Annotated in this window: 51 protein-coding genes, 1 pseudogene and 1 riboswitch (2 of these 53 running past the window's edge); of the genes and pseudogenes, 17 read left to right on the top strand and 35 right to left on the bottom strand. The window is 72.3% G+C overall.

Translation table 11 applies throughout. The annotated features are described in order from the left end of the window. From ACH4XV_RS04965 to ACH4XV_RS04955, 3 genes are all read right to left on the bottom strand, one after another. Positions 1–848, bottom strand: partial view of an SDR family NAD(P)-dependent oxidoreductase gene (locus tag ACH4XV_RS04965; protein ID WP_395786828.1) — the 5' portion only. 502 nt of this gene lie to the left of the window's left edge; only the first 848 of its 1350 coding nucleotides appear in the window; it begins with the start codon at positions 846–848; its stop codon lies beyond the left edge, outside the window. A 279-nt stretch (positions 849–1127) separates the two neighbouring features. After that, the gene (locus tag ACH4XV_RS04960; protein WP_395786827.1) at positions 1128–2129 is read right to left on the bottom strand and encodes a ketopantoate reductase family protein; all 1002 of its coding nucleotides are present in this window, start codon (positions 2127–2129) and stop codon (positions 1128–1130) included. 103 nt (positions 2130–2232) lie between these two features. Beyond that, on the bottom strand, positions 2233–2757 hold the full coding sequence (locus tag ACH4XV_RS04955) for a GNAT family N-acetyltransferase (protein ID WP_395786826.1): 525 nt from the start codon (positions 2755–2757) through the stop codon (positions 2233–2235). Between the two features lie 342 nt (positions 2758–3099). Here ACH4XV_RS04955 and ACH4XV_RS04950 point away from each other — a divergent pair, with 342 nt between their 5' ends. Next, complete coding sequence (locus tag ACH4XV_RS04950) at positions 3100–4314, top strand: pyridoxal phosphate-dependent aminotransferase (protein ID WP_380000878.1); 1215 nt, start codon at positions 3100–3102, stop codon at positions 4312–4314. Between the two features lie 89 nt (positions 4315–4403). Here the strand turns inward: ACH4XV_RS04950 and ACH4XV_RS04945 are convergent, their stop codons facing one another. After that, positions 4404–5321 (bottom strand): LLM class F420-dependent oxidoreductase, encoded by a 918-nt coding sequence (locus tag ACH4XV_RS04945; RefSeq protein ID WP_395786825.1) that lies wholly within the window; start codon positions 5319–5321, stop codon positions 4404–4406. Between the two features lie 101 nt (positions 5322–5422). After that, a complete protein-coding gene (locus tag ACH4XV_RS04940) occupies positions 5423–6391 on the bottom strand; it encodes a glutamate ABC transporter substrate-binding protein (protein WP_395786824.1) in 969 nt (322 codons plus the stop codon). Between the two features lie 192 nt (positions 6392–6583). Between ACH4XV_RS04940 and gdhA the strand changes: the two genes are divergently transcribed. Next, on the top strand, positions 6584–7945 hold the full coding sequence (gene gdhA, locus ACH4XV_RS04935) for an NADP-specific glutamate dehydrogenase (RefSeq protein ID WP_395786823.1): 1362 nt from the start codon (positions 6584–6586) through the stop codon (positions 7943–7945). Positions 7946–8061: 116 nt separating this feature from the next. Here the strand turns inward: gdhA and ACH4XV_RS04930 are convergent. After that, positions 8062–8549 (bottom strand): annotated as a pseudogene (locus ACH4XV_RS04930) (GNAT family N-acetyltransferase). A 396-nt stretch (positions 8550–8945) separates the two neighbouring features. On the opposite strand from ACH4XV_RS04930, the gene ACH4XV_RS04925 reads away from it, so the two are divergent. Then, entirely contained in the window at positions 8946–9329 is a 384-nt protein-coding gene (locus ACH4XV_RS04925) for an RNHCP domain-containing protein (RefSeq protein WP_395786822.1), read from the top strand. Between the two features lie 2 nt (positions 9330–9331). Continuing rightward, a complete protein-coding gene (locus ACH4XV_RS04920; protein WP_395786821.1) occupies positions 9332–9739 on the top strand; it encodes an RNHCP domain-containing protein in 408 nt (135 codons plus the stop codon). 76 nt (positions 9740–9815) lie between these two features. On the opposite strand, the gene ACH4XV_RS04915 is transcribed toward ACH4XV_RS04920, so the two are convergent. Both ACH4XV_RS04915 and ACH4XV_RS04910 read right to left on the bottom strand, forming a co-directional pair. After that, a complete protein-coding gene (locus ACH4XV_RS04915; protein ID WP_395786820.1) occupies positions 9816–10586 on the bottom strand; it encodes a siderophore-interacting protein in 771 nt (256 codons plus the stop codon). Beyond that, a complete protein-coding gene (locus ACH4XV_RS04910; RefSeq protein ID WP_395786819.1) occupies positions 10583–12085 on the bottom strand; it encodes an MFS transporter in 1503 nt (500 codons plus the stop codon). Before ACH4XV_RS04910 ends, ACH4XV_RS04915 begins: the two co-directional genes overlap by 4 nt. Positions 12086–12213: 128 nt before the next feature. On the opposite strand from ACH4XV_RS04910, the gene ACH4XV_RS04905 reads away from it, so the two are divergent. Beyond that, positions 12214–13125 (top strand): LysR family transcriptional regulator, encoded by a 912-nt coding sequence (locus ACH4XV_RS04905; protein ID WP_395786818.1) that lies wholly within the window; start codon positions 12214–12216, stop codon positions 13123–13125. Between the two features lie 21 nt (positions 13126–13146). On the opposite strand, the gene ACH4XV_RS04900 is transcribed toward ACH4XV_RS04905, so the two are convergent. The 7 genes from ACH4XV_RS04900 to ACH4XV_RS04870 all read right to left on the bottom strand — a co-directional run bounded on the left by ACH4XV_RS04900 (position 13147) and on the right by ACH4XV_RS04870 (position 22126). Then, on the bottom strand, positions 13147–13599 hold the full coding sequence (locus ACH4XV_RS04900; protein ID WP_395786817.1) for a VOC family protein: 453 nt from the start codon (positions 13597–13599) through the stop codon (positions 13147–13149). 121 nt (positions 13600–13720) lie between these two features. Further along, positions 13721–14518 carry a PhzF family phenazine biosynthesis protein gene (locus tag ACH4XV_RS04895; protein WP_395786816.1) on the bottom strand — a complete coding sequence of 266 codons (798 nt, stop codon included), beginning with the start codon at positions 14516–14518 and terminating at the stop codon, positions 13721–13723. Between the two features lie 5 nt (positions 14519–14523). Next, positions 14524–18351 carry a VWA domain-containing protein gene (locus ACH4XV_RS04890; RefSeq protein ID WP_395786815.1) on the bottom strand — a complete coding sequence of 1276 codons (3828 nt, stop codon included), beginning with the start codon at positions 18349–18351 and terminating at the stop codon, positions 14524–14526. Between the two features lie 355 nt (positions 18352–18706). Beyond that, positions 18707–18952, bottom strand: coding sequence for a hypothetical protein (locus ACH4XV_RS04885; RefSeq protein WP_395786814.1), 246 nt, complete (start codon positions 18950–18952; stop codon positions 18707–18709). A 99-nt stretch (positions 18953–19051) separates the two neighbouring features. Further along, positions 19052–19630 carry a hypothetical protein gene (locus ACH4XV_RS04880; protein WP_395786813.1) on the bottom strand — a complete coding sequence of 193 codons (579 nt, stop codon included), beginning with the start codon at positions 19628–19630 and terminating at the stop codon, positions 19052–19054. 185 nt (positions 19631–19815) lie between these two features. Beyond that, a complete protein-coding gene (locus ACH4XV_RS04875) occupies positions 19816–20619 on the bottom strand; it encodes a CPBP family intramembrane glutamic endopeptidase (protein WP_395786812.1) in 804 nt (267 codons plus the stop codon). Positions 20620–20647: 28 nt separating this feature from the next. Beyond that, positions 20648–22126, bottom strand: coding sequence for a glutamate--cysteine ligase (locus ACH4XV_RS04870; protein WP_395786811.1), 1479 nt, complete (start codon positions 22124–22126; stop codon positions 20648–20650). A gap of 352 nt (positions 22127–22478) precedes the next feature. On the opposite strand from ACH4XV_RS04870, the gene ACH4XV_RS04865 reads away from it, so the two are divergent. The 6 genes from ACH4XV_RS04865 to ACH4XV_RS04840 all read left to right on the top strand — a co-directional run bounded on the left by ACH4XV_RS04865 (position 22479) and on the right by ACH4XV_RS04840 (position 27765). Next, the gene (locus ACH4XV_RS04865) at positions 22479–23264 is read left to right on the top strand and encodes a polysaccharide deacetylase family protein (protein ID WP_395786810.1); all 786 of its coding nucleotides are present in this window, start codon (positions 22479–22481) and stop codon (positions 23262–23264) included. A gap of 393 nt (positions 23265–23657) precedes the next feature. Next, a complete protein-coding gene (locus ACH4XV_RS04860; protein WP_395786809.1) occupies positions 23658–24857 on the top strand; it encodes a hemolysin family protein in 1200 nt (399 codons plus the stop codon). Continuing rightward, the gene (locus tag ACH4XV_RS04855) at positions 24857–25843 is read left to right on the top strand and encodes a hemolysin family protein (RefSeq protein WP_395786808.1); all 987 of its coding nucleotides are present in this window, start codon (positions 24857–24859) and stop codon (positions 25841–25843) included. Before ACH4XV_RS04860 ends, ACH4XV_RS04855 begins: the two co-directional genes overlap by 1 nt. A gap of 222 nt (positions 25844–26065) precedes the next feature. Then, positions 26066–26635, top strand: a complete 570-nt coding sequence (locus tag ACH4XV_RS04850; RefSeq protein ID WP_380000928.1) for a hypothetical protein — start codon at positions 26066–26068, stop codon at positions 26633–26635. 152 nt (positions 26636–26787) lie between these two features. Continuing rightward, on the top strand, positions 26788–26988 hold the full coding sequence (locus ACH4XV_RS04845; RefSeq protein ID WP_126640671.1) for a DUF5999 family protein: 201 nt from the start codon (positions 26788–26790) through the stop codon (positions 26986–26988). A gap of 177 nt (positions 26989–27165) precedes the next feature. After that, complete coding sequence (locus tag ACH4XV_RS04840; RefSeq protein ID WP_395786807.1) at positions 27166–27765, top strand: TetR/AcrR family transcriptional regulator; 600 nt, start codon at positions 27166–27168, stop codon at positions 27763–27765. Between the two features lie 36 nt (positions 27766–27801). Here ACH4XV_RS04840 and gcvP read toward each other — a convergent pair whose 3' ends face one another. The 16 genes from gcvP to ACH4XV_RS04760 all read right to left on the bottom strand — a co-directional run bounded on the left by gcvP (position 27802) and on the right by ACH4XV_RS04760 (position 48357). After that, positions 27802–30723 carry an aminomethyl-transferring glycine dehydrogenase gene (gene gcvP / locus ACH4XV_RS04835; protein WP_395786806.1) on the bottom strand — a complete coding sequence of 974 codons (2922 nt, stop codon included), beginning with the start codon at positions 30721–30723 and terminating at the stop codon, positions 27802–27804. Between the two features lie 199 nt (positions 30724–30922). After that, a riboswitch (glycine riboswitch) is annotated at positions 30923–31020 on the bottom strand. Between the two features lie 71 nt (positions 31021–31091). Next, entirely contained in the window at positions 31092–32501 is a 1410-nt protein-coding gene (locus ACH4XV_RS04830; RefSeq protein WP_395786805.1) for a DNA polymerase IV, read from the bottom strand. Positions 32502–32595: 94 nt separating this feature from the next. Further along, positions 32596–33282, bottom strand: coding sequence for a vancomycin high temperature exclusion protein (locus tag ACH4XV_RS04825; protein ID WP_395786804.1), 687 nt, complete (start codon positions 33280–33282; stop codon positions 32596–32598). A gap of 47 nt (positions 33283–33329) precedes the next feature. Next, a complete protein-coding gene (locus tag ACH4XV_RS04820; protein ID WP_395786803.1) occupies positions 33330–33944 on the bottom strand; it encodes a MerR family transcriptional regulator in 615 nt (204 codons plus the stop codon). Between the two features lie 368 nt (positions 33945–34312). Further along, complete coding sequence (locus ACH4XV_RS04815; protein ID WP_020548711.1) at positions 34313–34786, bottom strand: bifunctional nuclease family protein; 474 nt, start codon at positions 34784–34786, stop codon at positions 34313–34315. Between the two features lie 161 nt (positions 34787–34947). Continuing rightward, positions 34948–35709, bottom strand: coding sequence for a MerR family transcriptional regulator (locus ACH4XV_RS04810; protein ID WP_395786802.1), 762 nt, complete (start codon positions 35707–35709; stop codon positions 34948–34950). Further along, a complete protein-coding gene (locus ACH4XV_RS04805; protein ID WP_395786801.1) occupies positions 35706–36224 on the bottom strand; it encodes an FHA domain-containing protein in 519 nt (172 codons plus the stop codon). Before ACH4XV_RS04805 ends, ACH4XV_RS04810 begins: the two co-directional genes overlap by 4 nt. A 379-nt stretch (positions 36225–36603) precedes the next feature. Further along, a complete protein-coding gene (gene gcvH, locus ACH4XV_RS04800) occupies positions 36604–36990 on the bottom strand; it encodes a glycine cleavage system protein GcvH (protein WP_126640677.1) in 387 nt (128 codons plus the stop codon). 75 nt (positions 36991–37065) lie between these two features. Then, positions 37066–37848, bottom strand: coding sequence for a DUF881 domain-containing protein (locus ACH4XV_RS04795; protein ID WP_395787062.1), 783 nt, complete (start codon positions 37846–37848; stop codon positions 37066–37068). Between the two features lie 541 nt (positions 37849–38389). Further along, positions 38390–38722, bottom strand: a complete 333-nt coding sequence (locus ACH4XV_RS04790; protein WP_020548716.1) for a small basic family protein — start codon at positions 38720–38722, stop codon at positions 38390–38392. Next, entirely contained in the window at positions 38719–39696 is a 978-nt protein-coding gene (locus ACH4XV_RS04785; protein ID WP_395786800.1) for a DUF881 domain-containing protein, read from the bottom strand. The genes ACH4XV_RS04790 and ACH4XV_RS04785 overlap by 4 nt, the downstream gene beginning before the upstream one ends. Positions 39697–39918: 222 nt before the next feature. Further along, positions 39919–42414, bottom strand: coding sequence for a sugar phosphate nucleotidyltransferase (locus tag ACH4XV_RS04780; protein ID WP_395786799.1), 2496 nt, complete (start codon positions 42412–42414; stop codon positions 39919–39921). A 112-nt stretch (positions 42415–42526) separates the two neighbouring features. Continuing rightward, positions 42527–43183: a CDP-alcohol phosphatidyltransferase family protein gene (locus ACH4XV_RS04775; RefSeq protein ID WP_201260924.1), complete on the bottom strand. Its 657-nt coding sequence runs from the start codon at positions 43181–43183 to the stop codon at positions 42527–42529. A 63-nt stretch (positions 43184–43246) separates the two neighbouring features. Then, a complete protein-coding gene (locus ACH4XV_RS04770) occupies positions 43247–44680 on the bottom strand; it encodes a glycosyltransferase 87 family protein (protein ID WP_395786798.1) in 1434 nt (477 codons plus the stop codon). A 149-nt stretch (positions 44681–44829) separates the two neighbouring features. Next, positions 44830–46188, bottom strand: a complete 1359-nt coding sequence (locus ACH4XV_RS04765) for a glycosyltransferase 87 family protein (RefSeq protein ID WP_395786797.1) — start codon at positions 46186–46188, stop codon at positions 44830–44832. 135 nt (positions 46189–46323) lie between these two features. After that, positions 46324–48357, bottom strand: a complete 2034-nt coding sequence (locus tag ACH4XV_RS04760) for an acetoacetate--CoA ligase (protein WP_395786796.1) — start codon at positions 48355–48357, stop codon at positions 46324–46326. Between the two features lie 176 nt (positions 48358–48533). On the opposite strand from ACH4XV_RS04760, the gene ACH4XV_RS04755 reads away from it, so the two are divergent. The 4 genes from ACH4XV_RS04755 to ACH4XV_RS04740 all read left to right on the top strand — a co-directional run bounded on the left by ACH4XV_RS04755 (position 48534) and on the right by ACH4XV_RS04740 (position 52197). Then, the gene (locus ACH4XV_RS04755; protein ID WP_395786795.1) at positions 48534–49481 is read left to right on the top strand and encodes a diiron oxygenase; all 948 of its coding nucleotides are present in this window, start codon (positions 48534–48536) and stop codon (positions 49479–49481) included. A gap of 102 nt (positions 49482–49583) precedes the next feature. Next, the gene (locus tag ACH4XV_RS04750) at positions 49584–50030 is read left to right on the top strand and encodes a Zn-ribbon domain-containing OB-fold protein (protein WP_395786794.1); all 447 of its coding nucleotides are present in this window, start codon (positions 49584–49586) and stop codon (positions 50028–50030) included. Beyond that, the gene (locus ACH4XV_RS04745) at positions 50027–51220 is read left to right on the top strand and encodes a lipid-transfer protein (RefSeq protein ID WP_395786793.1); all 1194 of its coding nucleotides are present in this window, start codon (positions 50027–50029) and stop codon (positions 51218–51220) included. Before ACH4XV_RS04750 ends, ACH4XV_RS04745 begins: the two co-directional genes overlap by 4 nt. A 110-nt stretch (positions 51221–51330) precedes the next feature. Beyond that, complete coding sequence (locus ACH4XV_RS04740; protein ID WP_395786792.1) at positions 51331–52197, top strand: amidohydrolase family protein; 867 nt, start codon at positions 51331–51333, stop codon at positions 52195–52197. A 15-nt stretch (positions 52198–52212) separates the two neighbouring features. Here ACH4XV_RS04740 and ACH4XV_RS04735 read toward each other — a convergent pair whose 3' ends face one another. Continuing rightward, positions 52213–53187 carry an LLM class F420-dependent oxidoreductase gene (locus ACH4XV_RS04735; RefSeq protein ID WP_395786791.1) on the bottom strand — a complete coding sequence of 325 codons (975 nt, stop codon included), beginning with the start codon at positions 53185–53187 and terminating at the stop codon, positions 52213–52215. Positions 53188–53269: 82 nt separating this feature from the next. Further along, positions 53270–54541 carry an MFS transporter gene (locus ACH4XV_RS04730; RefSeq protein ID WP_395786790.1) on the bottom strand — a complete coding sequence of 424 codons (1272 nt, stop codon included), beginning with the start codon at positions 54539–54541 and terminating at the stop codon, positions 53270–53272. A gap of 37 nt (positions 54542–54578) precedes the next feature. Between ACH4XV_RS04730 and ACH4XV_RS04725 the strand changes: the two genes are divergently transcribed. Continuing rightward, positions 54579–55202: a helix-turn-helix domain-containing protein gene (locus ACH4XV_RS04725; protein WP_395786789.1), complete on the top strand. Its 624-nt coding sequence runs from the start codon at positions 54579–54581 to the stop codon at positions 55200–55202. Here ACH4XV_RS04725 and ACH4XV_RS04720 read toward each other — a convergent pair. Then, complete coding sequence (locus ACH4XV_RS04720; protein WP_395786788.1) at positions 55154–56278, bottom strand: serpin family protein; 1125 nt, start codon at positions 56276–56278, stop codon at positions 55154–55156. The genes ACH4XV_RS04725 and ACH4XV_RS04720 overlap by 49 nt on opposite strands. Before the next feature lie 99 nt (positions 56279–56377). Between ACH4XV_RS04720 and ACH4XV_RS04715 the strand changes: the two genes are divergently transcribed. Further along, positions 56378–56923, top strand: a complete 546-nt coding sequence (locus tag ACH4XV_RS04715; RefSeq protein WP_380000971.1) for a nuclear transport factor 2 family protein — start codon at positions 56378–56380, stop codon at positions 56921–56923. Positions 56924–56929: 6 nt separating this feature from the next. Here the strand turns inward: ACH4XV_RS04715 and ACH4XV_RS04710 are convergent, their stop codons facing one another. Next, on the bottom strand, positions 56930–57671 hold the end of the coding sequence (locus ACH4XV_RS04710; protein ID WP_395786787.1) for a hypothetical protein. Its footprint extends 3842 nt past the window's final position; only the last 742 of its 4584 coding nucleotides appear in the window; its start codon lies off the right edge, out of view; it ends in the stop codon at positions 56930–56932.

The raw sequence follows: 57671 nt of genomic DNA, 5'->3' as shown, positions 1-57671 counted from the left end.
CCGGCCGGGTCCACCGGAACGGGATCCGACCCCGGCTCGTACCCGGGTACGAGCGCCCCCGGCGCCGCGCCGAGTTCGAACCGGGGAACGAACGCGCCCGCGCCCAACGCCACCCGCTCCGCCGCGAGCAGCGGCCCGTACGCCGACGCGGGTCGACGGATCGTCTGCGCGGCGTTGTTGACCAGGATGTCCAGGGGGCGCCCCTCGGCCACCAGGCGATCGCACCACGCGACGAGCCCGCCCAGATCGCGCAGGTCGATCGCGTGCACCCGCAGCCGGTGCGCCCAGCGGTCGTGGTCGGGCGCGGCGGCGAATCGTCGGCGCGTATCGTGCGGGAACCGGGAGGTGACGATCACCTCCGCGCCGTCGCGCAGCAGTTTGAGCACCAGTTCGTGGCCGACCTTCACCCGCCCGCCGGTGACCAGCGCCAGCCGGCCACTCAGGTCGGTGCGCGCGTGTCGGCGCTCCCGGTTCTCCGCCGCGCACGACGGGCACAGCCGGTGGTAGAAGCCGTCGACGCGTCGATAGGGCTGCTTGCAGATGTAGCAGCGCAGGCCCATCTCGACCACGCCGACGCAGGTGGGCAGCCCGCTGTCGTCCAAGGCGACGTCCTCTACCCGGTCGGCGGCGCCGAGCGCGGTCCGCTCGGTCACCTCGGTCCGCTCCCGGGTGCGCAGTTCGCGCTGCTCGGCGCGGCGACGGTGGCGGCCCGAGCGGTTGAAGGACGCCAGGGCCCGCTCGATCGCGCGCCGCTCCGGGGCGTCCGGCGCGAGGTCGGACAGCGCGCCGAGCACGGCGAGGCAATCCTCGAGGGACGGGGTGGTGGGCAGTGTGTCCGCGTCGGTCATCGTGGGGTCCCCCCGAGGGCATTGCGGCGGCTCCGGCGACCGGCCCTATGGCTCGGAGCCGGCCGCCAGGGCGACGGCGCGCGAACGTGTCGGCTGCTCTCCCATGGGCTCACTCCTTCGCGCACGCGTCGTGGGCACGGCGCCGCCCGAGTCACCGGTCGGCACGTCGGCACACCGCCGACGGACCGTCAGGCTAGCGATCCCACGCGCCGGGGTCACCGGCTTTTCCCTGATGGGCACGGCCCGGGTCGGCCCCACCCGGCACACCGGCGCGGTCGCTCAGTCCGTCTTTCGATGCCCCGGGCCCGGCCCCCGCCCGTCCACCACCGCTCGCAGCAGTTCCAGTTCGGATACCGAGCCGGGCTCGCCCCCCGACACGACCAGGCGATTGGCCGCCCGCTGGAGTTCGGCGTTGACCGGCGTCGGCACCCCGTGCAGTCGGCCGAGGCGCACGATCTCGCCGTTGAGATAGTCGGTCTCGATGCCGCCGGTGCGGCGGTACAGGCTCTGCCAGGACGAGCCGCCGGGCCGCCGCTCGCCGCCCACCGGGCGGACTTGGACGAGCGGGCTGACCGGGGCGAACTCGGCGTGGATCTCGGCCGAGAAGAGCACCGTGCGGGCCTCGTCCATGGCCAGCCGGTCCAGATTCCCGCCGCGCGCGTTCGGGCCGCACAGCGCCTCGACCGCGTTGCCCAGGTTGGTGACGAGCTTGCCGTACTTGTACGCGGTGATGTCCGCGTACACCTCGGAGCCGTATCCGGCGCCGGACAGGACACGTGACACCTGGGCCGCGAAGGCGTCCCGACCGTGCGGATACCGGCCGATGTCCAGCACCCCGGTCACCGGCGCGGAGTAAGCGCGCACCACGCCCGGTTCCAGATAGGCGGTCGGGCAGGCGACCAGCACGCCGTACACGTTGGCGAACATGCGCAGCGCGGTGTCCTCGTTGGCCACCCCGTTCTGGGCGCACAGGATCGGCAGCTCCGGTTCGGCGTGTCGGGCCAGTTCGCGCAGCGCGCCGGCGGTGTCCTGCGACTTGACGCACAACACGACCGCGTCCACCTCGGACCAGATCGGCCGCGCCGCGAGGGCCGCGATCGTGGTCACCGCGTCGAGGCGGACCACGTCCTCGCCGTCGGGCGTGCGGACCCGCAGGCCGTGGGCGCGAATCGTGTCGACGTGCGCCCGCCGACCGACCAGATGCACGTCGTGCCCCGCCCTGGCGAGGCGGGCGCCGAGGACGCTGCCGATCGCTCCGGCCCCCAGAACCACAAATCGCATGGCCGATCCCTCCCCGACGCGAGGACCCATCCAAACACGTCGAGGCCGCGCCGTGGGGCCGCCGAGGCCGCCGGTTATCCGGTCTCCCGGAGCCGGCCTCGGCTCAGGTCGACGCCCAGGCCGGCACGTACCCGCCGCCGCGCTGCCCGGCCCCGCTCCCGCCCGCCTGTACCGCCGCCGCGCGCCGGGCCGCCGGCACGTGCTGGATCGAGGTGTGCGCCTCGCCCTCCACCACCGTGCGCCCGCCGCGCGGCTCGAAGCCGCGCCGGGTGAACCACTCGGCGCTGCGCGCGTACACGTCGGCGATCACCGGTCGCGGACCGGCCAGGACCAGGGCGTGTCGAACCAATACCGTCGCGTGCCCCTGGCGCCGGTGGGACAGGAGCGTACAGACGCGGCCCATCCGCAACAGGCCGTCCCCCTCCTCGGTCAGTCGCAGCGTGGACACCACCACGCCGTCCGCTTCCGCCCACAGGTGCGCGGTCCCGGGCTCGATGTCGCGGCCGTCGGGATCGAGCCAGGGCTGCCGGCGTGCGACCACGAAGACCCGGCTGCGCAGCGTCAGCAGCCGGTACAGACTCGCGGCGTCGATTTCGCCCGCTGTTCCGTAGAAGTACGACACGTCCATGTGCGGCAGGGTGACACCACGAGGGCGCCACGGAGTGATTTGGATCTGCCACGCGGGCAACGCTCGGATGAACACTTGGCGGCCGATCGACGGCGTCACGAGGGGGGCACCGGACCGGTCGTGAAGGGGCGCCGGACCGATCACGAGGGGGTGCCGGACCGGTCACGAGCGGGCTCCGAGCCGCCCACGTGGCAGATATCCCACTGCGTTCCGCACCGCCGGCGTGGAAGACTCGCAGGATCGCCCGCTCGCCGTGTGTTCGAGGTCGCGCGGGCGACCGCCCTGCGAGGAGGAGATATCCAGGTGAGCGTCGAAGAGTTGTCGCAGCCGCAGAGTCGTCCGATGCCCGAGCTGCGCCAGTCGGGCAAGCTCGCGGACGTCTGTTACGACATCCGGGGCCCGGTTCTCGACGAGGCGAAACGCCTCGAGGACGAGGGGCATCGGATTCTCAAGCTGAACATCGGCAACCCCGCGCCGTTCGGTTTCGAGGCACCCGACGAGATCCTGCACGACATGATCCGCAGCCTGCCGGCCGCGCAGGGCTACTCGGACTCCAAGGGTGTGCTCTCCGCCCGCCGGGCCGTGGTCCAGCACTACCAGACGCGCGGCATCGAGGGTGTCGACGTCGACGACGTCTACCTGGGCAACGGCGTCTCCGAGCTGATCGTGATGGCACTCCAGGCGCTGTTGAACAACGGCGACGAGGTGCTGGTGCCGATGCCGGACTACCCGCTGTGGACGGCGGCGGTGAGCCTGTCCGGCGGCACCCCGGTGCACTACCTGTGCGACGAGGGCGCCGACTGGTATCCCGACCTCGACGACATCGCGGCCAAGATCACCGACCGCACCCGGGCGATCGTGGTGATCAATCCGAACAACCCCACCGGCTCGGTCTACCCGAAGCCGATCCTCGAGGGCATCGTCGACCTGGCCCGCCGGCACGGACTCCTCCTCCTCGCCGACGAGATCTACGACAAGATCCTCTACGACGACGCCGTGCACGTCCCGATCGCCTCGCTCGCGCCCGATCTGCTGTGCCTGACCTTCAACGGCCTGTCCAAGGCGTACCGGGTGGCCGGCTTCCGGTCCGGCTGGCTGATGCTGTCCGGCCCCAAGCGACACGCGACCAGCTACATCGAGGGCCTGAACATCCTGGCCAACATGCGCCTGTGCGCGAACGTGCCCTCGCAGCACGCGATCGCCACCGCGCTCGGCGGCTACCAGAGCATCAACGACCTGATCCTGCCGGGCGGCCGGCTGCACGCCCAGCGCGACGCCGCGTACGAGGCGCTGACCTCGATCCCCGGCGTGACCTGCGTCAAGCCCAAGGGCGCGCTGTACGCGTTCCCCCGGATCGATCCGGACGTGTGCAAGATCGTCGACGACGAGAAGTTCGTCTTCGACCTGCTGCAGAGCCAGCGGATCCTGGTCGTGCAGGGCACCGGATTCAACTGGCACCAGCCGGACCACTTCCGCGTGGTGACCCTCCCCCAGGTCGACGACCTGACCGACGCGATCACCCGGATCGGCGAGTTCATCGGGTCCTACCGGCAGTGATCCGGCGCCGGCCGCCGGTCGGCCGAGCCCGCGGGCCGGCGTCGTCGCGACGCCCGGCCCGCGTGTCGTGGGGCGCCCGGCGCCCGCGCTCAGCCGAGCAGCGGGCGCACCGTCAGCGCCTTCACCCTCGGCACCACCGACTCGCCGAGCGCCGCGGTCTGCTCCAGGTATTGCGCCCGTGTCGTGGCCGGCAGCGTCAGTGTCACCCCGGTGACCCCGGCCGCGGCCTGCTCGGTCAGGTCGGCCACGATCGCCTCGGGATCGAACCCGTCGCCGTCGAACATGCTCATCCCGCGGGGCATGAAGGTGATGTCGATCGGGTCGGTGCGGCCGACCGAGGCGGCGTACTCCCGGGCGTAGTCGAGCCGGGCGGCCAGGTCGGCCAGCGTCTCCAGGCCGGGGGTCTTCAGGTGCCGGGACGCGCCGGCCGGCGCGGGCATCGGCAGCCAGCCGTCGCCCAGGTCCACCACCCGGCGGATCGCCCGCTTGCTGTTGCCACCCACCCACACCGGGATGCGGTCCTGCGCGGGCCGCGGCCGCATCGTGTTCCCGCCGACGCTCTCCCCCGTCCAGGCCGCGCGCATCGCCCGCAGCGCGTCGTCCAGCACGTCGTTGCGATTCGCGTAGTCGGCGCCGAGCGCGGCGAACTCCGGCTCCAGGTAGCCCGCACCCACGCCCAGGATCAGCCGACCCCCGGAGAGCGCGTCCAGCGAGGAGATCATCTTCGCGGACAGGTACGGATTGCGGTACGCCGGGACGAACAGGTTGGTGTGCAGGCGCAGCCGGGTGGTGGCCGCCGCCGCGAAGGACAGCGTGACCATCGGGTCCAGCGTGTGATGGCCGCCGTGAGCAAGCCAGCGGTCGCCGGGGAACGGGTGGTCGGTGGTGAAGACCGCGTCGAACCCGGCGGACTCGGCCGCGCGGGACATCTCCATCACGGCCTCGGCGCCGATCAGATCGGCGCCGGCCTCGACCAGGTGCGTGGGCAGTCCGAGGGAAAGGAACATGGGCGGCAACGTAGCAGCGACCTGACGCATCGTCAGTAACCGCTGCCACAGCGGCCGTCCACCCCGATCACGGCACCACGATCGGCGCCTGCCCGCCCCGGTCAGTCGCGATAGGTGGTCGCGGGCGGTTTGGCCGCGCCCAGCGACGGAGCGAGCCACGTGTCGTAGAGCCGCTGCCAGGTGCCATCGGTCTTCATACGTTCCATCACCGCGTTGAGAAAACGCACAAAATCGTCCTGGCCCCTGGGTATCGCGATGCCTTTGACCTCCTCCACGGCTTTCGGTCCCGTCACCTCCAGCTTCGGATCCTGCTCACGCAGACTCTCCAGGAGCGAGGCGTTGGTGTAGGCCGCGGCGACCCGGCCCTCCTGGAGCGCGACCAGGCAGTCGGTCCGGTCGGACACCGCGTAGACCTTGGCCTTGGACTCGGCCACCCGGCGCTCCGGCGTGGTGTTCGAGGACACGCACACGTACTTCCCGGCCAGGTCGTCCAGGCTCTGCACCTTCGAGTGCTTCGGCACCAGGAAGCGCAGCGCGTCCTCCAGGTAGACCGCGGAGAAGTCCACCTGCTGCCGGCGCTCGCACGTGATGGTCATCGCGTCCACCACCATGTCCACCTCGTTCTTGAGCAGGACGTCGATCCGTCGACCCGGCGGGATGGTCTTGAACTGGATGCGGTCGGCGTCGCCGAAGATCGCCTCGGCCACCTTCCGGGCCAGATCGATGTCGAAGCCCTCCAGTGTTCCGGTGTCCTCGTTGGGCGCGGCGAACATCCGGGTGTTCTGGTCGACGCCGACCACCAGCCGACCCCGGTCCTGGATCGCGCGCATCGTCGAGCCGGCCGGCATCGCACCCGCCCGGGGCGGGCCGGCGGGGGTCAGGCTCCGACTCGGGTCGCACGGCGGCGCCGGAACCGGGGCCGCGAGCTTGGGATCCGGCACCCCCACCTCGATCGGTGCATATCGGGCGGACGGCGCGGACGGCGCGCCGGAGTCGCCCCCGCCGCCGGAGTCGCCCCCGCCGCCGGATCCGCATCCGGACGCGAGGAGCACCGTCGCCAGGGCCGCCACGGGAAGTGACGCTGCATCAAGTCTTTTGGGCCACACGGAATGCAGCATCCCAGGTCACGGTTCGCGATCACTGAGGGCGTTCCCTCTGACCGGCGTCACGGTCCGGCGCGGATCGGAACGGGCCGCGCGGCGGATAGCGTAACCGCACCCGATCGCGCGCGACGGGCCCGTTCGACGAAAGGACAACCACCCATGAGCCCCCAGGCATTCGCCGAGCTGACCGGACCGGCCGCGGCGACCTTCGACGAAGTGCTGCGCCGCAACCCCGGCGAGCCCGAGTTCCACCAGGCCGCGCACGAGGTGCTGGAGAGCCTCGGCGCGGTGCTGGCCAGGCGTCCCGAGCTGGCCGACGCGGCGCTCCTGGAGCGATTGGTGGAGCCGGAGCGGCAGCTGATGTTCCGGGTGCCGTGGACCGACGACTCCGGTCGGGTGCGGGTCAACCGGGGTTTCCGCGTCGAGTTCAACGGCGCGCTCGGCCCGTACAAGGGCGGGTTGCGCTTCCACCCGTCGGTGAACCTGAGCGTGGTGAAGTTCCTCGGCTTCGAGCAGATCTTCAAGAACGCGCTCACCGGCCTGGGCATCGGCGGCGGCAAGGGCGGCTCGGACTTCGACCCCAAGGGTCGTTCCGACGCCGAGGTGATGCGCTTTTGCCAGTCGTTCATGACCGAGCTGTACCGGCACCTGGGCGAGCACACCGACGTGCCGGCCGGCGACATCGGGGTCGGCGGTCGGGAGATCGGCTACCTGTTCGGCCAGTACCGGCGGATCACCAACCGCTACGAGGCCGGGGTGCTCACCGGCAAGGGGCTCGGCTGGGGCGGGTCGCAGGTGCGCACCGAGGCCACCGGCTACGGCTGCGTCTACTTCCTGGCCGAGATGTTGCGGGTGCGCGGCGACGACCTGATGGACCGGCGGGCGGTGGTCTCCGGGTCGGGCAACGTGTCCGTCTTCGCGATCGAGAAGGCCCGCGAACTCGGCGCGCGGGTGGTCGCCGCCTCCGACTCGGCGGGCTACATCGTCGACGACAAGGGCATCGACCTGGACCTGCTCAAGGAGATCAAGCTGACCCGGCGCGGGCGGATCGCCGAGTACGCCGACCGGGTGGCGCACGCGCGCTACGTCGACGGCGGCTCCGTCTGGGAGGTCCCGTGCGACGTCGCGCTGCCCTGCGCGACGCAGAACGAACTGGACGGGGCCGCCGCGGCGCACCTGGTCAAGCACGGTCTGATGGCGGTCGCGGAGGGTGCCAACATGCCGTGCACACCGGAGGCGGTGCACGTGTTCAAGGCGGCGGGCGTGCCGTTCGCCCCGGGCAAGGCGGCGAACGCCGGCGGGGTGGCCACCTCGGCGCTGGAGATGGCGCAGAACGCGGCCCGCACCTCGTGGAGCTTCGCCGACACCGACGCCCGGCTCGGCGCGATCATGCGCGACATCCACGCCACGTGCCTGGCGACCGCCGCCGAGCACGACCGCGAGGGCGACTACGTCCTGGGCGCCAACGTGGCCGGCTTCCTGCGGGTCGCCGACGCGATGACCGCCTTCGGCGTGGTGTGACCCACCGGGCCCGCCGCCCACACGCGGGCGGCGGGCCCGAGCCACGCGCCAGGTGTACTGCCCACGGAGGTGCGGTGCCGGGCGGCGCGGCCCCGCCAAGATCCGCCGGACAGGACCTAGGGGCGCAGGGAAACGTCCCGCTCGACGGTGCGGCGGAACACCTGGCGGGAGCCGCCCTCGGGGCCGGGTGCGGCGGGTTCGGCGGGGGTGAAGCCCAGGGAGGTGTAGAAGGCGCGGGAGCCGCCCTCGACCGCGCCCGGGTGGTCGGCCCCGAAGGTGACCAGTTCGACGGTGCCGGGGCCGAATCGGCGCATCGCCTCGGCCATCAGCGCACGACCCACCCCGCGCCCCGGGCGCGTTCCGCCACCACCAGCCAGTGCACCCGGTACACCGGCGCCTCGGTGCCGAACAGCAGGCCGCCCAGGAGCCCGCCGGCGGGATCCCCGTCGTCGGGCACCACCAGCGCCCGATCGTCGCGCACGTGCTCGTCCAGGGCCGCGTGGAAGCCGGGTTCCGCGACCATCGGCCCGAACCAGTGCTCCACCTCGGCGGCCAGGGTCAGGAATCCGGGCCGATCGGCCTGCTGCGCGAGTCTGACGATCATCCGCCGAGTCTGCCAGGAACGATCGCCCGCCCGGCGGCCCCGTCGCCCGGCCCGCGGCCCGTCCGCACCCGCCGCACCACCGTGCGGAAAATCGTTGGCACCGGCTCCGCGCCCGCTGTTACCTTCGCCGCGTCATGCCCCGCGCCGACCCGCGCGGCCCCCTTCCACCGAAATCAGGTGTTGATGCCCGTGCCCGCGCCGAGCGCGCCTCGTACGACCGCGGTCGGATCCGACACCGGGAAACCTCCCGGACCGCACTGATCCCCCGGTGGGCTCGCCGGTCCACGCACGCGGCGCACCGCGCGGCGCGTGAGGGACCGCGACGACGACCCTTCCGAGACCGCTCGGCGCTTCCTTGCTGTCAGTGCTTCCACCTCCCGGCAAGGAGATTCCCGAGTGTCCACCGGCACCACCGATTCCGACCGGAATCACCCCACTTCACCGCGCGTCGACACCTTCGGGTGCGTGCGCTGCGGCCTCACCGTGACCACCGTCGACCCCGCCGGCGACCGGCGCAACCACTGCCCGAGCTGCCTGCACTCGCGGCACGTGGTGGACCACGTCGAGGGCGGCCCGTCCGAGTGCGGCGCGCGCATGTCGCCGATCTCGATCGCGGTTCTGCGCAACGGCGACTGGATGCTCGTGCATCGGTGCATCCGCTGCGACGAGCTGACCTCCAGTGCCATCGCGCCGGACGACAACCAGCTGATCCTGATCCGGATGGCCGTGCGACCGCTGGCCCAACCACCGTTCCCGCTCGAAGTGTTCGGGGAGCTGTGAGCATGGGCCGACACAGGTCGAGCGGCCGGCGCCCCCAGCGGTACAAGGACGTCACGCACGGTCGGACCGGGCGCGGCGACGCGTTCCGGTGCGTGGCGTGCCGGCTCGACGTACCGCTTGCGGCGCCCGGCACGGCCCATCGCAACCACTGTCCGCACTGTCTGACCAGCCTGCACCTCGACCGCCGCGTCCCGGGCGACCGCGCGGCCGAGTGCCGGGGACGGATGACCGTGCTGAGCATGTCCGTTCGGGCGGACGGGGAGTGGCAGCTGATCCATCAGTGCCGGTCCTGCGGTGAGCTGGGCGCGAACCGGATCGCGGGCGACGACAATCCGCTCGCCCTCCTGCGGCTCGCGCTGCGCCCGCTGACCGACTCGACCCGACCGATCCGCGCGTTGCTCACGCTGTAGGGCGGCGCCCGGAGAGGCGGGTGGGCGCCGGTCGAGCCGATCATGGCTCGACCGGCGCCCGTTCGCGCCCTGCCCGCTACTCCATGCCGGTGCGTCCCGGCGACCAGAAGGGCTTGGTGAGCACCGATCTGCGGTCCCAGCCGTGGTCGGCGACCAGGCGATCCCGGACCAGCTTGACCGTCCTCGCCTCGCCCGCCACATAGGCCATCCCGGGCGTCGCGGGCAGCGCCAGTCGGCCCACCGCCTCGGCCAGGGGCGCCGAGGACGCCGCCGACGCGTCGCCGCGTTCGAGCCAGGTGAGCCGTTCGGCGTGCGGCATCGGCAGCCGATCGGCCGCGCTCGCGGTCTCGATCACCCCGTACACGTGCGCCCCGGAGCCCACCGCCGCCGACATCGCGCCCAGTGCCACCGACGCGGTCTCCTCGCCGACGAACACGTGGTACGGCGCGTCGGGACGCAGCACGAATCCGCCCTCGGGCCGGCCGAACCGGATCCGGTCACCGCACCGCGCCGCCCGGCCCCACGCGGCTCCCGGGCCCGTGCCGCCGTCGTGGTCCAGTACGCACAGATCCAGCGTCCCGGCCGTCGGGTCGTGGGCCCAGACCGAGTAGGTGCGCAGCAGGTTGCCCATCCCCTTGCGCCAACCCGCAATCGAGAGCACGTCGTTCACATGCACCCGGACCTGCTGGCCGGGCCGGCAGGCCACCCCGCACAACCCCGCGTCCTCGATCCGGATCCGGCGCATCCGGGCCGCGATCGGCTCGGTCTCGACGATCGTGCCGGACAGGAACACCCGGTCGAGCAGTCGGTTCATCGGCCCGCGGCGCCGACTCGTCTCGGAGCTCATGCGGCGCTCCCGGAGGACACGCGGACGGCCGAGGTGCCGGCCCGGTCGCGATAGCCCACCGCGACCGCGGCGGTGGCCACCAGGACCAGGACGCCGACCACCAGCAGGCCCATCGACATCGCGTCGGTGAACGAGTCCACCACGCGGGCGTGTTCCGCGCCGCGGGCCCTGGACAGTTCCACCGCCGGCTGACCGTCGAACCGCACGGCCAGGATGGTGCCGAACACCGCGACCCCGAGCGCGGCGCCGATCTCCCGGGCGGCGGTGTTCAGACCGGAGCCCAACCCCGCCTGGTGCCTGGGCAGTTCGGAGACCACGCCGAAGGACAGCGCGGGCGCGCACAGTCCCATGCCCGCGGACAGGATCAGCAGGTAGGCGGCGTAGACCGCGTACGGGGTGCGGGCGTCCACCGTCGCCATGCACAACAACCCGACTCCGATCAGGCCCAGGCCAAGCACCACCAACGGCCGGGCGCCGAAGCGTTGTTGCGCCTTGACCGCGACCTTGGGCGCGAGCGCCATGCCGACCGTGAGCGGGACGATCGCAAAGCCCGTGCGCATGGCCGAGAAGCCCTTGACGTATTGCAGGTACTGGGCGTTGATGAAGAACAGCGCGAACAGTCCGAAGAAGCTCGCACCGATTCCGAGCACGCCGGCCCGCAACTTGGCGGACTTGAACACGCGCGGGTCGAGCAGCGGATTCCTCGCCCGCAGTGCGTACAGCACGAAGCCGAGCAAGAGCCCGCCGCCCAGCGCGAAGCCGCCGATCACGTGCGTGGAGCCCCAGCCGAACTCCGGGCCCTCGATGATCCCGTACAACACCGCGACCAGGCCGGCGATCAGCAGCGCGGCGCCGATCGGGTCGAGCGCGGCCGGATGCGTTTCGGTGCGGGGGGTGACCCACTGAACGACCGCGGCGAGCACCAGGGCGAGCGGGACCATGATCCAGAACAGGCCCTGCCAGGGCAGGTATTCTTGGACCAGACCGCCGCCGACGTTGCCGAGCAGGCCGCCCAGGCCGACCGCGAGCGTCCAGGACGCCATCGCCTGCGGGCGGCGTTCGGCCGGGAAGACGTGCATCAGGATGGACATGGTCGCGGGCATGATCAGCGCGGCGCCCGCGCCGGAGATGCCGCGACCGGCGATCAGCGTGGCGGAGTTCGTGGCGAGCGCGCTGACCGCGGCCCCGGCCGCGAACACGCCGAGCCCGGCGAGCAGCGCGCCCTTGCGGCCGTAGCGGTCGCCGAGCGCGCCGGCGGGGATCAGCAGGCCGGCGAAGACGATCACGTACGCGTCGACGATCCACAGGATGCTGTCGGCGGACGGATGCAGCCGGGACGCGGCCAGTTGCGGAATGGCCAGGTTGATCGCGGCGACCATGCTCTGCGCGACCAGCACACAGGCGCACATCGCGATCAGCACGGCGCGCGAGGAGCCGGCGCGTTCGGTTTGGGCACCGTCGGCGCGCCGCGCCGACGTGCCCAGGACGGACGTGGACATGGGTCCCCCAGGAACTGACTGTCTGCGAAGGAAGGGAAGCACGGGTGGTGCGGGGAACTGCGTGTCCGGACTCCTTCACCGTAGGCTGAGGCGCCGGTTTACTCCAATGCATGTATCGCATGGAAAGGATGCGCGTGACGCAATCCGGGATGGACCTCAACCTGCTCACCGCGCTCGACGCGCTCCTGGAGGAGTGCAGCGTCTCCGGCGCGGCGCAGCGGATGCACCTGTCCGAGCCGGCCATGAGCCGCACACTGGGCCGGATCCGCAAGGCGCTGGGCGACCCGGTCCTGGTCCGGGCCGGGCGGACGATGGTACCCACGCCGCACGCGCTGGCCATCCGATCCGAGGTGCGGGTGGTACTGGAGCGCGCCCGGACGTTGTTCACCGCTGCCGGCGAGGTGGACCTGCGGACGATGTCCCGCACCTTCACCGTGCTGTCCCACGACGCGTTCACCGCGGCCTGCGCCGCGGAGCTGTTCACACGCGCGGCGCGGGAGGCCCCGGGGGTACGGCTGAAGTTCCTGGCGGAGAGTCACACCGACACCGAGGCGCTCCGTGACGGGATCGCCGATCTGGAGGTGGGCGTGATCGACGCCACCGCGCCGGAGGTGCTGACCGAGCATCTGTTCGACGACCGTATGGTCGGCTGCGTCCGGGCCGGGCACCCGCTCCTGCGCGGCCGGTGTACGCCGGAGCGATTCGCCGCGGCCGAGCATCTGATCGTGTCCCGACGCGGCAAGCTGCACGGCCCGGTGGACACCGCGCTGGCCGAACTCGGACTCACCCGGCGGGTGGTGGGCGCCGTGCCGACCTACCCGTCCTCGCTGTTCATCCTGCTGGAAGGCGACCTGGTCGGCCTGGTCGCGGCGCAGTTGATCGGCTTGACCGAGGCTCGGGGGTTGCGCACCTTCGAGGTTCCGCTGTCATTGCCGCCGCTGCCGATGGGACTGGCCTGGCATCCGCGCCACGACGCCGATCCGGGGCACGCGTGGTTGCGCGGGTGTGTCCGCGACGTGTTGACGGCGGGCAGGACGTGACGGCCGCGCGGGTCGGCCGGGTCAGCCGTCGAGGCGCATCAGTTCGATCCGGGTGCCGTCCGGGTCGGCCAGGAACACCAGTTCGGTCGATCCGGTCTCGCTCGGCAGGCTCGCCCGGGTCCCGGTCAGCAGCGTGCCGCCGTGTTCGACCAGCCGGGCGGCGGCCGCGTCCACGTCCTCGACCAGGAAGGACAGGTGGGTCAGGCCGAGCTGATTGCGCCGCCGCGAGGGTTCGCCCTGCGGTTCGGGCGAGGCGTAGTACAGCAGCTCGACGACCATGCCCTCCTTGGCGATCAGCTGCGAGACCAGGCGCACGTCCCCCTCGACCTCCAGGGTGTGTGCGACCTCGTTGCCCACGTCGTAGCGGGCCACGGGGGCGAAGCCCAGGCCGTCGCGATAGAAGCGCAGCGCCCGATCCAGGTCGGTGACGCACACGCCGAGGTGGGACGGGGTGTAGCTGACGGCGTCGGACACGGCGCGGCTCCCGGGGGTAGCTGACGGCTCGTCAGATCTAGTGGTGTCCGCACGCTAGCAACGACGGGCGCAATGATCCACCACCGCGTCGGGCGAAGAAGCCCGCCGGTCGCCCCCGGGCTCAGTCGGTGACCAGGTCGCCTTCGAGTACGGTGACCGCCGCACCGGACAGCCGTACCCGGTCGCCGACCAGCTCCACCCCGACCGTGCCGCCGCGCGCGGACAGTTGCCCGCCGGTCATCCGGCGGCGATCCAGGCGCGGGGCCCAGTAGGGGCCGAGCACGCAGTGCGCCGAGCCGGTGACCGGGTCCTCGGCGACGCCGACCGAGGGCGCGAACACCCGCGAGACGAAGTCGACCCGCCCCTCCCCCGCGGCGGTGACGATCACCGCCCGATACGGCAGCGTGGCCAGCATCGCCAGGTCCGGCGCCACCGTGCGCACCGCCGCCGCCGACGCCACCTCCACCAGCAGGTCGTCACCGCCGGCGGCGACCAGGATCGGCTCCACCCCGAGGGCCAGGCCCAGTTCGGTCGGGATCGGCACCTCGCGCGGCGGCAGCGCCGGGAAGTCCAGGACCACGCCGGCGCTGTCGAGCGACGCGGTCAGCACCCCGCTGCGAGTGGCGAAGCGGATCCGCGACGCCGGCGCCGACCCCTGCCCGAACAACACGTGCGCGGTGGCCAGCGTCGCGTGCCCGCACAGGTCCACCTCGGTCTGCGGAGTGAACCAGCGCAACCCGAAGTCCGCCGCGTCGCCCGTGGCCGGTACCGCGAACGCGGTCTCCGAGTAGCCCAGTTCGGCCGCCACCGACTGCATCCAGGCGACGTCGTCGGCATGTGCCGCGTCGGGCAGGCACACCCCCGCCGGATTGCCCCGGAACGGCCGGTCGGTGAACGCGTCCACGACGTAAATGCGCATGCCGTTCACCGTACCCAACGACGTCGAACACGTGGGCGTACCCAGAACCATCCGAACCACGCCACCCCGGCGACGGCGAGCGTGCCCAGGCCCGCGAGCAGCCACGGCCACCAGCTCAGGTCCACCCGCTCGTCGCCCCGGTAGAGCAGGTCGTCGCCCGCGACGTCCGTGCGCGGCGCGAGCCGCGCGTCCGGGAGTTGCTCCCTGATCGTCTCGGCCAGCGGGCTGTGCACCTCCCCCACCACGCGCGCCCGCGCGTCGTAGTGACCGGCGTCCGCCCACATGCCGTCCGTGCGGTGCGTACGCGCGGCCAGATTGACCGAGAAGTACACCGGCTGCCCGGGAGCCAGCAGCGGCGCGCCGTCCTTGAGGCCGACCACACCCACGCCGTCCACCCGCAACCGGGTCACCTGGAGCGGCACCCGGGTGGTGCCGGCCACCAGGCGCAGGCACATCTCGCGCCCCGAGGACAGATCGAGTCGCCGGTCCGGCGGAACCGGCCGGAAGGCACGGCAGTCCACCGCGTCCGGCTGCTCCGGCGGCGGCACCAGCCAGGTCGCCCGCACACCCTTGTCCCGGTCCGCGTCGACGAGCCGGGCCGCGTGCCGCAGGTACAAACCGGTCCGCGCCTGGGTCAGCGCGACGCCGGGGTCGGCCGGATCGTCGCGCAGCACCCGCGTGTTCGGCAACACCCGCTGCAGGGCCGGTCCCGCGCTGCTGTCGCTGGCCAGCGGCACGGCGAAACCGGACACCGCACGGCCCTCCTCGCCGAGCCGGTCGAAGTCCTTGCGCAGGTCCGGGCCCACCGCGTCGCGGGCCGCGTCCGAGATCAGCACGACCCCGTCGACCGAGTCCGGCGCGGAGGTGCGCAACACGACCAACGCCCGCTCCAAGGCCGCGTGCACATCGCTCGGCGGCTCGGCCCCGATCGGCGGCGCACCGCCCGCCGGGCTCCCGTCGGCCGGCTCGCTCGGGCGCGGCGGGGGCAGGCGCGCGGCCATCGCGGCCGGGTCGGTGACCGGCTCCAGACCATTGCCATGCTCGGTCGCCACACCGTCGAAGGTGACCAGCGCGACCCGGTCGCGCGCGGACAGCCGGGCCAGGAACGCGGTCAGCGCGGACCTGGCCGTGGCATAGCGCCCGGTGCGCTGCATCGAGGCCGAGGTGTCCACGAGGATCACGTAGTTCACCCGCTCCCGGTCCGCGCCCAGGGCGGTGATCAGCCGCTCGGCGCCATAGGGGTCGGACGGTTCGGTCCTCGCGGTCGTGGAGCGCGCGACGGCCGCGGCATCACCCGGCGGCACCGCGGCCAGGAGCGCGATCAGCGCGAGGATCGCCGGTATCGCCAGCACCCGCAGCGCGTCGCCGTGCTTGAGCGCGGTCCGCAACTGCTTGAGGTGGCGGCGGAACGTCTCGAACTCCTCCTGCTCACGTTCGACGATCGACGCCGCGGCCTCCGGCCCCCACGCGTGCGCGGCGATCGACACCCGGATCGCGTGCAGTTCCTCCCGGGCCTGCGCCGGGGTGCCGCCGCGCACGATCAACTCCCGTTCCAGGCTCGGCAGCAGCAGGTCGCGTTCGCGGTCGGGCGCGGCGTGCCACCAGCGGCCGACCTCGTGCACGTACAGGTCGCGCCGCACGCGGGCCGCGCCGTCCACGATCTCGCCCGCCCACACCCCGGCCGCCGCCACCGCGTCCACCCCGCGCAGCGCGTTGCGGAACCAGCCGCTCGCGGCGCGCCCGGCCAACTCCGGGCGGGCCCGGGCGATCGCCGCCCACCACGCGTCGTCCAGGCCGGGCAGTTCGGCGAGCCGCGCATCGGCGAGCACCGCGTCCGCGACCGCGGCGGTGACCGCCGGATCGCCGGCACGGACCAGTTCGCCGAGCAGTTCGGGCGTGACCGCCACCGCACGCAGCAGCGCCGCGATCCACCCGGCGAACCGCCCCTCGGCGACCGGCTCGTGGCGCAGCGCCAACAGATCGGCCGCCACGTAGGGCCCGTCCGTCGGCGCACCGCCGAGCGCCAGCCGCAGAACGTCGGCCCGCACCCGCGCGGCGACCGGCGCCCCGGGGCCCAGCGGCTTCTCCAGGAGCGCGGCCAGTCCGCGCGCGGCGGGGTCGGCGCGCTGCTCGGTGAGCGGGACCAGGACCGGCCACAGGTCGTGCAGCACCGCGGCGATCGTGGCGGTGTCGGTGTGTCCGGCCACGCGCAGGGTGAACACCGCCTCGGCGGGCGGGATCTCGGCCGGTCGCAACCGCTCGCCGGCGAGCAGTGCGTACGGCGCCAACCACTCCGGAGCCCGGTCGTCCCAGGGCCGGATCACCTCCAACCACGCGCCCAGGTCGGCGCCCGCGGTGTCCAGGAGGCGGCGCAGCACCACGGGGTGGTTCCACAGCGCGTCGTAGAGCGCGGGCACCTCGGTGGTCGGGGTGGGCCCCAGCAGTCGGCACAGGTCGGCGACCAGGGCCTCCGGCGAGACCACGTCCGCGTCGGCCTTCCCCGCGCCGTTGACCGAGGGTTCGGGCACGCGCAGGGCCCGCGCGTCGAGGCCGGCGGGCGGGGTGGAGCCGGCCAGGAGCGGCGGCACCGGGCCGAGCAGGACGTGCACGAGCCGATCCCCGCGCCCGGCCGCCACCGCCGTATTCCACCCCAGCGCCAGGCTCGCCGGGCGCGCGCGCAGCGCGGCGGCCATGTGCCGGGTCACCTCGTCGCCGTCCTCCGCCCGCCAGCGCTCGGCGATGGGCGCGGCCAGCGCGACGTCGCCGCCGAGCAGCCGCTCCACCGGCGACAGGGGCGCCGGTGGCGCCGGGGGCGGGGGCGCCGGGCGAGCCGGCGGCGACGACGGCCGTGCCGATGTCGGCCGCGCCTCGACGCCCGGCGCACGCGAACTCGGCCCGGCCGGCTCACCGGCGGCGAACCGGGCGGCCTCACGGCCCGGTTCCGACCCCGGGGCCGGCCCGACCCGCACGCCCGATTCGCCGGCGCCCCCCGCTGCCGCGTCCGGTCCGAACCGAGCGCCCACCTCGGCGAGCAGCCCGAGCAGGCGGTCCCCGGCCACCGGCGTGCCCGCCTCGCGCAGAGACGCGAGCGCGGCCACCAGCGGGTCGAGCCCGATGCGGCGGCGCAGCATGGTCAGTTCGCCCAGGTAGGCGCGGGCGGCGGGGAGGTCGGGCACGGCCGGCACGCCGTCCAGGGCGACCCGGACCGTCCCCGGCGTGGGCACCCGGCCGAAGGCGAGTCGGGGGCGCAGTCGGCCGGTGGGGCCGAGCGAGGTGGCGAAGCGCAGTCCGGCGCGGCAGCCGTACGGAAGCAACGCGGTGATCCGGTCCAGGAGTTCGAGCCGGGCCCGGCTGTCCAGGCGGTCGGCGCCGGTGATCACGACGGGCCCGGCCAGAACCGCCGCCGCGACCCCCGCGAGCCATTCGAAGTCGGCCGGGTGCAGGCCGACGGCCGGCGGCGGCCCGGGCAGCCGTACCCGGAGCGGCCGTTCCCGGTCGGTGGGCAGGTCGATGCCGCGAAAGGCCAGCCACAGCGCGGTGTACGTGGCGCCGGCGGCGGCGATCTCGGCGTAGGGCGCGGTGAAGTAGCGCACCCCCTCCGGATCGCGCAGCGTCATCGCGACGAACGAGTCCTCGCGCCCGGCGCCGGTCACCCCGACCCAGCCGGGCGGCGCGTACTCGTCCAGCGTGGGTCGCACCAACCGCTCGAAATGCTCCCGCCGTTCGGGTCCCGCGCTGCACGCCGGCACCGCGCCGTCGTGGTACCAGGCCCAATGCGCCCGCAACGTGCCCGCGGTCTCGCGGGGGCGGTCGTGTCGGTCGGTCGCGTCCACGTGAACCTTTCCGTGCGGGATGCCGGTCGAGGTCGGGCCCGGTGCCCGCACACACGATGTCAGCGGGGCGGCCGGGGGGTCGGGGGCGGGGGGATCAATCCTGCCGGTGCTACCGGTGTGTGTTGTTCCCCGGGATCGGGCCGGGTGATCCCCGAGTACCGGCCGTTCTGCGCGGGGGTGTCCATCGGGGCCGGTTCCGCGGCGCTCGACGCCGGGTCGGCGCCACCGGGCCGCGGTGTGGGCGGTCGGCGCAACACCCGGGCGCGGACGCCGTACAGCATGGTGGCGTCGTCGACGCCCAGCCGCCGTCGGGACGTGTGGATGCGGCCGTCCCGCCCGTGGCGCGCGGTCGACGTCACCCCGCGCCCGGAGCGCGGCCGGCGGCCCCGGGCCGGAAAGGACGTGAGCGCGCCGGCGGCCGGATCGTCGACGTGGATCCGGGCGTGGCGCATCCCCGGGGCCGAATGTGCCGTGCTCTCGGGGCCCGGCCGATCACGTCGTAGTCGGCACCGGCGGCCGACGCCTTGACCGCGCCGGTGAATTCGGCCGAGTCGGTGACGTCCCGCGCCCCGGTTCCGTGCACGAAGACGAGCGTGGTCATGGGCTCTCCCCCGGAGTCGATCTCGGTCCGCCCCGCCCGCCGAACGCTAGTGATCCAACCGACCCGATGGAGTGTGTTCCGAGGCGCCCCCGCGATCGCTCAATGTGTGCAGGCGGGGATCTGTTTACTCAGGTCGCCGCCGGTGTCCAGGAATATCGCGGGCACGAAGCCGGTCCGGCCCTCCACGTCGATCTGCGCCCAGGTCTTGCTGGAGGAGCCCGCGTAGTAGGCGATCGAACCCTCCGTGTGGCAGTTCGCGCGCACCTCGGTGCCGGTCTTGATCTGCACGACCTTGTCCGACTGGTACGACGTGCCCTTGTACAGCACCAACTGGCCGCCGGTGTGCACGGTGGCCGCGACCGAGCCCGGCTTGGGCCCCGCCGCGCTCTGCCCGGGCCCGGTGGTGGCCTTGCCCGTACCGGACTTGCTCGCGCTCGGCGAGGCCGACGAGCTCTTGCCGCCGGTCGCGTCCGCCGACTTCTTCTTGTCGCCGGACCCGCCGCCGTCCACCGTGAGCAGCGCCACGAAGAAGACGATCACCAGCAGGATCAATCCGCCGGCCACCATCAGGATCCGCACCGGGTGTCGACTCAGCGCGTTCAACCCGAACCGCCCGCGCGGCGGCCCGCCGATGGGGTTCGGTGTGGAGAAGAACTCCGCCCGCCTCCGGTTGTCCATACGACCCCCTGCGTCCCCGCGTCGCCCGATATGCGCCTGTCCGCCGGCGAACCCCGCTCGATGGAGGTCTGCCCACAATGCCCATCAGACACCAACGACGCCCACAAGACGTACCCACGAGTCCACAAATCGATCGCCGCGACCGACCAGGACAACACCGCGCGGCCCCGAAGTCGGGCCCGCCGCTACGCCGTCGGCAGCCAGTCCACCCGGCCCGCCAGCAGCACGTATCCCACGAACGCCACGATGTCGATCAGCGCGTGCGCCACGAGCAGCGGCATCACCCGTCCCCAGCGCCGGTAGAGCAGGCAGAACAGCACGCCCATCACCACGTTGCCGAAGAACCCGCCGATGCCCTGGTACAGGTGGTAGGAGCCGCGCACGACCGAGCTGATCGCCACCGCCTTGACCCACGGCATCCGCAACTGGTCGAGCCGGCGCAGCAGATAGCCGAGGACGATCACCTCCTCCAGGGCCGCGTTCTGGATCGCGGACAGGACCAGGACCGGGATGCGCCACCACACGTCGGGCAGCGTGGTGGGCACCACGGTCAGGTTCGCCCCGGCCGCGTGCGCGCCCAGGTACAGCGCCAGGCCGGACCCGCCGATCGCCGCCGCGACCGCCGTCCCGCGCCCCAGGTCCCACCACGGACGGGTCCGGTCCACGCCCAGGACGCGCATCGATGAGCCCTCGCGCATCAGCAGGTGCGCGACCAGGAAGACCGGCACCAGGGCGGTGGCGATCCCGAACAGCTGCCAGGCCAGGTCCAACCAGGGCCGATCCACCGCGCGCGAACCGTTGAGCACCGCGGCCTTGTGACCGAGCCCGCCCGGCGCGGTCAGCGAACCCAGGAAGGAGATCAGCGAGGAGACCCCGGACGCCCCCAGGGACAGGGCCAGCACCAGCACCACCTCGGAGCGCAGGACGCGGCGCCGGGGCTCGGTGGGCGTCTCGACGGTCTCGGACGCGGGCTCGGTGATCACAGGCACACGGTATCGAGCGCGGATAAACCCGCCGTCAGCCCACGGGCCACGTGTGCACCGGGTCCCCGCCGCGCATGTGCTCGGCATACCGCAGGGTCATCGCACGCAGCGCCTCCAGCCGGTCCATGCCCTTGGCGTCGCGGTAGTGGTGGTACTGGGCGCTCTGCCAGCCGGCCCCGTTGACCCGCAGCAGACAGCGCTGCTCGATGATGCCCAGGTACTCGTCCCGCTCGCGCGGGTCGATGCCCCACCGGTCCAGCCCCTCGTATGCACGCGGCAGCAGGTCGTCCAGGACCAGTCGGGTGACCGGAACGGTGCCGTGGCCGGGCCAGTTCAACTCGGCGTCGATGCCGAAGCGGGCGCCCGCGTGGAAGTTCTCGGTGGCCACCTCGAACGGCATCCGCTCCCACACCGGATGTTCGTCGTCCACCAGCGAGCGCACCAGACCGTAGTAGAACGCCGCGTTGGCCATGATGTCGACCACGGTCGGTCCGGCCGGCAACACCCGGTTCTCCACCCGCAGATGCGGTTTTCCGCGCGCGACGTCGTACACCGGGCGGTTCCACCGGTAGATGGTGCCGTTGTGCAGCTTGAGTTCGCGCAGATGCGGCACGTCGCCCCGATCCAGCGCCTCGATCGGATCCTCGTCGTCGCAGATCGGCAACAGCGACGGGAAATACCGCAGGTTCTCCTCGAACAGGTCGACCACCGAATCGATCCAGCGTTCGCCGAACCAGGTCAGCGGCCGAACACCCTGTGCGATCAATTCCTCCGGCCGGGTGTCGCACGCCTGCTCGAACAGGATCGGCCGGGTCTCGCACCACAACTCGCGACCGAACAGGAACGGCGAGTTCGCGCCGATGCCGCACTGCACCCCGGTGATGGACTGCGCCGCGTTCCACAGAGGGGCGAAATTGCGCGGCGTGACCTGGAGGTGGAACTGCACCGACGTGCACGCGGCCTCGGAGACGATCGTGGTGGAGGTGGTGTCCAGCCGCTCGACGCCGTCGATGCGCAGCCGGATGTCCTCGCCGCGGGCGTTCAGGATCTGGTCGTTGAGCAGCGTGTAGCGCGCGTTGTCGGATATCGTCTCGAACGCCATGTGCGCGTCGGTGAGGGTCGGCAGAATTCCGATCATCACGATCCGCGCGTCGAGTTCGGCGGCCTTGCGATCCGCGTAGTCCAGACTCGTGCGCAGTTCCTCCACCAATTCGGAGAACACCGGCCCGGTCAGCCGGTGCGGCGGAATATTGACCTCGATGTTGAAGAGGCCGAGTTCGGTCTGGAAATCGGGGCTGGCTATCCGCCGCAGTACTTCGGCATTGCTCATCCGGGGCCGGCCCGCGGCATCGGCCAGGTTGAGTTCGATCTCGACACCCATGAGCTTTCGAGCGCTCTCGAACCGGTTCTCGTCGAGCATGCGTTGGAGTGTTTCCAGACAGCGACGCAATTTGTGCCGGTAACGCTGCCGGTCGGACCGGCCGAACTCGGTGACCTCGACCTTTTCGCCCATGAATGCCCCTCCCCAGGAACCCGACTCCGGTACGGAGCCGGTCGAGTGGTCGCAATCCGGTACCTGTCGGATCGGGACGTGCCGAACGTTCCCGCCGACGTTCCCCCCAACCGATGCATCGGGCCGACATTGGGAACATTACCGATCGACCGTGACGAATCACAGGGGAACCACGAGGCTGACAACCACGTCACTGATCACATCGAGGATGCATCCGGTGGTCGATCTTCAAGCCTTGTCGGCGATCACCTAGGGTGGCCTCTTCCCAAGGCGCCGAAGCGAGATCTTTTTGGGGGTTGTCGTGCGGGGGTTGATTCGGGCACTGCCGATACAGGGTCTGCGATTCCAGGCAGTGGTCACGGTCATCGCGATCCTCGTCTGTGGCGCACTCGTATGGAATGTCGTCGGCGACGGTCGCTGGTCGTCGGCGGCGGCCTCGACCCGGGCCGGCGAAGCACCCAAGGAGATACAGGCACCGCTGCAGCCGGGCAGCCCGAACGCACAGGAGCCGGCCACGCCGCCGGCCGCGCAGCAGCCGCCGGTGGACTCCACCCTGGTGAGCAAGGTCAAGGGCGAGGGCAAGGTGGTCGCCCTGACCCTGGACGACGGGCCGTGGCCGGAGTGGACCGACAAGGCCCTGTCGATCCTCGCCCGCAACGACGTCAAGGCCACCTTCTGCATGGTCGGCCAACAGGCCAAGGACCACCCGGACCTGGTCCGCAAGGTGGTCGCGGCCGGCCACACGTTGTGCAACCACACCATGACGCACGACATCAACCTGAAGAAGCGCACACCGCAGGAGATGCACGGCCAGATGCAGGAGACCCTGGAGTGGATCCACAAGGCCTCCCCCGGCACGCCCGTGCGCTGGTTCCGCGCCCCGGGCGGCAACTGGTCCGAAGAGGTCCGCCAGACCGCCGCATCGCTGGGCATGGGCTCACTGCACTGGACGGTGGACACCAACGACTGGCAGAAGGCCGGCGTCCCCAAGATGCTCCAGAACGTCCACGGCCAACTCGGCCCCCGAGGCATCATCCTGTGCCACGACGGCGGCGGCGAACGCAGCCAAACCATGACAATGCTCGAACAAATAATCCCCGAACTAAAGTCCAACGGCTACACCTTCGTAACCCCGTAGCCAACCGCAACCCCTACACACGGCTCCACCAAACCCAGCCCGTCCGGCGCTTGACGACAAAGCACCACCCAACCGCAACCTCCACACACGGCACCACCAATCCAGCCCGTCCGGCGCTTGAGGACAACACCCGACCGCAGCCCACGCATCGAACGACACACACTCCAGCCCGTCCGGCGCTTGAGGACAAAGCACCACCCAACCGCAACCTCCGCACACGGCGCCACCAATCCAGCCCGTCCGGCGTTTGAGGACAAGGCCCCCGGATGGGCGGCCGAACGCATACTCCCGCGCCCACCGGGCAAGAGCGCACGAGCGCCCGCTCCCCCGGAGGCCCCCATCGACACCCCCCTCGCCATCGGCCTCCTCCTACTCCTCATCGCCGGCAACGGCATGTTCGTCGCCGCCGAGTTCTCCCTCGTCACCGTCGAGCGCAGCGACGTCGCCGCCCGAGCCGAAGCCGGCGACCGCGGCGCCCGGCGCGTACTCCACGGCCTGCGCACCCTCTCCTTCCAACTCTCCGGCGCCCAACTCGGCATCACGCTGACCTCGCTGGTCGCCGGCTACCTCGCCGAGGCCGCGTTCCGCCTCCCCAGGTTCGCCGCCCTCGTACTGGCCTCCGCGTTGCAGATGGTGCTCGGCGAACTCGTGCCCAAGAACGCCGCGATCGCCCGCCCCCTGGGCGTCGCCCGCGTCGCCGGCCCGTTCCAGATCGGCTTCTCCCGGCTCTGCCGCCCGCTGATCGTCTTCCTCAACGGCTCCGCCAACGTCCTCGTGCGCGGGCTCGGGATCGAGCCGCAGGAGGAACTCGGCTCGGCCCGCTCCCCCGACGAACTCGCCCAACTGGTCCGGCATTCGGCCCGTGCCGGCGCGCTGCCGGTCGGCACCGCCCGGATCCTGAACCGCGCCCTGCGCTTCGCCGGCAAACAGGCCGCCGAGGCGATGACCCCGCGCACCGAACTGATCACCCTGCCCGCGACCGCGTCGGTGACCGAACTGCTCGACACCGCCCGCGCGTGCGGCCACAGCCGGATCCCGGTGCGCGGCCAGGACCTGGACGAGATCGTCGGCGTGGCCGTGGTCCGCGACGCGCTGCGCGTGCCCGCCGCGGAGCGCCCGCACACCCCGCTCACCCGGATCGCCCGCGCCCCGGTCCTGGTGCCCACCTCGCTCGACCTCCAACGCGCCGTGGAGCGCCTGCGCGAGGGCCGCACCCAGCTGGCCGTCGTGGTCGACGAGTACGGCGGCACCGCCGGCGTGCTGACCGCCGAGGACCTGGCCGAGGAACTGGTCGGCGACCTCGCCGACGAACACGACCCGGCCGACGAGCCGGACGCGCCGCCGCAGCGCCCCCCGAGCACCCACGTGCTGCGCCTGTCCGGCCTGCTGCGCGCCGACGAGGTCGAGGAGGCCGGCGGCTGGCGCATGCCGGTCGGCGACTACAACACGCTGGCCGGCCTGATCCTGGCCGAACTGGGCCGGCTGCCGCAGGTGGGCGACCACGTGGACGTGGCCGGCCGGCGGCTCACCGTGGTCCGGATGGACCGGCACCGGATCGACGAGGTGGAACTGCGGACGGAGACCGACGGGTGATGGGCGACCTGCTGCTGTCGCTGGTCCTGCTCGCGGCCAACGCGTTCTTCGTCGGCGCCGAGTTCTCGGTGATCTCCGCCCGCCGCACCCGGATCGCGCCCCGGGCCGAGGCCGGCTCGCGCCGGGCGACGATGGTGCTCACCGCGATGGGCCGGCTGTCCACCATGCTCGCCGCCGCCCAACTCGGCATCACGGTGGCCTCGCTCGGCTTGGGCGCGGTGGCCGAACCCGCCCTCGCGCACCTGCTCGGCACCCCGATCGAGGCACTGGGCCTGCCCGCCGGCGCGGTGCACCCGATCGCCTTCGTGGTGGGCCTGGCCGTGGTGGTGTTCTGCCACATGGTGCTCGGCGAGATGGTGCCCAAGAACATCGCGCTGGCCGGCCCCGAGGAATGCGCGATGTGGCTGACTCCGCCGCTGCTGGTGTTCGCCCGGGTGACCGCGCCGATCCTGTGGCTGTTCAACCACGCCGCCAACCTGTGCCTGCGCGTCTTCGGAGTGCGGCAGGTGGACGAGGTGCGCAGCGTGTACACGATCGAGGAACTTCCGGCGCTGCTCGCCGAGTCGCGCGAGCACGACCTGCTCGACGTGGACGAGCACGACCGGCTCGCCGGCGCGCTCGCGCTGCACTCCGGGACGGCCGCCGAGGTGTTGCGCCCGTGGTCCGACGTGGTGGCGCTGCCCGCCCCGGTGTCGGCGGCGGCCCTCGAAGAGGTCGCGGTGCGCACCGGACTGTCCCGCTTCCCCGTCCTGGACCGCGCCGGGCGCCCCGAGGGCTACGTCCACGTGCTCGACGTACTGGCGCCCGAAACGGACGGTTCCGTACCGGTCTATCCGCTTGTCACCGTCACCCCGGATACCGCGCTGACCGGCCTGTTGGCCCGCATGCGCGGCTCCCGCACCCACCTGGCCCTGGTACTGGCGCCGGACTCCGCACCGCTGGGCCTGGCCACCCTCGACGACGTGATGTCCTCACTTTTCCCCTGATCGAGACTGTTCCAAAAGGTCTTCAATCGGGTGTCAGTTCGCAATACACCGTTACTTTTCGCAGCCGTTTCGGTACAATGCGCTGACCGGCCCTGCCGGGTCCCTCTGTACGCCGCCGGGTCGTCCCCCGGCCGGATACCCGGTTCCCCACAGCACAGCGCCGCTTTCCCCTCCCCGGATTTTCCGGGTTTCTTGGACTCTGCATCGAAATGAGGCGGTCTCATGGTCCTGCGTGTGCCCGAGGCTCCCGAATCGGCCCGACGAGCGGCGCGAGCCGTACTCGATTCCCGTGAATCGCTTCCCGTCGACTGCCGCGCCGATCAAGCCGCGCTCACGGCCGGATTCCCGCACCGCGTCTTCGAGATCGACCTGCTCGACCTGGTCTCCGAGCGCGGTGTCCGCAGCGCTCGGCAGGTGGGTTGGCGCTGGCTCATGTGGTCCGGCGACACGGTCGTCGGCGGCATCGAGGTCCGCACCGGCCCGACCGGCCACGGCGTCGGCCGATTCGTCGAGGGCCCGTTCACCGTCGCCACCGCGCCCGCCGCCGCAGCGGCCCGCGCACTGCCGGGGACTTTGCTGCGCCGCGACGAGGCGCGCCTGCTGAACGTCCCCGGGATGTACATGGTCGCGCTTTGGCTGGCGGACGAGGCGGGCGGTGTCGACCTGCTCATCCCGCTCGCCCCGGCGCCCTGCGGGGTGCAGGCGCTGCGCGGATACACCGCGGCCGAACTGGCCGAAGTCCTGGCCGCGCGTACCCGCCGGCCGGCCGCCGTGGGGGCTCCGGACAGCTGATCACACCCGGCCGTTCACACGTGTGGTCACATCTTGGGCGCAGTCGGGTGAGAACCGCGATAAGTCCTGCGCGAGGCGGTTTCAAGGCGGAGACTGTGATCTGCCGGGCAATGGGGCCCGGCGCGCTCCGCGCAGACAGAGAAGGTACGAGGATGTGCCAGCACCGACCGCATTGCCCCCCGGCGGACAGCCCCGATCGTGAGGCCGCCGTCGTCGTGGCCGCTCATTTCGAACAGGGATGGAGCCTGCTGTGCAACGGCGTCGTCCTGTTCGAGGACACGGGCGAACTGCTGCCGGACGGACGCACCATCGCCCCGCACCGACCCCGGGTGGGGTTGGTTTCGGCGGCCTGAACCGTTCGCACGGCCCTGACGAGCCGGAGGTCCCTCGGAACGACCTCCGGCTCTCGTCTGCCCGCGACCCGGTCCGGCGGCGGCGCGGAGCCCGGGTCGACCCGGAGCCCCCGCGCCCGCGGTCCCGATACAGTCCGAGCGGCACCGGCTGCGCGCGAGACTCGGAGTTTTGTCCCCATGGGCATTGGCGACACTGGCGACACCCCTCGGCCCGGTCGCCCGCGTGACCCGCGCACCGACGAGTCGATTTTGGCCGCGGCCCGCGAACTGGTCGCCGAGCAGGGGTACAACCGGGTCAGTATCGACGCGGTCGCCCGCCGCGCGGGGGTGACCAGGCCGACCGTGTACCGCCGCTGGCCGTCGAAGGCGCACCTGGTGCACGAGGCGGTGTACCCGGCCCGCGAGATGAGCTTCCGGCCGCTGCCGCACGAGGACTTCGCCACGGGCGTGTCGCGCTTCGCCGAGGCCGCGCTCGAGTCCTTCCGCCGCCCGGAGACCGCGGCGGCGGTCCCCGGGCTGCTCGCCGAGTACCGCGACCAGCCCGAACTCAAGGATCTGCTCGTGGCCCGAATGGATCCCGTCCGGGCGATCTTCCGGGCCTTCGTCGCGGACGCGATCGCGCGGGGTCAGGCCCGCCCCGACCTGGACGCGGATCTGCTGTTCGAATCGCTCAGCGGCGCGCTGATGTTCGGCGTCCTGGGCAGCGACCTGGCCGCCAGGCCCGGCTTCGCCGCCTCGGTGGCCCGCCTGCTGACCTACGGCGCGGCCCGCCCCTGAGCGCCGGCTCGGGGACGGGCCGCGCGGGCCCGCGGATCAGTTGGCGCCGTACGCCTCGATCGGCGGGCACGAGCAGACCAGGTTGCGGTCGCCCTGGGCGCCGTCGATCCGGCGCACCGGCGGCCAGTACTTCTCGGCCGGCACCACCCCGGCGGGGAAGACCGCCTCCTCGCGCGTGTAGGCGTGCGCCCACTCGCCGGCCAGCAGCGCGGCGGTGTGCGGGGCGTTCGCCAGCGGGTTGTCGTCGGCCGGCAGGTCACCCGAGGCGACCCGGTCGATCTCGCCCTTGATCGCGATCATCGCGTCGCAGAACCGGTCGATCTCGTGCAGGTTCTCGCTCTCGGTCGGCTCGATCATCAGCGTGCCCGGCACCGGGAAGGACATCGTCGGCGCGTGGAACCCGTAGTCGATCAGCCGCTTGGCCACGTCGTCCACGCTGACGCCGGTGGCCTTGGTGATCCCGCGCAGGTCGATGATGCACTCGTGGGCGACCAGGTCGTTCGGGCCGGTGTAGAGCACCGGGAAGTGCGGCGCGAGCCGCCTGGCGATGTAGTTGGCGCCGAGCACGGCCACCTGGGTGGCCTCCTTGAGCCCCTCCGGGCCCATCAGGCGCAGGTAGGTCCACGGGATCGGCAGGATCGCCGCGGAGCCCCACGGGGCCGCCGAGATCGGTCCCACGCCCGTCTCCGGGCCCGCGGTGGGCTGGAGCGGGTGGTTGGGCAGGTACGGCGCCAGGTGCGCGCGCACCGCGACCGGGCCGACGCCGGGGCCGCCGCCGCCGTGCGGGATGCAGAACGTCTTGTGCAGGTTCAGGTGCGACACGTCGGCGCCGATCGCGCCGCCGGGCTGGGCCAGGCCGACCAGCGCGTTCAGGTTCGCGCCGTCCACGTACACCTGGCCGCCGGCCTCGTGGATGGCCGCGCACACCTGCTCGATGCCCTCCTCGAACACGCCGTGCGTGGACGGGTAGGTCACCATCAGCACCGCGAGCGTGTCCCGGTACTGCTCGATCTTCGCGTGCAGGTCGGCCAGGTCCACGTCGCCGTTCTCACCGGTCTTGACCACCACCACGCGCATCCCCGCCATCACCGCGCTGGCCGCGTTGGTGCCGTGCGCGGAGGAGGGGATCAGGCACACGTCGCGTGCGGTGTCGCCGTTGGCGTGGTGGTACGCGCGGACCGCGAGCAGCCCGGCGAGTTCGCCCTGGGAGCCGGCGTTGGGCTGGAGCGAGACCTTGGCGTAGCCGGTGATCCGGGCCAGCGAGTCGGCCAGCCCGTCGATCAACTCCAGGTAGCCCGCCGCCTGGTCGACCGGCGCGAAGGGGTGCATGTTCGCGAACTCGGGCCAGGTGATCGGCTCCATCTCGACCGTGGCGTTGAGCTTCATCGTGCACGAGCCGAGCGGGATCATGCCCCGGTCCAGCGCGTAGTCCTTGTCCGCGAGCCGACGCAGGTAGCGCAGCATGTCGGTCTCGGAGCGGTGCGTGTGGAAGACCGGGTGGGTCAGGAACTCGGTGTCGCGCAGCAGCCCCGAGGGCAGCGCGTCGGCGGTCTCGGCGTCGAGCGCGGCCACGTCGCCGCTCACCCCGAACGCGCCCCAGACCGCCTCGACGTGCGCCCGCAGCGTGGTCTCGTCACACGTGATCGCCACGTGGTCCGCGTCCACCGGCCGCAGGTTGACGCCGGCCGCGCGGGCCGCCGCGAGCACTTGCTCGGCCCGACCCGGCACCCGGGCGGTGACCGTGTCGAAGAAGTCGCCGTGCACCACCTCGACGCCGCCGGCCCGCAGCCCGCCCGCCAGCACGGCCGCGTAGCGGTGCGTGCGGCGCGCGATCGAGGCGAGCCCGTCCGGCCCGTGGTAGACCGCGTACATCCCGGCCATCACCGCGAGCAGCACCTGGGCGGTGCAGATGTTGCTGGTCGCCTTCTCCCGGCGGATGTGCTGCTCGCGGGTCTGCAGCGCGAGCCGGTACGCGGGCGCGCCGTCGGCGTCCACCGACACCCCCACCAGGCGGCCCGGCATGCTGCGGGTCAGCTTCTCGCGGACCGCCAGGTAGCCCGCGTGCGGGCCGCCGAAGGCCATCGGCACCCCGAACCGCTGGGTGGTGCCGACCGCGATGTCGGCGCCCATCGCGCCGGGCGCGCGCAGCACGGTGAGCGCGAGCAGGTCGGCGGCGACCGCCACCAGCGCGCCCTGCGCGTGCGCGGCCTCGATCACCGGGGTCAGGTCGCGAACCAGACCGTCGGTGCCCGGGTACTGGAGCAGCACCCCGAAGCAGCCGCCCTCGGGCAGCCCGTCGGCGGTGTCGGCGACCACGACCTCGATGCCCAGCGCCCGCGCGCGTGTGCGCACCACGGCGATGGTCTGCGGCAGCGTGGCCGCGTCCACGACGAACACGTCGCTCTTGGCCCGGCCCGCCCGGCGGGCCAGCGTCATCGCCTCGGCGGCGGCGGTGGACTCGTCGAGCAGCGAGGCGCCGGCCACGTCCAGGCCGGTCAGGTCGGTGACCACGGTCTGGAAGTTGAGCAGCGCCTCCAACCGGCCCTGGGAGATCTCCGGCTGGTAGGGCGTGTAGGCGGTGTACCAGGCCGGGTTCTCCAGCACGTTGCGGGTGATCACCGGCGGGGTGAAGGTGCCGTGGTAGCCGAGCCCGATCATCGAGGTCAGCACGGTGTTGCGGGAGGCCAGCTCGCGCAGTTCGGCCAGCACCTCGGCCTCGGTGCGCGCGGCCGGCAACTCGAAGCCCGCGAGCGCGCGGATCGCGGCGGGCACCGCCGCGTCGGTCAGCTCGTCCAGGGACCCGTAACCGATCGCGGCGAGCATCTTCGCCTGTTCGTCGGTGTCCGGACCGATGTGCCGGCCGGTGAACGGCGACGCGGCCTCCAGGCCGGTCAACGAGCCGGGGCCGGAGGGGAGTACGGCGTGAGCACGCGTCGGGGCAGGGGTGCGCGGTGTCATCGCGAAAGGCCTCCTGGATCGCTCCTGGACGGACACGCGGGTCGCGCGCCCACCGGCCTCCCCCTCTGTCATCGGTACCTGAGAGCTTCACCCCGCCCGGAACACCGGCGGGGCCGGTCCCACGAACGCGATTTGCACCGTCGGCGAGGATCCGACCCGACTCGGCGAGCCACGTGCGGATCCTGCTTTCCAGAGTGCCCACGACCACGCGGTACGGGTGCCTGAGAGATTCCGGGGAGGAGTTGCTCCTTCGGCGCCTCGTGCGGACGAACACGAGAACTCTCCCGCGCGAACGTAATGGGCGGCTTCAACGGTATCAGCGTGGCATCGGATACGGACGGGACGCCAGGCCGGAGGGGTGCGGGTTGTCAGGTCGACGGGGGCGGCGGAGGCGGCGGGCCGGGGTCGGCGGGTCCGGCGGGCCGGTCGTCCGCGTCGCCCGTGCCCGGGAGGGGCAGCGGCTCCCCCGGTCGCAGCGCCGGGTCGGCGAGGGCGAACGTGCGCACCCGGCCCGGCTTTCCGCCCGGGACCTCGAAGCGCACCGTGACGCGGCCGACGCCGCTGCCCTGGACCCAGCCGGGGCCGAAGTCCTCGTGGACCACGTCCTGGCCCGGGGACCAGGAGACCCGCTCGGGGCCGGCCTCGGCGGGCTCCTCCCCCGCCGGCCCCGCGTCGTCGTCCTCCGGCTCCTCCGCCGGCGTGTCGGCGGCGCCGAACAGGTCCTGCTGGGCGAAGTCGGCCAGGCCGCTGACGCCCACCCCGAGCAGCCGCACCCCGCCGGTGACGTCCACCTGGGCGGCCAGTCGGCGGATCGTCTCGCGCACCACGCCCGGGTCGTCGGTGGGGCCGCGCAGCGTCTCCGAGCGGGTGAGCGTGCTGAAGTCGTAGCGGCGCAGCTTCAACACGATGGTGCGGCCGGAGCGGCCGGCCGCGCGCAGCCGCTCCACGCAGCGGATCGAGAGGCGGTCCAATTCCCTGGTGATCCGCTCGCGGTCGACCAGGTCGGTGGCGAAGGTGTCCTCGACCGACACCGACTTGGCGTCCCGGTCGGCCACCACCGGGCGCGCGTCCAGGCCCGCGGCCAGGACGTGCAGGCCGTGTCCGTGCGCCTGGCCGAGCAGGCGTACCAGTTCGCTCTCGTCCACCGCGGCCAGGTCGGCGACGGTGTCCAGGCCGGCCCGGCGCAGCACGTCGCCGGTGGCCGGGCCCACCCCGGGCAGCGCGCGCACCGGGAGCGGGTCGAGCATCGCCCGTTCGGTGCCGGGCACCACCACGCACAACCCGTCGGGCTTGTCCGCCTCAGAGGCGATCTTGGCCAGCAGTTTGGAGGTGGCCGCGCCGACCGAGCAGGTCAGGCCGGTGGCGGCGTGGATGTCGGCGCGCAGGCGCACGGCGATCTCGGTGACCCGGGCGGTGTCCAGGGCGCCGCCGTGCGGGCCCGCGTCCAGGTCGATGAACGCCTCGTCCAGGCTGAGCGGTTCGACCAGCGGGGACAGCCGGTGCAGCAGTTCCATCACGGTGTCGCTGACCTGCCGGTAGAGGCCGAAGCGGGGGCTGAGGAAGGCGGCGTTGGGGCAGCGCCGGCGGGCCTCGCCGATGGACATCGCGGAGCGTACGCCGAAGACCCGGGCCTCGTAGGAGGCGGTGGCCACGACACCCCGGGCGCCGATGCCGCCCACGATCACGGCCTTGCCGGCCAGGCTGGGCTTGGCGACCTGCTCGACCGACGCGTAGAACGCGTCCATGTCGAGGTGGAGGATGCCCGGCGCCTGTCTCACACCGCGCAATCATGACGCACCGGTCCGACATCCCCGGTGAACGGTCGTTCGGGCGCGCCGCAGCGAGACACCGGGCGGGCGGTCGCCCCCGGGGTCAGTCCTCCAGGGCGCGCCGGATCGCGTCGCTGGGGCGACCGGTCACCCGGGGGTCCGGCTTGAACACGATCGTTCCGGTCGCCTTGATCGCGGCGAGCACCTCGCGGCCGGTTCCGTACACGGTGGGTCCGATGTGACCCCACGTCAGGGATCGGTCCGGAACACCGTAGGCATCGATGCCGGCGGCCTTGCACAGCGCCAGCGCACGCCGCAGATGGAAGCTCTGCGTGACCACGATCATCCGCTCGATGCCGTAGATCCGCTTCGCCCGGGCGCAGGAATCCCAGGTGGAGAATCCCGAATCGTCGCTCACGACGCGTTTGTCCGGGACTCCGCGCTCGACGAGGTAGCGCCGCATCACCCCGGTCTCGTCGTAGCGGTTGTCGCCGCCGTCGCCGCTGACCAGGATCACCCGGGTCTTGCCGGCCCGGTACAGCCGCAGCGCCACGTCGAGTCGGCGGGCCAGCAGATCCGACGGCCGATCCCCCCGCACGCCCGCGCCGAGCACCATCGTGACGTCGCGCGCGGGCACCCGTTCCACCGAGCGCACCCGGTCCCCGGCGTACAGGTGCAGCCCCGTCACCGGGGCCAGTCCGGCCACCGTGAGCAGGACGACGGCCTGGTAACCGCGCCGTTGGGCACGCCGGGAGCGGGGCAGGGTGGGGCGACGAATGGGCACATCCACGTGGACGTCCCGCCCCGCGCACCGGTTCCCACCGGCGGTATCGCCGATCAGACCGCGCGTTCTCGACGCCTGCGGGCCAATTCGTCGCCCGGATGGACCTGCGGGGTCGGCTCCCCGGTGCCGGTGTGCTCGCCCTGGAGCTGCGCGAGCGAGCCCTCGACCTCGCGCCACACCGCCCCCACCGCGATGCCGAAGACCCCCTGGCCGCCCTGGACCAGGTCGATGACCTCGTCGTAGGACGTGCACTCGTACACGCTCGCCCCGTCGCTCATCAGGGTCATCCCGGCCAGGTCGCCGATGCCGCGTCCGCGCAGGTGGGCGACCGCGATCCGGATGTTCTGCAGCGAGACGCCGGTGTCCAGGAGCCGCTTGACGATCTTCAGCACGAGGATGTCGCGGAAGCCGTACAGCCGCTGCGTGCCCGGGCCGTGGGCCGAGCGGACCGTGGGCTCGACCAGGCCGGTGCGGGCCCAGTAGTCGAGTTGCCGGTAGGTGATGCCGGCCGCCGCACAGGCGGTCGGGCCGCGGTAGCCCACGTCCTCCGACGGAGTGCCGGGTGGGACGATGTCCGGCCGCCGGAGGCCCGCACCGGGGTCGGTCGCCGGCAGAGGACGTGCCGTGCGGGCGCGCTCCGCCGCCGTGATGTCGCCGGTGCTGCTCACGCCGACCTCCCTTTCGTCCCCGCGCGCCCGGGTACGGCGCGAGGAGTCTCCTTCAATCCCGGGCCGCAGGCGGCGAGGTGCAACGCGCAGGGGTCATCCCGGAACTGTCGATTTCGACGGTAGGCAGTCACCAACAGCGCGTCAACGACCGGGGCGTTCGGCACGCCGAGTGACGCTGCTCGCACGAGTGGTTTGAGCCCGGCGCACACGGGTAGGTCTGCCGGCTTTGCCGCTGATCGCTTCTGCCCGAAACCGATCGACCCCGATCGGGTCCGAGACGCGAAGAACCGCCGACCGGGACCCGGCCGCCCAGGAGGCGAGGGGGTCGGTCGACGGTTCCGAGGATGCGCCGGGCCGGAGCGGGCCGGCTATTGGCTCGTGGTGCCGAAGTCCTCGGGCGAGATGTCGTTCAGGAACTCCCTGAACTTCTCGATCTCGTCCTCCTGCTCATTGGGGATCACGATGCCGGCCTCGTCCAGGACCGCGTCGCTGCCCACGATCGACGTCCCGGTGCGCAGCGCGAGCGCGATCGCGTCCGACGGGCGCGCGCTGACCTCCACGCCGCCGGAGAAGACCAGCTCGGCGTAGAACACGCCCTCGCGCAGGTCGGTGATCCGGATCTGGGTCAATTCCTGCCCCAACGCCTCCAGCACGTCCCGGAAGAGATCGTGCGTCAGAGGACGCGCGGGTACCACGCCCTGTTGGGCGAACGCGATGGCCGTCGCCTCTACCGGGCCGATCCAGATGGGGAGATAACGATCGCCCCCCGTCTCCCGTAGGAGCACGATCGGCTGGTTAGAGGGCATCTCCACCCGGACGCCCACAACCTCTAGCTCGTTCACATCGCCACACTAGCGCGCTCGACTGTCGGTGACCGATCCCCGGGGGCCGAATAGGTCGGGGATTCGTCGTTTTTTCTTCGTGGCGCCGTCGGGGGGCCGGCGCGGGTCCGAGGCCCGGCGGCGACCGTACGCCGGGGTAGGGCGCCGAGCGGGCGCGCCGGTCAGCGGCCCAGGCGTGGCGCGAGCGCGGTGGTGACCAGGACGGTGTGCAGGCGCGAGGTGAGCGCCAGCAGGTCGCGGACGGTCTCCTCGGCGCCCGCCTTCGCGCGGGCGCCCCTGCGGTGCAGGAGCGGCGCGACGATCTGCTCGACCAGGGCGGCCTCGCGGTCCGCCGCGGCCTTGGCCTGTCGCAGGTGACGCGGCTCGACGCCGTAGCGGCCCAGCGCGGCCACCAGGCGGGCCACCACGAGCGCGTCCCCGTCGTAGACCACACCCTCCTCGGCCGCGTCCGCACCGGCCTCGTCGGGGCGCGGGCGGTGCGGCTGGATCAGGCCGAACTCCTCCAGGCGGGCCAGGTCCGCGTCCTGGATGCCGGCCGCGGCGATCAGCCCCGGCCGGTCGAGGAGCACCGTGCCCCCGTCCCGGCCGGCCGCTCCGGGATCGCCGTCCCCGTTCCGGGGGTGCTCGGATTCGGCCGGGGTCGGGCCGGCCGGTTCGAGCCCACGATCCATCGCGTCGAGCTGGTCCTTGATCACCCGCAGCGGCAGGTAGCGGTCGCGCTGCACACGCAGCACGTAGCGCAGTCGTTCGATGTCGGCGGGGCCGAACTTGCGGTAGCCCGACGGGCTCCGCTGCGGCTCGATGAGCCCTTCCGCCTCGAGGAACCGGATCTTGGAGATGCTGATGTCCGGGAACTCGGGACGCAACAGGGTCAACACCCCGCCGATGCTCGAGGAGACCGATCCGGCCGCCGCCGAACTCACCCCATCAGCCCCTGCCTGCTCGGGAAGAAGACCAGCCGGTACTTGCCGATCTGGACCTCGTCGCCCGGCGTCAGCGGGACCTCGTCGATGCGCTCGCGGCCCACGTAGGTGCCGTTCAGGCTGCCCACGTCGGCGACCGCGAAGCCCCCGGCGGTGCGGCGGAACTCGGCGTGCTTGCGCGAGACCGTCACGTCGTCGAGGAAGATGTCGCTCTGCGGGTGCCGACCGGCCGTGGTGCGGTCCGAGTCGAGCAGGAAGCGGCTGCCGGAGTTGGGGCCCCGGCGCACCACCAGGAGCGCGGTCCCCGGCGGCAGCGCGTCCACCGCGGCCTGCGCCTCGGGGGTCAGGATCTCGCGGGGCGCGGGTTCCGCGTCCAGCGCCTCGATGCCGCTGATCGAGATGGTCGAGGTCTGCTCCGACGCCCGCTCGGCGCCGGCGCCCAGACGCGCGCCGCAGTTGGAGCAGAACCGGCCGCCGGGCGGGTTGTGATGCCCACAGGTGCCGCACACGACCACGTCGGCCTCCTGACCCGTCCCGGTCGAACCTCGACCTTCGGTCGAGAGTTGTCCGAAACTTATGCGCGCCGTGTGTTCCTGGTCAACAGCGACATGCCCGGCGGTGGCGTCGGATTCGCCCATCCGAGGGGCGGGGGCGGGAGCGGGCGACGCGCCGGTGGAGGCCCCGTTGGGGGAACCCGGCGGCATCGTCGGCGGGGCGGCCGGCGGATTGCCGGACCTTCCCGCATCGGCAGCCGGCGCGTCGCCGGAGCGACGGGAACGACCGAACAATTTCGCGAACAACTTCACGGGCGAACCTCCCCGAGAGAACCTGGCCCGCCCGTGGGGCAGGAGGAGTGGGTCGTGGTGATGGACTGCCTACCGCTTCGCCGGGCCGTCAGGAGCCCAGGCTGTTCTGGTAGGCGGCCGCGTCCAAGAGCGCGGCCGGGGCGGCGGGGTCGTCGAGGCGCACCTCGAACATCCAACCATCGCCGTAGGGATCGGAGTTGACCAACTCCGGTGCGCCGTCGAGTGCGTCGTTGACGGTGGTCACGACGCCGTCGAGCGGTGCGAAGAGGTCGCTGACACTCTTGGTCGATTCCAGTTCGCCGCAGGGCTCTCCGGCCACGACGCGGGTGCCGACCGGCGGCAGCGTGACGTAGACGATGTCACCGAGCGCGTCCTGCGCGTATTCGGTGATGCCGATCCGCACCGTCCCGGAGATCTCTTCCATGACGCGCACCCATTCGTGCTCCGTCGTGTACGCGAGATCTGCGGGGTACATGCGGACAGCCTGCCCTTCTTGCCCTGATGAGTGATGCACCGACGGCGACCGGCGGACTGATTCTGTCAGGTGTGCTCACCCGTTACCGGCGCCCGGTGCCGAGCGAGCGTAACCAGGCTTGTTCGCAGGCCGCAAGGCGTCGATCTGCACGTCCTGCGAGGGGGTGACGATGGCCCCCGCCTGCTTCTTCTCCAGCGTCTTCACCACGCCTCCGGGGATGTTCAGCGCGGGCTGGAGATCCTGCGGATTGCCGATCACCTTGAACACGTACGGCGGCAGCACCTTGACGTCGTCGATCAGGATGTCGCCGGGCGGCGTGCCATTGAACCAGGTGCCGGCCACCACGCGGACATCGTTGATCTGGATCACCTCGGCGCCCGCCGCGCGCAGTTCCTGGAGCGTGTCGAGCAGCACGTCGCCGGTGACCTGGCGCTGCGGATCGGTGATCGTCAGCGTGATGCCGGGCCCGCTCGCCTTGACGGTGCCCGCCAGCACGCCCAGGGCGTCCGCCTTGGCCGCGTTCTGCTGCCGGGCCTCCTGGACCCGGTCGTTGCTGCTCTGCAGCTGTGTGCGGCTGTTCTCCAGGCGATGCTTCTCGTCCTCCAACCGCCGTGTGCGCGCGTTGAGTTCGTCCAGCACCCGGACCAGGTCCTCCTGCCGCGCGCCGCGCAGCGGGTCCGACTCGTTGTTCGATCTGACCTGGATGGCCAGCCCGGCGCCGAGCGCGAACAGCAGCACGGCGCCCACGAGTTGGGCCCGGCTCACGCGCGGTGGCCAGAACGCCTCGATCAGCCGGCGCCGACCCGGCTGGTCGTCGACCCGCTCGGCGGCATGTGACGCCACCGGGTGCGGATCGATCCGGTCCGCCCCGTCGGGCGCCACGGCCTCGACCGAATCCGATTCCGGCCCGGGCGTGTCGCGCGCTTCGGCGCGCGCCCCCGCGTGCGGGAGTTCGGACGGGTCGCCCGGTTCGGGTGTTTCACGCGGTTCGCGCGCCGGGAGCCTGTGCCGGATCTCGTGTGCGGACTCGCGCACCGGCGCGGTGATCGGCGCGATCTCCGAGGTCACCTCGGCGGCCTGCTCGCGGATCCGCTCCCGGATGTGCCGGCCCTCGTGGTAGAGGTCGACCGGGCGCCGGGTCTCGATCGTGGGCTTGCGGGCGGACGGCGCCTCCGGCTCCGACTCGATCCCGGGTGCCGGCACCGGTTCCGGATCGGGTTCCGGATCCGGAACCGCAGCCGAAATCGCCGCCGGAATAGGATCCGGAGCCGGCTCCCGCGCCGGCGGGCGTTGCGGCTCCTCCGGTGGGCGCGGGAGCCCCAACTCCCGGGGATCCTCGTCGTGGCGGGCGTGTCGCCCGCGCGTCTCGTCCGTTTCGTCGGCCATGTGTGACTCCCCGTCAGGCCCGGAAGACGTGCCGCCGGATGGCCGCCGCGTTGGAGAAGATCCGGATGCCGAGCACGACCACCACGCCGGTGGACAACTGCGCGCCGACGCCCAGCTTGTCGCCGAGGAAGACGATCAGGGCCGCGACGACCACGTTCGACAGGAACGAGACCACGAAGACCTTGTCGTCGAAGATGCCGTCGAGCAGTGCGCGCAGGCCGCCGAAGACCGCGTCGAGGGCGGCCACGACCGCGATGGGCAGGTACGGCTCCAGCTCGTGCGGGATCACGGGTCGGGCGAGATACCCGACCACGACCCCGAGGACCAGGCCGAGGACCGCGATCACTGTTTACCCTTTCGTTCGGTCGCCTTTTGCGACGTTGTCGGCGCGCCGGTCGGCCGGGCCGAACCGCTCGGCGGTCCGCCGGTGCCCGTGGGCGAGGCGGGCGGTGGGCTCGGGGTCGGCTTGGCCGGGGTGCTCGGCGGCGGGGCCGGCGGCGGTGCGCCCGCCGGGTTCGCGTAGCGCAGCGAGGTGCCCAGGGCGGCGGGCAGCTTCATCTTCTTCTGCGCGCTCAGATTGACCCGGATCCCGTAGTTCTCCTGCAACTGGCGCAGATACCGCCCGTCCGCGCCGACCATGAACTCCACCTGCATCGGCTTCGCGTTGCCGATCGCCAGGATCGTATAGGGCGGCGCGAGCGGGCGGTTGTCGACCAGGATCGAGGCACCGGCGGCGCGGATCGCGGACAGCGCGGTCAGCCGCTGGTTGTTGATCGAGATGGCCTCGGCGCCGGCCTTCCACAGGCCGTTGACCAGCCGCTGGAGGTCCCGGTCCAGGATCCGGCCATTCGCCGCGGCCTCGGCTTGGCGCGGGTCGCTGGTGCCGTTGCTGTTGTCCGAGCCCTTGGCGTCGTCGGCGACCACCTTCAGCCCCGGTCCCTCGACCGGTTCGGATCCGGTGAGCAGCGCGAGCAGTTCGACCCGGTCCTTGGCCCCCTTGGGCAGGGAGACCTCCTGGATCGCGTCCACCTCGTCGCGCAACCGTTCCACGGTGGACTGGAGGCCGTCCACCTCGGCCTCGTCGGCGTGGATGCGGTCGACCAACTGGTGCCGCTCGCGCTCGGCCTGCGGCGCGGCGGCGTGCACCTTCATCGCGGCGACCATCAGGATCATCGCGATCAGCGCGACCCCGACGACCGCGAGTATCCGGGCCAGCGGCCCCTTGTTCATGCCGGTGTCGCCGCGCACCGCACGCCGCGCGGTGGCCTCCGCGTAGCCGGCGTCGAGGCTGTTGGTCATCATGTCCACGAGCAGGGACATCGAGGCGTCCGGCCGCCTGTACCGGCTTGTTCCCGGTGTCTCCCGCGATGACATGCGCCCCATCGTTCCATGCCGGTCGGAGTGCCCGTTGCAGGGTCCGATACGGGATCCGGCCGCGGATCGCGTGCGGCGATCCACGGCCGGAAGAGACCCTACAAGACACTCCCGGCCACCGCCGACGGCGGCGGCCGGCGAGCGGGATCGGAGCCGGGCGAACGGGCGTCAGTCGCCCGCGTGCTCCACCACCCGGCTCCACTCGTCGAGGAGTTCGTCCGCGGCGTCGTCGTCGGGGCCCTCGGCCCACACGTGCGTGACCGCCTCGGCCGGGTCCGGCAGTACCAGCGCCCAGCGGCCGTCGGTCTCCACCACGCGCACGCCGTCGGTGGTGTCGATCTCCCGGTCGCCCGCGGCCTCGACCACGCGGCGCATCACCATGCCCTTGGCCGCCCACGGCGTGGCCACGTCCCGCCGGCGCACGTGTGCGCGCGGAATGCGCGCGTCGATCTGGCTCAGCGTCAGCTGGGTGCGCGCGACCAGGCCGATCAGCCGGACGAACGCGGCGGTGCCGTCGAAGACGGTGCTGAACTCGGGGATGACGAACCCGCCGCGCCCGTCGCCGCCGAAGATCGTGTCGTCGGACTGGGCGACCCGCGCCAGGTCGTCGGGCGAGGTGGTGGTCCACTGCACCTGGACGCCGTGATAGGCCGCGACCTGCTCGGCGATCCGGGTCGTGGTCACCGGCAGCGCGATCTTGCCGCCGCCGCGCTCGGCCGCCACGCAGTCGAGCAGTACGAGCAGCGCCCGGTGGTCGTCGATGATCCGGCCGCGCTCGTCCACCAGCGACATGCGCTCGCCGACCGGGTCGAAGCGCACGCCGAACCCGGACTTGGAGGAGGCCACGAGCTCGCCGAGCCGCAGCAGCCCCTCGTGCCGCTCGTCGGCGGTCTCGGTGGGCCGGGCGTCGTCGAGCCCGGAGTTGACGGTGAGCGCGTCGATGCCCAACCGGCCCAGGATGCTGGGCAGCAGCAGCGCGGCGTTGCCGTGCGCGGCGTCCACCACCACCTTGAGCCCGGATTCGGGCACCCCGGTGATGTCCAGGGCCTTCAGCAGCGATCCGGAGTAGCTGTCGAACGGCCGTGCGGGGAAGGTGAGTTCACCGATCTCGCCGGGGAAGGCCCGGCGATACTCCTGGCGTGAGAAGACCCGGTCGAGCTTGCGCTGCGCGGCCTGCGAGAGGTCCGCCCCGCGCTCGTCGAAGAACATGATGTCCACGGAGTCCGGCACCCCGGGCGTGGTGCGGATCATGATCCCGCCGGCCGAGCCGCGCGCGGTCTCCTGACGGGCCACCGGCATCGGCACGTTCTCCAGGTCGCGCACGTTGATCGCGCTGGCCTGGAGCGCGGAGATCACCGCGCGCTTGAGCGCCCGGGCACCGCGCGAGTGGTCGCGCGCGGTGGTGACGGTGGCGCCCTTCTTGAGCGTGGTGGCGTAGGCCCCGGCCAGCCGGACGGCGAGTTCGGGGGTGATCTCGACGTTGAGGATTCCGGAGACCCCGCGTGGGCCGAACAGGTACTTCTGGCCGCGCGACTCCCAGATCACCGAGGTGTTGACGACCGCGCCGGCCTCGATCGTCTTGAACGGGTAGATCCGCACGTCGCCGGCGACCAGCGACTCCTCCTCGATCAGGCACTCGTCGCCGATGACCGCGCCCTCCTCGATCCGGGCGGCGCGCATCACATCGGTGTTCTTGCCGATCACACAGCCGCGCAGATTGGTCTGCGGGCCGACGTAGACGTTGTCGTGCACCACCGCCTTGTGCAGGAAGGCGCCGCGCTTGACCACCACGTTGGAGCCGAGCACGGTGTGCTCGCGCAGTTCCACGCCGCCCTCGACCTTGGCGTAGTCGCCGATGTAGAGCGGGCCCTTGAGGATCGCGTCGCGGTCCACCTCGGCGCCCTCGGCGACCCATACGCCCGGCGACAACTCGAAGCCGTCGATGTCCACGTCGACCTTGCCGGTGAGCACGTCGGCCTGGGCCTTGAGGTAGCTCTCGTGGGTGCCGACGTCCTCCCAGTAGCCCTCGGCGACATAGCCGTAGATCGGCTTGCCCTCCTTGAGCAGCTTGGGGAACACGTCGCCCGACCAGTCCACGGACACGCCCGCGGCGACGTAGTCGAAGACCTCGGGTTCCATCACGTAGATGCCGGTGTTGACGGTGTCCGAGAAGACCTGACCCCAGGTCGGCTTCTCCAGGAACCGGTCCACCCGGCCCTCGTCGTCGATGATCGTGATGCCGAATTCGAGGGGGTCGGGCACCCGGGTCAGACACACGGTGACCAGGGCCCCCTTGGCCCGGTGGTACTCGACCAGCGCCGTGAGGTCGAAGTCGGTGAGTGCGTCGCCGGAGATGACCAGGAACGTGTCGTCCTTGAGCGCCTCCTCGGCGTTCTTGACGCTGCCCGCGGTGCCGAGCGGAGTCTCCTCGTTCGCGTACGTCAGGCTCATGCCGAGTTCTTCGCCGTCGCCGAAGTAGTTGCGTACGAGCGACGCGAGGAACTGGACGGTGACGACGGTCTCGGAAAGCCCGTGGCGCTTGAGGAGCCGTAGCACGTGCTCCATGATCGGTCGGTTGACCACCGGCAGCAGCGGCTTGGGCATGCTGGAGGTCATCGGGCGCAGGCGGGTGCCTTCGCCTCCGGCCATGACGACGGCCTTCATCGGTCTCGTCCTCCTATCGCGTCACACCACCCGCACCCACGGCTGAATTGCCGGGGCCGGGTGGCGTGGTTTGAGTATCTCGTGATCGCCGCGTTGTCCGGCGATCCCTTCGCTACCCGGCGGTCGCTGTGCGACTCGCCTTGTCCGCGGCCACGAGCCGTTTGGCCTGGGCTGCGTAGAGGACTCCTGCCCACCAGTACAGCGCAGTACCCCACCAGGCGAACGCCCATCCGAAGATCGCGGCGAGAGTTGCGACACGTCCGGTGCCGTCGCTGAGCAGCAGGAGCGGGAAGGCGTACATGAGATTGAAGGTCGCGGCCTTGCCGACGAAGCTGACCGAGAGCGCGCCGTAGCGGTGCCGGCGCAGGATCAACAGCACCACGCCCATGAACAACTCGCGGCCCAGGATGATCGCGGTCAGCCAGATCGGCAGGATCTCGCGCCAGGTCAGGCCGACCAGGGTGGCGAGGATGTAGAGCCGGTCGGCGGCCGGGTCCAGGATCGCGCCGACCTTGCTGACCTGGTTCCAGCGGCGGGCCAGCTTGCCGTCGAGGTAGTCGCTGATCCCGCTGAGCATGAGCAGCGCGAGCGCCCACAGGTCGTGTTTGGGGCCGCCGAACTCGGGCGCCAGGATGAGCCACAGGAAGACCGGGACGCCGAGCAGGCGGGCGAAGCTGAGCAGGTTGGGGATCGTCACGATCCGGTCGCTGGGAGCGTCGACGCCGCCCTCCCGGGTAGGCGGCGGGGCCGCGTCCACGTGGGCGTCCACGGGTCCTCTGCTTTCTTCCGGTGGGTCTTCGTTCGAGGTCAGCCTATGTCGCGTTGGACGGGCTCAGCGACGCCCGGAGCCGCCGGAGACCGGGTCCGGAGCGGGGCTGTCGGGCGTGGCGGTCGCGGGCGCGCTCTCGGCGGCCTGTGCGGGAAGCGTCGGCAGCGGGCCGCGGTCGCGCAGGATGCGCAGGACCAGGATCAGGGTGAGCACGATGCCGGCGAACAGGTAGCCGTTGCCCAGCACGAACTCGAGCGGTGTCCAGTGCCGTTCGCGGTCGCCGTCCCGGGGGGCGAGCCAGATCAGGCCCCACGGCTGGAGCGTCTGCGTGCCGTCCCAGTCGCCGAGGACGTTCAGTCGCATCGGCCAGGCCGCGAAGAACGCGAAGAAGGCGCCGGTGAGCCACCACCACAGCGGTCTCGCCCGGGTCAGCGCGGTGTGCGTGAGCAGGACGAACACGGGCACCACCCACACCCAGTGGTGCGACCACGAGATGGGCGAGACGAACAGCGACAGGCCGCCGGTGATCACCACGCCGACCAGCTCGTTGCCGTAGAGCGAGGCGCGGGCGGCGGCCAGCAGGCCCAGCGCCCCGATGACCAGGCAGAGCAGCAGCCACAGCCCCTTGGCCGGCCCGCCGTCACCGAGCATGCGGGTGAACATGCCCTGTACCGACTGGTTGTTCAGGGTGCCGACGCTGAGCTTGGAATTGACCTTGCCGCTGATCGACACCAGGTTCGCCCAGTAGTACGCGGACGCCGACGGCGCGGCGACCAGACCCACCAGGACGGTGCCGACGAACGCGCCGGAGGCCACCGCGGCGGCCCGGAACCGGCGGGTGATCAGCAGGTACACCACGAAGATCGCGGGGGTGAGCTTGAGGCCGGCCGCGACGCCGACCCCGATGCCCTTGTAGCGGCGATCGTCGGGCAGCGCCAGGTCGAGCACGATCAGCGCCAGGAGCAGCAGGTTGATCTGCCCCCACACGAGCGTCCATTCCACCGGCTCCAGCCACAGGACCACGGCGAAGGTGGCCGCGCTGACCCCGAACCGGCCCGCGCCGCGGCGGTAGCCGAGCATCCCCCACGAGGCCCAGACCACGGCGAACAGCGACAGCAGGCTGAGGCACGCCATGAACCACTTGAGGCCGGCGAAGCCCAGCGGCAGCACGATGTAGAAGAGCAGCCCGGAAATCGGCGGGTAGATGAAGGGCAGTTCCCACTTGCCGTAGTTCTCGGTGTAGATCCGGTCGCCGTCGCGCAACCTGTGCACGGCGTCGTGGTAGACGCTCAGGTCGAGCATGTGCCACATGTCGCGGCGGTTGAGGTAGGTCCACAGCGCCCACAGGCCGAGCGAGAGCACCATCAGGGCGCCGCCGACGAGCGCGACGCGTCCCGGCCGACGGGGTTCCCGGCTGTGCTCGTGCCCGAACGGGACGCGGGGCGCGAGCGTCAACAACTCGCGGCAGGAGGTGACGAGCACGCGGGGCAAGGACATGTCGGTCGGGGACTCCACAACTGCACGGTTCAATGGGCGCCAGGCCGGGTGGCGCCGGGTCAGGATATCCACACGGTCGAAACGGCCCGGCGTCCAGTGCCGCGGACGGGAACCGCGGACCGTGACCCCGCGTCCGTTGTGGACGGGGGCTACACCCCGGCCGGGGTGGGCGTGGAACTCCCCGGGGACGGTCGGCCCGCCGGTTCCGGCGGGTCGAGCGTAACGGCTTCCACCGACGGGCTCGCGCACTTTCGCCGGCTCGCCGCCAGACCCACCGCGATCGTGAGCAGCGCGGCCAGCCCGGCGAGAGTGTACGCGTCGGCCAGCACCAGATCCCACCCGGCGAGCCGCAGTTCGCGGCCGTCGCGATAGGGCACCTGCCAGATCAGCCCGGTCGGCACCGGCACCGGCAGCTCCACCCGGCGTCCCGGCACCGCGGCGGTGAGCGCGACCAGGGCGAGCGCGGCGAGCCCGGCCCGGATCCGGAACGGACCCGACCGCCGGGCGACGTCGACCAGGAGCACACCGCCGGGCACGATCCACACCCAGTGGTGGGTCCACGAGATCGGCGACACCAGCAGTCCGGTCAGCGCGGTGACGCACAGCCCGGCCAGGTCGCGGCGCGGGTCGTCGGGTCGGCTGCGGCCGATCACCGCGGCCAGGGCGAGGCCGCCGACGCCGACCGCGCCCGCGATCGCGAACCACAGCGGCCCCGGCGGGGGTGCCTCGTGGGTGAGCCGGATCAGTATCCCGCGCAGCGACTGGTTGCCCGGGACCTGGACCGGGCCGACCCGGGTGTCGTCGAGGAACAGGCCGCCCCAGTAGCGCAGCGACTCGCGCGGCAGTACGGCGAAGGCGACGAACAGCCCGGCACCGAGCGCGAGGACGGCGTTGCGTCCCTCACGCGTGCGGCCGGTCAGGAACAGGTAGGGGATCAGGATCGCCGGGGTGAGCTTGAGCCCGGCCGCCAGGCCCACCCCGCAGCCGCGCAGCCGGGCATCGGGCGCGCGGGAGAGGTCGGCCAGGATCACCACCAGCAGGAGCAGGTTGATCTGGCCGAACCGCAGCGTCTCCTGGACGGGTTCGCTCCACAGCAGGACGGCGGCGGTGATCGCCGCCGCGGGCAGTCGGCGCGGGCGGCGCACGCCGACCATGCCCCAGGCCAGGTGCGCGGCCAGGGTGAGCAGCGCGAGGTTGCCCGCGACCGATACCCAGCGCAGCACGCCCCACGGCAACCAGGCCAGCGGGGTGAACAGCAGCGCCGCGCAGGGGGTGTAGGTGAACGGCAGGTGGGCCATCCCGACCGACATCGAGTAGAGCCGCCCGCGACCGTCCAGGATGGCCCGCCCGCCGGCCTGGTAGACCCGCAGGTCGCCGAGCCACCACATGGTCGCCGGTCGGGTCAGCGCGAGCGCGACGTAGGCGGTGACCGACCCCGCGATCAGGACCGCGGCCAACACCGGGAGACGTCCGAGGAAGCGCTGGGTGCGACGTGACGTCTCGGGCATGCACCTGATCGTGCCACCGCCGACGCCCGTTTGCTCCGCACTACTCCGTGCGCGTCACAGTGTTGTGTTCATCGGATGTTCCGGGCCGTTCCACACCGGTTCGGCCCGTTACACCGCCTACGTCGAATTCTCGGCCTACTTGTCCTCGGGCTTGTCGGCCGGCTTGTCCGCCTGCCTGCTCTCCTGTGCCCGGGCCCGCGAGCGGCCCACCTCGGCGTAGAAGCGCAGCACGTCGAGGTCGTCGACCGAGCCGGGGTTGACCGCGTCCTCCAGGGCGCGCCCCTGGAGCAGCTTCTTCACCGGGATCTCGATCCGCTTCCCGGTGAGGGTGTGCGGCACGCCCGGCGCGGCGATGATCTCGTCCGGGACGTGCCGGGGCGAGACCTCCTCGCGGATCACCGCGCGGATCCGGGCCTGGAGCGCCTCGTCGAGCGTGTGGCCGGGCGCGGGAACCACGAACAGCGGCATCCAGTAGCCGCCGTCGGGCAGCTCCAGGCCCACCACCAGCGACTCGCGCACCTCGGGGAGGCGTTCGACGGCCTCGTAGATGTCGCTCGACCCCATCCGCACGCCCTGCCGGTTCAGCGTCGAGTCGGAGCGGCCGTGCACCACGACCGTGCCGCGCTCGGTGAGCGTGATCCAGTCGCCGTGCCGCCACACGCCCGGGTAGGTGTCGAAGTAGCTGGCCCGGTAGCGCGCGTCGCCGGGGTCGTTCCAGAAGTGGATCGGCATCGAGGGCATCGGCTGGGTGATCACCAGCTCGCCGACCTCGTCGACCACCGGCCGACCCTGCTCGTCCCACGCCTCGACCGCGCAGCCCAGGGCCCGGCACTGGATCTCGCCGAGATACACCGGCAGGTCCGGGCTGCCGCCGACGAAGGCGCTGCACACGTCGGTGCCGCCGCTGACCGAGGCCAGCCACATGTCGGCGCCCACCGCGTCGTAGACCCAGCGGAAGCCGTCGGGCGGGAGCGGCGAGCCGGTGGTGCCCAGCGCCCGCACCCGGCTCAGGTCGTGCGAGGCGCGCGGGGTCAGCCCCTTCTTGCGGCAGGCCATCACGTAGGCGGCGGAGGTGCCGAACCACGTCACCTCGGCCCGCTCGACCACGGTCCACTGGGCCTCGGGGCCCGGGTAGCCGGGGCTGCCGTCGTAGAGCACGATCGTGCTGCCCGCGAGCAGGCCGCCGACCAGCATGTTCCACATCATCCAGCCGGTGGAGGTGTACCAGAAGAAGCGGTCGTTCGGGCCCAGGTCGAGCTGGAACGCGGCCTCCTTGAGGTGTTCGAGCACGATCCCGCCGTGGCCCTGGACGATCGCCTTGGGCAGGCCGGTGGTGCCGGACGAATACAGGATCCACAGCGGGTGGTCGAAGCCGACCGACTCGAAGTCGAGCCCGTCGGCGGGCAGGTCGCGCCCGATCACCTCGGCCCAGGGCAGCACGCCGTCGGGCGTCGGCTCGTCGAGCAGCGGTACATGCAACACGTGTCGCACGGTCGGCAGGCCCTCGCGCAGTTCGGCGACCACGTCGGCGCGGCGGACCTCCTTGCCGCCGTAGCGGTAGCCGTCCACCGCGAGCAGCACCACCGGCTCGATCTGCTGGAACCGGTCGAGCACGCTGCGCGCGCCGAAGTCGGGCGCGCAGGCCGACCACACCGCGCCGATCGCGGCGCAGGCAAGCAGCCCGACCACCGCGTGCGGGGTGTTCGGCACGTAGGCCGCGACCCGGTCGCCGGGGCGCACGCCCAGCTCGCGCAGGGTGGCCGCACAGGACGCCACCTGGCGGCGCAGCTCGGCCCAGGAGATCTCGCGCGGGGTCAGCTCCTCGTCCAGGTAGACGATCGCGGGGCGGTCCGGGTCGCCGTCCTCGGTGTGCCGCAGCGCCTGCCGGGCGTAGTTCAGCCGGGCGTTCGGGAACCAGCGGGCACCGGGCATGGTCCGGTCCGCCAGCACCACCTCACGATCGCCCAGGTCGAGGTCGAACCAGTCGCACAGCGAGGCCCAGAACGCCTCGAGTTCGGTGGTCGACCATTCCCACAATCGGGCGTAGTCCTCGGCGTGGACGCCGCGTTCGGCGGCGAGCCACGCGCGATAGCGGGTGACCGCCGCGGCGGCGACCCGCTCGGCCGACGGTTGCCACAGCAACTCGGCCCGCTCGCTCGATTCCGTCATCTTTGTTGCCCCCTCCACGCGGTGTGCCCCCCGACCCTGCCATCTCGCGCCCGCGCGCGCATCCCCCGGGCGAGTCGGAAAGGATCTTCGTGCGGACTCTGGACGCGGCGGAGTGAACGCGGGATGTTACCGACGGGAAACAAGTCCGGCGGCACATCCGGCGAAGGAGGCCCCGCATGCCCACCCCACACCCCATCGTCAGCGCCTTTGGCACCGACCGCGAACGCGTCGCGCAACGTCTGCTGGCCGCGTCCCACGCGCACGCGTTCGACCCGATCACCGACGTCGACTGGGACGCCCCGCTGGTCGACGGCGCCTACTTCCTGCCCGCGCATCGGGTCACTTTGTACGGCACGCCGCTGTGGGAGCGGATGAGCGAGCGGCAGCGCGTCGACCTGTCCCGGCACGAGGTCGCCTCGATGGCCAGTGTCGGCATCTGGTTCGAGGTCGTGCTGATGCAACTGCTCATCCGGCACGTCTACGACCGGCCGCTGACCTCGCGACACGTGCAGTACGCGTTCATGGAGATCGCCGAGGAGTGCCGGCACTCGACCATGTTCGGCCGATTGATCGACAAGCTGGAGTGCCCGGAGTACGGACCCGGCCCGTACGCGCACATGGCGGCGCGGGCGATGAAGACGTTCGGCTCGGGCGTGCAGGCCTTCGCGATGGCGCTGATCGCCGAGGAGGTCCTGGACACGATGCAGCGCGAGATGATGGCCGACGAGTCGCTGCAGCCGATCACCCGGCGGACCGCCCGGATCCACGTGGTCGAGGAGGCCCGGCACGTGCGCTACGCGCGCGACGAGGTGGCCCGGGGCGCGCCGCACCTGTCCCGGGCGGAGCGGGCGATCACCCGGCTCGCGCTGGCCCGCGCCGCGCACATCATCGCCACCCGTCTGGTGCACCCCGGGGTGTACGCGGCGGTGGGTCTGGATCCGGCCGAGGCGTATCGCACCGCGCGGGCCAATCCGCACCGATTGGACACGCTCGCCCACTGGTCGCGGCGGCTGATCGCCTTCTACGACGAGCAGGGCCTGCTCGGCGGACCGGGCCTGCGACTGTGGCGGGCGTCGGGTCTGATGGGACGTCGAATACCCACCCCGGCACGCCGGCGGGTGTGACCGTAAATACCCCCGGTCGGGTTGGCGCGCGGAACTGACGATCCGTCAGACTGTGGTCCGTACACACATCGGACGAGACGGCCAGACGAGTTGGAGGGCCCCGTGACGAAGGACCACAAGCCCGTGGTCCCCGGTTGGTTCACCACGTCCGGGGAGGATTTCTCCCTCCTCGGCACCCGGTGTACCGCCTGTGGGACCGTGTTCTTCCCGCGCCGAGAAACGTTCTGCGGCAACCCGGCGTGCTCCGGCACCGAGTTCGCCGAGGTGCCGCTGTCCAAGCGCGGCACCGTGTGGTCGTACACGAACGCCGGCTACCGCCCGCCGGCACCGTTCGTGTCCGATCCGGACGTCGAGTGGCAGCCGTACACCATCGTCGCGGTGCGCCTGGAGGCCGAGGGTCTGATCGTGCTCGGCCAGGGCGCGCCCGGGGTGGGCGTGGACGACCTGAAGGTCGGCGACCCGGTGGAGATCGTGCCCGGCGTGCTGTACGAGGACGACGAGTACGTGCACACCACGTGGAACGTACGGCCGGTGGAGGTTCGGGCATGAGCAACGACCGCGAGATCGTCGTCCTGGGCGCGGGCATGCACCCGTGGGGCAAGTGGGGCCGCAACTTCGTCGAGTACGGCGTCAAGGCCGCCCAGGACGCGCTGAAGGACGCCGGACTGGCGTGGCAGGACATCCAGTTCGTGGCGGGCGCGGACACCATCCGCAACGGCTACCCGGGCTTCGTCGCCGGCGCCACCTTCGCCCAGGCGCTGGGCTGGACCGGGGCGCGCATCTCCAGCTCGTACGCGGCCTGCGCGTCCGGTTCGCACGCCATCGCGAGCGCTCGCGCGCAGATCCTCGCCGGCCTGTGCGACGTGGCCCTGGTGGTCGGCGCCGACGCGGCCCCCAAGGGCTTCTTCGCGCCGGTCGGCGGGGACCGTCCCGACGACCCGGACTGGGTGCGCTTCCACCTGCTCGGCGCCACCAACCCGGCCTACTTCGGGATGTACGCCCGGCGTCGGATCGACCTGTACGGCGCCTCGGTCGAGGACTTCGCCAGGGTCAAGGTCAAGAACGCGCGCAACGGCCTGGGCAACCCGAACGCCCGCTACCGCAAGGCGTTCACCGCCGAGGACGTGGCCGCCTCGCCGATCGTGTGCGACCCGCTGCGGCTGATGGACATCTGCGCCACCTCCGACGGCGCGGCGGCCGTGGTGTTGTGCAGCAAGGAGTTCGCCGCCCGGCACACCACCGCCCCGGTGCGCATCTCGGCGGTCTCCACGGTCACCCCGACCTTCCCGAGCGCGCTGATCGAGCTGCCCGACATCGCGACCGACTCGTCGGCGGCGGTCGCCCCGCAGGAGTTGTCCTTCCGTGCCTCGCTCGCGCACGCCGCGTACGAGGAGGCCGGCATCGGGCCCGAGGACCTGAGCCTGGCCGAGGTCTACGACCTGTCCACCGCCCTGGAGTTGGACTGGATCGAGGACCTGGGCATCTGCGCGCGCGGCGAGGCGGAGAAGCTGCTGCGCGACGGCGCGACGGAGATCGGCGGCCGGATCCCGGTCAACGCCTCCGGCGGCCTGGCCTCGTTCGGCGAGGCGGTGCCCGCGCAGGCCATCGCCCAGGTCTGCGAGTTGACCTGGCAACTGCGCGGCGAGGCCGGCGCTCGCCAGGTGGCGGGCGCGCGGGTGGGCATCACCGCCAACCAGGGCCTGTTCGGGCACGGTTCGTCGATCGTGGTCACCCGCTAGGCCCTGTCCGGCGACGAACCGACAAGTCACCGAAACGATCCCGGAGTTCCGGCCGTGTGTGCCACGGCCGGGACCGGCTCCGGGATCGTTTCCGTTGTACGGAGGTGTGCATGGGTATTCCGGACGGCATCGGCGTGGTCGACCTGCTGATGGGTCTGCCGAATCGGGACCGGCGCTGGTGGGCGACCGCGATGGCGGGCACCCTGCGGGACGAGGACAGCCGGACCGCGATGACCCACCCGGCCGGCTACATGTTCAAGGACCTGCCCGAGATGGAGCGCACCGATTCCTCGGCCGAGGATCTGCTGCGCGAGATGGACCGGTTCGGCGTGGAGAAGGCGCTGATCCCGGTCTCGTTCGAGGACCCGGACACGCTCGACGCGGTGCGCCGGCACCCGGATCGGCTGCTCGGCAGCTTCCAGGTGGATCCGACCGACGTGATGGCGGGCGTGCGCGGGTTGCGCCGGGCACGCGAGGAGGCGGGCGTCCTGGCCGCGACCTTCTTCCCGTGCGGCTGCACACCTCCGGTGCCGATCGACGACCGGCTGGCGTATCCGCTCTACGCGACCTGTGTGGAGCTGGGCCTGCCGGTGTTCGTGAACGCGGGCATTCCCGGTCCCCGGGTGCCGGCCGCCGCGCAGGAGGTGATGCGCTTCGACCGGGTCTGCTACGACTTCCCCGAGCTGACCGTGGTGCTGCGCCACGGCGGCGAGCCGTGGTGCGATCTGGCGGTCAAGCTGATGCTCAAGTGGCCGGGCCTGCACTGGTCCTCGTCGGCGTTCGCGCCCAAGCACTACCCGCGCGCGATCGTCGACTACGCGAACACGCGCGGGGCGGACAAGGTCATGTACGCGGGCTACTTCCCGTACGGGCTGACCCTGGACCGGATCTTCGCCGAGTTGCCCGGGGTCGGCTTCAAGGACGAGGTGTGGCCCAAGTTCCTGCGGACCAACGCCCTGCGGGTGCTCGGGCTCTGATCGGCCGGCCGGTGCTCAGCCCGCCGTCGGAGCCAGTGCGAGCGCCGCCTCGATCGGGTCGGCGCCGGGGCGGGGGTCGATGACGGCCAGGACCGCGACGGTGACGCCCGCCGCGACGTAGCGGGCGATCCGCGCCCGGCACTCGGCCGGTTCGCCGTGCACGATCAGGTCGTCGAGCACCGCGTCCGGGACCAGGTCGAGGGCCCGCTTGCGGTCGCCCTCGGCCCACGCCTCCCACATCGGCGCCAACTGCTCCTCGCGCCCGAGCCATCGGTGGAAGTCGGCGTAGACCGGGACGGTGAGGTAGGCGGTGATCATCCGTCGGCCGATCGCCCGCGCGGTGTCCCGGTCCCCCGTCGGCACGACGAAGATCCGCGCGACGATCTCCTTGTCCGTGCCGCCCTCGCGCACGTACGGCACCACACGTTCGACGTCCTTCGCGGAGAGCCAGTTCAGGATCGCGCCGTCGGCCTCGCGGCCGGCGAGTCGCAACATGCCCGGGCGCAGCGCGGCGACCAGGATCGGCGGCGGGCTCTGCGGCGGCCGGGACAGCCGGAAGCCGCGCACCGCGAAGGTCTCGTACTTTTCGGTGACCTTCTCCCCCGCGAACGCCGCGCGCAGGAACCGCACGGTGTCCCGCACCCGCTGATAGGGCCGGTCGAACTCGGCCCCGTTCCAGCCCTCGACGATCGGCGCGGAGCCGGCGCCCAGGCCCAGGTGGAAGCGGCCGGGGGCCACCTCGGCGAGCGCCGCCGCGCTCATCGCCAAAGTGGCCGGGCCGCGTGTGTACGGCGAGACGATCGCGGTGCCCAGGCGCACGTCCGGATCGGCGAGGGCCGCCACGGTGAGCGGGGTGAAGCCGTCCGAGCCGTCCACCTCGGCCGACCAGACGTCGGTGTAGCCGGCCCGGCGCAACTCGCGGATCAGACGGGGGTGTTCCGTGAGCGGGGCGTCGAGCGGAACGGTGATCCCGAAGCGGGCCTGATCCATGCGTGCTCCTCCGCGTACTCCCGAGACGGTCGTGGTGGTCGATCAGGACTACCACAGCGCGGGCGTGCGCACGACGCGCCGTTCAGGCTCCGCGCGCGTCGGCGGCCGGGCGGTCGGGCGGGAGGCGGACGAACAGCGTGCCGACGCCCGCGCTCGCGAACAGGGCCGCCAGTACGCCCCATCCGATGCCGCCCACCGCCTGGAGCAGTCCGGTGATCAGGATCGGGCCGAGCACATGGCGGCCGACGGAGCGACCCATGCCGAACGCGGCCAGGTATTCGGCCCGGCGGTCGTCCGGCGCGACGGCGTAGGACAACGTCCAGGCGGCCGACACCGCGATCACCTCGCCACAGGACAGCAGCAGCACGCCGATCGGGAACACCACGGCGGCGGGCGCCCGTTCGGCCGACCACAGCAGCAGACACGCCGCCGCGAGCAGCGCGCCGGCCGCCACCTGGCAGCGCCGCGCGGCGCGGACCGACATCGCGAGCCGGGCGGCCGGCATCTGGCACACCACGCCGAAGACGGTGTTGACCGCGTACAGCACGCCGAGCCAGGACGCGGACAACCCGCCTCGGGTGGTCAGCCACAGCGGGATGCCCAGATTGAGCACCGGCAACCACAGTTGGAGCAGCGTGTCGATCGAGGCCAGCCCCCACACCCGCCGATCGCGCAGCGCGCCCCATCCGGACACCCGCGCCGCCGCGCCCCGGGCCGGCGGCGCCGGGATGGTCGCGAGCAGTGCGGCCACCAGGACGAACGCGGCGGCGTTGACAAGCACGACCGCGCGGAACGCCGCCGCGTCGTCCAGGCCGATGGCCAGGCCGCCGAGCGGGGCGCCCAGGCTGATCCCGAGATTGGCCACCGTGCGGTAGGCGGCCAGGGTGCGCACCCGGTCGGCGCCGTCGGCGAGTTCGGCCACGAACGCCTGGGTGAGCGCGGACACGCTCTGGTCGGCCGTGGTGACCACGGCGACCGCGACGAGGAAGCCCCACCACTCGCCGACGGCCGCGTAGCCGGCGGTGCCGGCCGCGCGGGCCAGGTGCAGGGCGACCAGGGTGTTGCGTATCCCCACGAGGTCGGCGAGCCGGCCGATCGGCACCGCCGTACCGAGCGCGATCAGTCCGGCCAGGCCGAGGCCGAGGCCCACGCCGCCGGTGGACAGGCCGACGATCCGGGTGAAGTAGACGGCGGAGAACGCGACGAACAACCCCACGCCCAGGTAGTCGACCAACCCCACCCCGAGCAGCCGCCGCACCGGACGCCGGCCCCGGGCGTCGGCGCGGCCCCCTGCGGCCTCGACCTCGGTCGTGTCCTGCCCGACTTCCGGCCCGTGCACATTATTCTGTGTCATGGACACAGTATTTTGGACCCAAGGACACAATCGCGCCATGACCGATCCCGCCGAAGCCGTCGGCTACACCCTCGCCGCCAATCTCCGCGCCGCCCGGCAGGCCCGGGGCTGGCGGCTGGACGAACTCGCCGGCCGCTCCGGGGTGAGCCGCAACATGCTCCAGCAGATCGAGACCTGCCGGACCAACCCGAGCATCGCCACCCTGGCCCGAGTCTCGGCCACCCTCGGCATCCCGATCGGCCGGCTGGTCGAGCCGCCCGAGGAACTGGGCCACGTGGCCCGCCGCGACGACGCGCCGACCCGCCCCGGCGGCCGGGAGAGCGTGTTCCGGCTGCTGATCAACGACACCACCGCGCCGTTCACCGAGCTGTGGGAACTGCGCCTGGCGGCACACGACGAGGTGTCCGCCGACGCGCACCCGACCGGTACGCGCGAGCTTCTGCACGTGCACGAGGGCACGGTGACCGTCGAGGTGGGCGGCGCGACGTTCACCGTCGGCCCCGGCGACGCGCTGCGGATGCGCGGCGATCGGCCGCACGTGTATCGCAACACCCGCGCCGATCCGGTCCGGCTGACCATGACCGTGGTCTACGCGGGTGTGCCCGATCCCCGCTACCGGGAGGTCGGCGCCGCCGCCTCCCGGGGCACCGTGGCCTGGTAGCCCGCGAACAGCGGCACGTAGCCGGTGGGATCCGTCACCACACACGCGAACGGCCGGTCGAAGCACACCGGACGCGGCTTGGGCGTCCAGCTCACGGGGGTGAGCGTGACGGCGCTCACCGCCGCCGCCTCGACGCCCTCCTCGGTGACCCGCAGCAGCGACTGCTGGACCATCGCGTCGATCCGCACCGGCTCGTCGGTCGCCCAGCGAAAGTCCGCGGCGTCACCCAGCGGCGCCGTCACGCCCAGTGCCCGCAGCCGGGGCACCACGTCGAGCCGGGTGCGCAGCTCGAAACGCGGCACGGCCACCTCCACGGCCGCGCCCTCGTACGGCTTCCCCGTCTCGCGCGGCGCCCATCCGGCGGTGATCACCGACGCGGGCGGGGCCTGCGGCGGGCCGAGCGCGAAGCGCACCCGTGCGGGCCGCTCCCCCACGCACGGCAGCTCCACCACGGTGACCTCGCCGTCGCGGCCGTCGATCGTCCACACGTCGGCGGCGGGCACCTCCCGGTGCATCATCGGGACCGGCACCCGGGTGCCGTCGGCGGCGTGGAACGGCCGATCGCGCGTGCGGGCGGGATCGAACGCGTCCCGCCAGCGGGCGCGCAGCGCGAGCGCGCCGACCACGAGCAGCCGCGTCGCTTCGGAGATCCGCACGGGTATCCGCTCGATCAGCCCATCCGTGGCCCGCGCGACCCAACGGTCCAGCGCGGCCGAATCCACCGGCGACCCGAATTCGACCTCCGCCAGCGCGGCCCGGAACTCGGCCCGCAGCGGCGCCGCGCTCCACACGCCGGTGGCCACCGCGAGCGCCTCGATCCCGGCCAGCTCACGCGCCACCGCGTCCACCACGGGCGCCGCCTCCGGCCAGGCGAGACCGACCACGTCGGCCAACTCCTCGGCGGTGTCCCCGTCCGCGCCGACGGCCGGCACCGCGAGCGCCAGCCACAGGCCGGTCGGCGAGCACACCACGTCGCCACCGGCCGCCCGCACCCCGGCGTCGCTCAGCAACGCGTCGAGCAGACGCGAGGCCAGCTCCCGTACGGCGCCCGCGTGTTCGCGCAGAGCCGGTTCCATCTGATCACCCTTGTCGTCGCCACGTGGTCGCTGCCCGGAGGTGTTCGGTGTCCCCCCGGCCGAGGAGATGTATGCCTCCCGACCGTAGTGTCGTGCGTCATGGACGACTTCGGCGGGGACGTGGAGCTGCGCAGACTCATCGACCGTCAGGCGATCCGCGACGTGGTGTCGCGGTACTGCCGGGGCATCGACCGGATGGACCTCGACGCCGTCCGCGCGTGCTACCACCCCGACGCCACCGACGAACACGGCGCCTTCACCGGGACGGTGGACGAATACCTTGCGTGGATCGGGCGATTGCTCCCCCGATACACCTCGACCATGCATCTGACCGGCAACCACCTGGTGGACTTCCGCGACGACACGCCCGATCTCGCCCGTTCGGAGACGTACGGGATCGCCTTCCACCGCAGCGCCGACCCGGCGCCGCGCGGCAACCTGACCACCGGCTTCCGCTACATCGACGACTTCGCCCGGCGCGACGGCGTGTGGCGGATCGCCCGCCGGGTGGCCACCACCGAGTGGGTCCGGGTCGACGACGCGGCGGGGCAGTGGCCGGTGCCCGAGGGGCTGCGCACGGGCCGACGGGATCGCACCGACGCGGTGTACGCGCCGTTCCCCGCCGACCCGGGCCCGCCTGCCTGATCGGCCTCAGCCGATCGGCTCCGCCGCCTCCACTGCCCCGACCGGATCCACTGCCTCGACCGGATCCACCGGCTTGCGGAACACCCGGGTCGCGTGGATCTCCCCGACGATCTGCGGTGCGTCCGGCTCCTGCGGCACCGGCAGCCCGGGCCGCAGGTGCTCCTCGACCGAGATGTACTTCAGCCCCGCCCGCAGGTCGGCGTCGTTGCGCAGTCGCACCACCAGCGGGAACTCGGCCAGCGCCGTGGTGTCGAACAGCCCCGTGGTGTACACCAGTTGCACCCCGAGCGCATCGGCCACCGCGCGCTGGAGCTCCAGCAGATACGACGCGTTGGCCCGCCCGATCGGGTTGTCCAGGAACAACGTCCCGGCGTGCCGGTGCCGGGCCCGGCCGCGGTCGTTGCTGCGCAGCGCCGCCATCGTGCAGTAGAGCGCGATCGCGGCGGTGAGCAGCTGGCCGCCGGAGAACACGTCGCCCATCTGCCCCACCGGAACCCGTTCGGCCCGCAACACCGAGTCCGGCTTCAGGATCTCCACCTGCACCCCGCGCGGGCGCAGCGCCGCGTGCACCCCGCGCAGCAGCAGCGTCATCCCGTCCCGCCGCACCCCGCCGACCGTGCCGTCGCGCCCGCGCCGGATCGTCCGGGTCGCCTCGTCGACCACCTCGCCCAGCGCCTCGACCAGGGCCGCCGCGTCCGGCTCGTCGAAGCGGATCCGCAGGAACTCCTGCCCGGACCACTCGCCCAGC

The sequence above is a fragment of the Embleya sp. NPDC020630 genome, assembly GCF_044334985.1.
Lineage (GTDB): Bacteria > Actinomycetota > Actinomycetes > Streptomycetales > Streptomycetaceae > Embleya.
Note: the sequence above shows the minus strand (reverse complement) of the source record. Positions and strands in the feature narration are given on the sequence as shown.

Excerpts from the sequence above, each read along its gene's own strand:
- ACH4XV_RS04960 (WP_395786827.1), bottom strand. The coding sequence starts at position 2,129 with ATGCGATTTGTGGTTCTGGGGGCCGGAGCGATCGGCAGCGTCCTCGGC.
- ACH4XV_RS04955 (WP_395786826.1), bottom strand. The coding sequence starts at position 2,757 with ATGGACGTGTCGTACTTCTACGGAACAGCGGGCGAAATCGACGCCGCG.
- ACH4XV_RS04950 (WP_380000878.1), top strand. The coding sequence starts at position 3,100 with ATGCCCGAGCTGCGCCAGTCGGGCAAGCTCGCGGACGTCTGTTACGAC.
- ACH4XV_RS04945 (WP_395786825.1), bottom strand. The coding sequence starts at position 5,321 with ATGTTCCTTTCCCTCGGACTGCCCACGCACCTGGTCGAGGCCGGCGCC.
- gdhA (WP_395786823.1), top strand. The coding sequence starts at position 6,584 with ATGAGCCCCCAGGCATTCGCCGAGCTGACCGGACCGGCCGCGGCGACC.
- ACH4XV_RS04920 (WP_395786821.1), top strand. The coding sequence starts at position 9,332 with ATGGGCCGACACAGGTCGAGCGGCCGGCGCCCCCAGCGGTACAAGGAC.
- ACH4XV_RS04915 (WP_395786820.1), bottom strand. The coding sequence starts at position 10,586 with ATGAGCTCCGAGACGAGTCGGCGCCGCGGGCCGATGAACCGACTGCTC.
- ACH4XV_RS04910 (WP_395786819.1), bottom strand. The coding sequence starts at position 12,085 with ATGTCCACGTCCGTCCTGGGCACGTCGGCGCGGCGCGCCGACGGTGCC.
- ACH4XV_RS04905 (WP_395786818.1), top strand. The coding sequence starts at position 12,214 with ATGCGCGTGACGCAATCCGGGATGGACCTCAACCTGCTCACCGCGCTC.
- ACH4XV_RS04895 (WP_395786816.1), bottom strand. The coding sequence starts at position 14,518 with ATGCGCATTTACGTCGTGGACGCGTTCACCGACCGGCCGTTCCGGGGC.
- ACH4XV_RS04885 (WP_395786814.1), bottom strand. The coding sequence starts at position 18,952 with ATGACCACGCTCGTCTTCGTGCACGGAACCGGGGCGCGGGACGTCACC.
- ACH4XV_RS04880 (WP_395786813.1), bottom strand. The coding sequence starts at position 19,630 with ATGGACAACCGGAGGCGGGCGGAGTTCTTCTCCACACCGAACCCCATC.
- ACH4XV_RS04870 (WP_395786811.1), bottom strand. The coding sequence starts at position 22,126 with ATGGGCGAAAAGGTCGAGGTCACCGAGTTCGGCCGGTCCGACCGGCAG.
- ACH4XV_RS04860 (WP_395786809.1), top strand. The coding sequence starts at position 23,658 with ATGTTCGTCGCCGCCGAGTTCTCCCTCGTCACCGTCGAGCGCAGCGAC.
- ACH4XV_RS04855 (WP_395786808.1), top strand. The coding sequence starts at position 24,857 with ATGGGCGACCTGCTGCTGTCGCTGGTCCTGCTCGCGGCCAACGCGTTC.
- ACH4XV_RS04850 (WP_380000928.1), top strand. The coding sequence starts at position 26,066 with ATGGTCCTGCGTGTGCCCGAGGCTCCCGAATCGGCCCGACGAGCGGCG.
- ACH4XV_RS04845 (WP_126640671.1), top strand. The coding sequence starts at position 26,788 with ATGTGCCAGCACCGACCGCATTGCCCCCCGGCGGACAGCCCCGATCGT.
- ACH4XV_RS04840 (WP_395786807.1), top strand. The coding sequence starts at position 27,166 with ATGGGCATTGGCGACACTGGCGACACCCCTCGGCCCGGTCGCCCGCGT.
- gcvP (WP_395786806.1), bottom strand. The coding sequence starts at position 30,723 with ATGACACCGCGCACCCCTGCCCCGACGCGTGCTCACGCCGTACTCCCC.
- gcvH (WP_126640677.1), bottom strand. The coding sequence starts at position 36,990 with ATGTACCCCGCAGATCTCGCGTACACGACGGAGCACGAATGGGTGCGC.
- ACH4XV_RS04785 (WP_395786800.1), bottom strand. The coding sequence starts at position 39,696 with ATGTCCCTGCTCGTGGACATGATGACCAACAGCCTCGACGCCGGCTAC.
- ACH4XV_RS04780 (WP_395786799.1), bottom strand. The coding sequence starts at position 42,414 with ATGAAGGCCGTCGTCATGGCCGGAGGCGAAGGCACCCGCCTGCGCCCG.
- ACH4XV_RS04770 (WP_395786798.1), bottom strand. The coding sequence starts at position 44,680 with ATGTCCTTGCCCCGCGTGCTCGTCACCTCCTGCCGCGAGTTGTTGACG.
- ACH4XV_RS04765 (WP_395786797.1), bottom strand. The coding sequence starts at position 46,188 with ATGCCCGAGACGTCACGTCGCACCCAGCGCTTCCTCGGACGTCTCCCG.
- ACH4XV_RS04760 (WP_395786796.1), bottom strand. The coding sequence starts at position 48,357 with ATGACGGAATCGAGCGAGCGGGCCGAGTTGCTGTGGCAACCGTCGGCC.
- ACH4XV_RS04755 (WP_395786795.1), top strand. The coding sequence starts at position 48,534 with ATGCCCACCCCACACCCCATCGTCAGCGCCTTTGGCACCGACCGCGAA.
- ACH4XV_RS04745 (WP_395786793.1), top strand. The coding sequence starts at position 50,027 with ATGAGCAACGACCGCGAGATCGTCGTCCTGGGCGCGGGCATGCACCCG.
- ACH4XV_RS04740 (WP_395786792.1), top strand. The coding sequence starts at position 51,331 with ATGGGTATTCCGGACGGCATCGGCGTGGTCGACCTGCTGATGGGTCTG.
- ACH4XV_RS04735 (WP_395786791.1), bottom strand. The coding sequence starts at position 53,187 with ATGGATCAGGCCCGCTTCGGGATCACCGTTCCGCTCGACGCCCCGCTC.
- ACH4XV_RS04730 (WP_395786790.1), bottom strand. The coding sequence starts at position 54,541 with ATGACACAGAATAATGTGCACGGGCCGGAAGTCGGGCAGGACACGACC.
- ACH4XV_RS04725 (WP_395786789.1), top strand. The coding sequence starts at position 54,579 with ATGACCGATCCCGCCGAAGCCGTCGGCTACACCCTCGCCGCCAATCTC.
- ACH4XV_RS04720 (WP_395786788.1), bottom strand. The coding sequence starts at position 56,278 with ATGGAACCGGCTCTGCGCGAACACGCGGGCGCCGTACGGGAGCTGGCC.
- ACH4XV_RS04715 (WP_380000971.1), top strand. The coding sequence starts at position 56,378 with ATGGACGACTTCGGCGGGGACGTGGAGCTGCGCAGACTCATCGACCGT.